This window comes from Georgenia daeguensis (genome assembly GCF_039537705.1).
Classification (GTDB): domain Bacteria; phylum Actinomycetota; class Actinomycetes; order Actinomycetales; family Actinomycetaceae; genus Georgenia; species Georgenia daeguensis.
In genome coordinates, this window is sequence record NZ_BAABBA010000008.1 from 1 (window position 1) to 57,298 (window position 57,298).

51 protein-coding genes and 1 pseudogene (1 of these 52 cut by a window edge) are annotated in these 57,298 nt (G+C 73.6%); 12 read left to right on the plus strand and 40 right to left on the minus strand.

All coding sequences use genetic code 11. The features are described from left to right. The 6 genes and pseudogenes from ABD774_RS09380 to ABD774_RS09405 form a co-directional block, all read right to left on the minus strand. Window positions 1-462 (minus strand): annotated as a pseudogene (locus tag ABD774_RS09380) (molybdopterin-dependent oxidoreductase); the annotation flags it as partial. 73 nt (window positions 463-535) lie between these two features. Next, window positions 536-1,792 (minus strand): MFS transporter, encoded by a 1,257-nt coding sequence (locus ABD774_RS09385; protein WP_345040226.1) that lies wholly within the window; start codon window positions 1,790-1,792, stop codon window positions 536-538. 300 nt (window positions 1,793-2,092) lie between these two features. After that, on the minus strand, window positions 2,093-2,872 hold the full coding sequence (locus tag ABD774_RS09390; protein WP_345040228.1) for a maleylpyruvate isomerase family mycothiol-dependent enzyme: 780 nt from the start codon (window positions 2,870-2,872) through the stop codon (window positions 2,093-2,095). Further along, on the minus strand, window positions 2,869-3,732 hold the full coding sequence (locus ABD774_RS09395; protein ID WP_345040231.1) for a fumarylacetoacetate hydrolase family protein: 864 nt from the start codon (window positions 3,730-3,732) through the stop codon (window positions 2,869-2,871). The genes ABD774_RS09390 and ABD774_RS09395 overlap by 4 nt, the downstream gene beginning before the upstream one ends. Beyond that, the gene (locus ABD774_RS09400) at window positions 3,729-4,844 is read right to left on the minus strand and encodes a cupin domain-containing protein (protein ID WP_345040233.1); all 1,116 of its coding nucleotides are present in this window, start codon (window positions 4,842-4,844) and stop codon (window positions 3,729-3,731) included. Before ABD774_RS09400 ends, ABD774_RS09395 begins: the two co-directional genes overlap by 4 nt. A 19-nt stretch (window positions 4,845-4,863) precedes the next feature. Beyond that, entirely contained in the window at window positions 4,864-6,135 is a 1,272-nt protein-coding gene (locus ABD774_RS09405) for an FAD-dependent oxidoreductase (RefSeq protein WP_345040235.1), read from the minus strand. 111 nt (window positions 6,136-6,246) lie between these two features. Here ABD774_RS09405 and ABD774_RS09410 point away from each other — a divergent pair, with 111 nt between their 5' ends. Continuing rightward, window positions 6,247-7,020: an IclR family transcriptional regulator gene (locus ABD774_RS09410; protein ID WP_345040238.1), complete on the plus strand. Its 774-nt coding sequence runs from the start codon at window positions 6,247-6,249 to the stop codon at window positions 7,018-7,020. 54 nt (window positions 7,021-7,074) lie between these two features. On the opposite strand, the gene ABD774_RS09415 is transcribed toward ABD774_RS09410, so the two are convergent. From ABD774_RS09415 to ABD774_RS09435, 5 genes are all read right to left on the minus strand, one after another. Then, entirely contained in the window at window positions 7,075-8,025 is a 951-nt protein-coding gene (locus ABD774_RS09415; RefSeq protein ID WP_345040240.1) for a 5'-3' exonuclease, read from the minus strand. Between the two features lie 26 nt (window positions 8,026-8,051). Further along, window positions 8,052-9,215 (minus strand): ABC transporter permease, encoded by a 1,164-nt coding sequence (locus ABD774_RS09420; protein WP_345040243.1) that lies wholly within the window; start codon window positions 9,213-9,215, stop codon window positions 8,052-8,054. After that, entirely contained in the window at window positions 9,212-10,378 is a 1,167-nt protein-coding gene (locus ABD774_RS09425) for an ABC transporter permease (RefSeq protein ID WP_345040245.1), read from the minus strand. Before ABD774_RS09425 ends, ABD774_RS09420 begins: the two co-directional genes overlap by 4 nt. A 2-nt stretch (window positions 10,379-10,380) precedes the next feature. Continuing rightward, window positions 10,381-11,358 carry an ABC transporter ATP-binding protein gene (locus ABD774_RS09430; protein WP_345040247.1) on the minus strand — a complete coding sequence of 326 codons (978 nt, stop codon included), beginning with the start codon at window positions 11,356-11,358 and terminating at the stop codon, window positions 10,381-10,383. A gap of 348 nt (window positions 11,359-11,706) precedes the next feature. Then, window positions 11,707-12,612, minus strand: coding sequence for a TIGR03619 family F420-dependent LLM class oxidoreductase (locus ABD774_RS09435; protein ID WP_345040249.1), 906 nt, complete (start codon window positions 12,610-12,612; stop codon window positions 11,707-11,709). A 389-nt stretch (window positions 12,613-13,001) separates the two neighbouring features. On the opposite strand from ABD774_RS09435, the gene ABD774_RS09440 reads away from it, so the two are divergent. Beyond that, on the plus strand, window positions 13,002-14,153 hold the full coding sequence (locus tag ABD774_RS09440; RefSeq protein WP_345040251.1) for a DUF932 domain-containing protein: 1,152 nt from the start codon (window positions 13,002-13,004) through the stop codon (window positions 14,151-14,153). Between the two features lie 9 nt (window positions 14,154-14,162). Here ABD774_RS09440 and ABD774_RS09445 read toward each other — a convergent pair whose 3' ends face one another. The 8 genes from ABD774_RS09445 to ABD774_RS09480 form a co-directional block, all read right to left on the minus strand. Further along, on the minus strand, window positions 14,163-14,501 hold the full coding sequence (locus tag ABD774_RS09445; protein ID WP_345040253.1) for a hypothetical protein: 339 nt from the start codon (window positions 14,499-14,501) through the stop codon (window positions 14,163-14,165). A gap of 277 nt (window positions 14,502-14,778) precedes the next feature. Beyond that, window positions 14,779-15,771: an ornithine cyclodeaminase family protein gene (locus ABD774_RS09450; protein ID WP_345040255.1), complete on the minus strand. Its 993-nt coding sequence runs from the start codon at window positions 15,769-15,771 to the stop codon at window positions 14,779-14,781. Between the two features lie 83 nt (window positions 15,772-15,854). Then, a complete protein-coding gene (locus ABD774_RS09455) occupies window positions 15,855-16,526 on the minus strand; it encodes a GntR family transcriptional regulator (RefSeq protein ID WP_345040258.1) in 672 nt (223 codons plus the stop codon). A 40-nt stretch (window positions 16,527-16,566) separates the two neighbouring features. Next, the gene (locus ABD774_RS09460; RefSeq protein WP_345040260.1) at window positions 16,567-20,058 is read right to left on the minus strand and encodes a proline dehydrogenase family protein; all 3,492 of its coding nucleotides are present in this window, start codon (window positions 20,056-20,058) and stop codon (window positions 16,567-16,569) included. Between the two features lie 290 nt (window positions 20,059-20,348). Beyond that, a complete protein-coding gene (locus ABD774_RS09465) occupies window positions 20,349-21,074 on the minus strand; it encodes a DUF72 domain-containing protein (protein ID WP_345040262.1) in 726 nt (241 codons plus the stop codon). 10 nt (window positions 21,075-21,084) lie between these two features. Next, entirely contained in the window at window positions 21,085-22,110 is a 1,026-nt protein-coding gene (locus ABD774_RS09470) for a PHP domain-containing protein (protein WP_345040264.1), read from the minus strand. A 10-nt stretch (window positions 22,111-22,120) separates the two neighbouring features. Then, a complete protein-coding gene (locus tag ABD774_RS09475; protein ID WP_345040266.1) occupies window positions 22,121-23,158 on the minus strand; it encodes an asparaginase in 1,038 nt (345 codons plus the stop codon). Continuing rightward, window positions 23,146-24,465: an MFS transporter gene (locus ABD774_RS09480; protein WP_345040268.1), complete on the minus strand. Its 1,320-nt coding sequence runs from the start codon at window positions 24,463-24,465 to the stop codon at window positions 23,146-23,148. Before ABD774_RS09480 ends, ABD774_RS09475 begins: the two co-directional genes overlap by 13 nt. Before the next feature lie 48 nt (window positions 24,466-24,513). Here ABD774_RS09480 and ABD774_RS09485 point away from each other — a divergent pair, with 48 nt between their 5' ends. After that, window positions 24,514-24,945 (plus strand): MerR family transcriptional regulator, encoded by a 432-nt coding sequence (locus ABD774_RS09485; RefSeq protein WP_345040270.1) that lies wholly within the window; start codon window positions 24,514-24,516, stop codon window positions 24,943-24,945. Here ABD774_RS09485 and ABD774_RS09490 read toward each other — a convergent pair. Continuing rightward, window positions 24,900-25,514, minus strand: coding sequence for a dihydrofolate reductase family protein (locus ABD774_RS09490; RefSeq protein ID WP_345040273.1), 615 nt, complete (start codon window positions 25,512-25,514; stop codon window positions 24,900-24,902). The genes ABD774_RS09485 and ABD774_RS09490 overlap by 46 nt on opposite strands. 191 nt (window positions 25,515-25,705) lie before the next feature. On the opposite strand from ABD774_RS09490, the gene ABD774_RS09495 reads away from it, so the two are divergent. Next, entirely contained in the window at window positions 25,706-26,215 is a 510-nt protein-coding gene (locus ABD774_RS09495) for a hypothetical protein (protein WP_345040275.1), read from the plus strand. Between the two features lie 106 nt (window positions 26,216-26,321). On the opposite strand, the gene ABD774_RS09500 is transcribed toward ABD774_RS09495, so the two are convergent. Next, entirely contained in the window at window positions 26,322-26,768 is a 447-nt protein-coding gene (locus ABD774_RS09500; protein WP_345040277.1) for a hypothetical protein, read from the minus strand. A 204-nt stretch (window positions 26,769-26,972) separates the two neighbouring features. On the opposite strand from ABD774_RS09500, the gene ABD774_RS09505 reads away from it, so the two are divergent. Together ABD774_RS09505 and ABD774_RS09510 are read left to right on the plus strand one after the other, a co-directional pair. Beyond that, the gene (locus ABD774_RS09505) at window positions 26,973-27,932 is read left to right on the plus strand and encodes an MsnO8 family LLM class oxidoreductase (protein ID WP_486327293.1); all 960 of its coding nucleotides are present in this window, start codon (window positions 26,973-26,975) and stop codon (window positions 27,930-27,932) included. Between the two features lie 207 nt (window positions 27,933-28,139). After that, window positions 28,140-28,982 (plus strand): SRPBCC family protein, encoded by an 843-nt coding sequence (locus ABD774_RS09510; RefSeq protein ID WP_345040281.1) that lies wholly within the window; start codon window positions 28,140-28,142, stop codon window positions 28,980-28,982. A gap of 35 nt (window positions 28,983-29,017) precedes the next feature. Here the strand turns inward: ABD774_RS09510 and ABD774_RS09515 are convergent, their stop codons facing one another. The 6 genes from ABD774_RS09515 to ABD774_RS09540 all read right to left on the minus strand — a co-directional run bounded on the left by ABD774_RS09515 (window position 29,018) and on the right by ABD774_RS09540 (window position 38,178). Then, on the minus strand, window positions 29,018-30,496 hold the full coding sequence (locus tag ABD774_RS09515) for an 8-oxoguanine deaminase (RefSeq protein ID WP_345040284.1): 1,479 nt from the start codon (window positions 30,494-30,496) through the stop codon (window positions 29,018-29,020). After that, on the minus strand, window positions 30,496-31,404 hold the full coding sequence (gene xdhC, locus ABD774_RS09520; RefSeq protein ID WP_345040286.1) for a xanthine dehydrogenase accessory protein XdhC: 909 nt from the start codon (window positions 31,402-31,404) through the stop codon (window positions 30,496-30,498). The genes ABD774_RS09515 and xdhC overlap by 1 nt, the downstream gene beginning before the upstream one ends. Then, complete coding sequence (gene xdhB, locus ABD774_RS09525) at window positions 31,404-33,920, minus strand: xanthine dehydrogenase molybdopterin binding subunit (RefSeq protein WP_345040288.1); 2,517 nt, start codon at window positions 33,918-33,920, stop codon at window positions 31,404-31,406. The genes xdhC and xdhB overlap by 1 nt, the downstream gene beginning before the upstream one ends. Beyond that, window positions 33,917-35,428: a xanthine dehydrogenase small subunit gene (locus tag ABD774_RS09530; RefSeq protein ID WP_345040290.1), complete on the minus strand. Its 1,512-nt coding sequence runs from the start codon at window positions 35,426-35,428 to the stop codon at window positions 33,917-33,919. Before ABD774_RS09530 ends, xdhB begins: the two co-directional genes overlap by 4 nt. Before the next feature lie 285 nt (window positions 35,429-35,713). Continuing rightward, window positions 35,714-36,448, minus strand: coding sequence for a DNA-3-methyladenine glycosylase family protein (locus ABD774_RS09535; protein ID WP_345040292.1), 735 nt, complete (start codon window positions 36,446-36,448; stop codon window positions 35,714-35,716). 221 nt (window positions 36,449-36,669) lie between these two features. Next, a complete protein-coding gene (locus ABD774_RS09540; RefSeq protein ID WP_345040294.1) occupies window positions 36,670-38,178 on the minus strand; it encodes an HNH endonuclease signature motif containing protein in 1,509 nt (502 codons plus the stop codon). Here ABD774_RS09540 and ABD774_RS09545 point away from each other — a divergent pair. Then, on the plus strand, window positions 38,137-38,652 hold the full coding sequence (locus tag ABD774_RS09545) for a hypothetical protein (protein WP_345040297.1): 516 nt from the start codon (window positions 38,137-38,139) through the stop codon (window positions 38,650-38,652). The genes ABD774_RS09540 and ABD774_RS09545 overlap by 42 nt on opposite strands. Before the next feature lie 109 nt (window positions 38,653-38,761). Beyond that, on the plus strand, window positions 38,762-40,420 hold the full coding sequence (locus ABD774_RS09550; RefSeq protein WP_345040299.1) for an ATP-dependent DNA ligase: 1,659 nt from the start codon (window positions 38,762-38,764) through the stop codon (window positions 40,418-40,420). A gap of 130 nt (window positions 40,421-40,550) precedes the next feature. Here ABD774_RS09550 and ABD774_RS09555 read toward each other — a convergent pair whose 3' ends face one another. The 3 genes from ABD774_RS09555 to ABD774_RS09565 form a co-directional block, all read right to left on the minus strand. Beyond that, window positions 40,551-41,213, minus strand: a complete 663-nt coding sequence (locus ABD774_RS09555; RefSeq protein WP_345040301.1) for a GOLPH3/VPS74 family protein — start codon at window positions 41,211-41,213, stop codon at window positions 40,551-40,553. Between the two features lie 67 nt (window positions 41,214-41,280). Further along, complete coding sequence (locus ABD774_RS09560) at window positions 41,281-41,964, minus strand: sortase (protein ID WP_345040303.1); 684 nt, start codon at window positions 41,962-41,964, stop codon at window positions 41,281-41,283. A 77-nt stretch (window positions 41,965-42,041) separates the two neighbouring features. Further along, window positions 42,042-42,605: an Hsp20/alpha crystallin family protein gene (locus ABD774_RS09565; RefSeq protein WP_345040306.1), complete on the minus strand. Its 564-nt coding sequence runs from the start codon at window positions 42,603-42,605 to the stop codon at window positions 42,042-42,044. A gap of 206 nt (window positions 42,606-42,811) precedes the next feature. Between ABD774_RS09565 and ABD774_RS09570 the strand changes: the two genes are divergently transcribed. After that, window positions 42,812-43,573 carry an FkbM family methyltransferase gene (locus ABD774_RS09570; protein ID WP_345040308.1) on the plus strand — a complete coding sequence of 254 codons (762 nt, stop codon included), beginning with the start codon at window positions 42,812-42,814 and terminating at the stop codon, window positions 43,571-43,573. 95 nt (window positions 43,574-43,668) lie between these two features. On the opposite strand, the gene ABD774_RS09575 is transcribed toward ABD774_RS09570, so the two are convergent. Both ABD774_RS09575 and ABD774_RS09580 read right to left on the minus strand, forming a co-directional pair. Further along, complete coding sequence (locus tag ABD774_RS09575; RefSeq protein WP_345040311.1) at window positions 43,669-44,475, minus strand: CDP-alcohol phosphatidyltransferase family protein; 807 nt, start codon at window positions 44,473-44,475, stop codon at window positions 43,669-43,671. Between the two features lie 10 nt (window positions 44,476-44,485). Then, window positions 44,486-44,917: a VOC family protein gene (locus tag ABD774_RS09580; RefSeq protein WP_345040313.1), complete on the minus strand. Its 432-nt coding sequence runs from the start codon at window positions 44,915-44,917 to the stop codon at window positions 44,486-44,488. A gap of 216 nt (window positions 44,918-45,133) precedes the next feature. Between ABD774_RS09580 and ABD774_RS09585 the strand changes: the two genes are divergently transcribed. Next, entirely contained in the window at window positions 45,134-45,922 is a 789-nt protein-coding gene (locus ABD774_RS09585; RefSeq protein ID WP_345040316.1) for a hypothetical protein, read from the plus strand. Window positions 45,923-45,943: 21 nt separating this feature from the next. On the opposite strand, the gene ABD774_RS09590 is transcribed toward ABD774_RS09585, so the two are convergent. From ABD774_RS09590 to ABD774_RS09615, 6 genes are read right to left on the minus strand one after another with little or no spacing between them, the layout of a single operon-like run. Beyond that, entirely contained in the window at window positions 45,944-46,777 is an 834-nt protein-coding gene (locus ABD774_RS09590; protein WP_345040318.1) for a sugar isomerase domain-containing protein, read from the minus strand. A 21-nt stretch (window positions 46,778-46,798) separates the two neighbouring features. Further along, window positions 46,799-47,560, minus strand: a complete 762-nt coding sequence (locus ABD774_RS09595; protein WP_345040320.1) for a GntR family transcriptional regulator — start codon at window positions 47,558-47,560, stop codon at window positions 46,799-46,801. Further along, on the minus strand, window positions 47,557-48,426 hold the full coding sequence (locus tag ABD774_RS09600; RefSeq protein WP_345040322.1) for an ROK family protein: 870 nt from the start codon (window positions 48,424-48,426) through the stop codon (window positions 47,557-47,559). Before ABD774_RS09600 ends, ABD774_RS09595 begins: the two co-directional genes overlap by 4 nt. A 35-nt stretch (window positions 48,427-48,461) precedes the next feature. After that, window positions 48,462-49,364 (minus strand): carbohydrate ABC transporter permease, encoded by a 903-nt coding sequence (locus ABD774_RS09605; RefSeq protein WP_345040325.1) that lies wholly within the window; start codon window positions 49,362-49,364, stop codon window positions 48,462-48,464. After that, complete coding sequence (locus ABD774_RS09610; protein ID WP_345040327.1) at window positions 49,361-50,311, minus strand: carbohydrate ABC transporter permease; 951 nt, start codon at window positions 50,309-50,311, stop codon at window positions 49,361-49,363. Before ABD774_RS09610 ends, ABD774_RS09605 begins: the two co-directional genes overlap by 4 nt. Before the next feature lie 21 nt (window positions 50,312-50,332). Then, window positions 50,333-51,685 (minus strand): extracellular solute-binding protein, encoded by a 1,353-nt coding sequence (locus tag ABD774_RS09615; protein ID WP_345040329.1) that lies wholly within the window; start codon window positions 51,683-51,685, stop codon window positions 50,333-50,335. Between the two features lie 276 nt (window positions 51,686-51,961). Between ABD774_RS09615 and ABD774_RS09620 the strand changes: the two genes are divergently transcribed. Both ABD774_RS09620 and ABD774_RS09625 read left to right on the plus strand, forming a co-directional pair. Further along, on the plus strand, window positions 51,962-53,266 hold the full coding sequence (locus ABD774_RS09620) for an MFS transporter (protein ID WP_345040331.1): 1,305 nt from the start codon (window positions 51,962-51,964) through the stop codon (window positions 53,264-53,266). Between the two features lie 121 nt (window positions 53,267-53,387). Next, window positions 53,388-54,848 (plus strand): M1 family metallopeptidase, encoded by a 1,461-nt coding sequence (locus ABD774_RS09625; RefSeq protein WP_345040334.1) that lies wholly within the window; start codon window positions 53,388-53,390, stop codon window positions 54,846-54,848. A gap of 10 nt (window positions 54,849-54,858) precedes the next feature. On the opposite strand, the gene ABD774_RS09630 is transcribed toward ABD774_RS09625, so the two are convergent. Next, window positions 54,859-55,914 carry an ABC transporter ATP-binding protein gene (locus ABD774_RS09630; protein WP_345040336.1) on the minus strand — a complete coding sequence of 352 codons (1,056 nt, stop codon included), beginning with the start codon at window positions 55,912-55,914 and terminating at the stop codon, window positions 54,859-54,861. Further along, a protein-coding gene (locus ABD774_RS09635) for an ABC transporter permease (protein WP_486327294.1) crosses the window boundary here: on the minus strand, window positions 55,911-57,298 show its 3' portion. The gene runs 157 nt beyond the window's last position; only the last 1,388 of its 1,545 coding nucleotides appear in the window; its start codon lies beyond the right edge, outside the window; its stop codon occupies window positions 55,911-55,913. Before ABD774_RS09635 ends, ABD774_RS09630 begins: the two co-directional genes overlap by 4 nt.

Consider the following 57,298-nt stretch of genomic DNA (forward strand, 5'->3'; position numbering starts at 1 on the left):
GGCCGTCGCCGCGGCCGCGTGCTCCGCCGTCGCCCGCTCCCCCGCCCTCGGCACCAGCGCCGGCAGCGCGAGCGCGCCGGCGGCCGTGCCCGCCACCACCGGCCACACGGCGCCCCATCCGCCGTCGGGACGGCTCAGGGTGGCGGCCGCGGCCACGACGCCGATCAGGACGAGAACGCCGGAGCCGCGCCACCGCACCGTCCGCTCCGACAGGCCCGCGACCACCGCCAGGACGAGCAGGACGACGGTGATGCCGGCGCCGAGCGCGAGCTTGTCGCTCGTGCCGAACCAGGCGATGGCGAGGTCCTTGAGCCAGGCGGGCGTGCGGTCGATGAACGCCTCGGCGACCGCCTCGACCGGCCCGGGCCCGGTGGCCGCGACCCGGACGAGGAGCTCGGCCAGCGCGACGGAGCAACCCGTGACGACGAGCCCCACGAGCCCCGCGACTGCGCGGCCGGCCATGGTCCGAGCGTAGTCGTCGGCAGCCCCTGCCGGGCGGCGGGGGTGACCGGCGGTCACGCCTGCGTGCTGCCCCTCAGTGCGCGATGACCCGCTCGGCGTCGTGGGTGACCCCGAAGTGGCGCCAGATCCCCGCGAGCAGGAACGCGGAGGCGACGGCGCAGGCGCCGAAGAGCAGGAAGTTCGACCCGACCCCGAGCCCGGCCGCCAGCAGCAGGCCGCCGACCTGCGGTGCCAGGACGGCTCCGATGCGTCCCATGCCCAGGGCGAAGCCGAGGGCGGTCCCCCGCAGGTGCGCCGGGTAGTACGTGGCGACGGCAGCGATGATCAGCGCCTGCGTGCCGTGCGTGCCGACGCCGGCAAGCACGAGGATGACGTAGACCGCCCACACCGGCGGGGTCGTCAGGAGCGCGAGCAGGGCGAGCCCGGCGAGACCCGCGGCCACGACGCCGGTCGGGACGGTTCCGTACCGGTCGCCCGACCAGGCGGTCACCACGGACCCGGCGACGGCGCCCAGGTTGAGCGCGAGGGCGAAGGTCAGCGCGGAGCCGAGGTCGTAGCCGGCGATCTCCATGAGGTTCGGCAGCCAGGTGCCCAGCCCGTACCAGGCCATGAGGGTCACGACGGTGGCCCCGGCGAACAGGAGGGTGACGAGCAGGAACGGCGGACGCAGCAGCGTGCCGAATCCTGGGCGGTGCTCGTGGTGAGCGTGCGCGCGGCCCCGGTCGTGGTCGGCCGGGATGACCTTCCAGGCGACGGGGACGAGGATCACCAGCGCGACGAGCGCGAACGCGAACATCGGCCGCCAGCCCCAGGCGGGGATCACCGGGATGCCGACCAGGGCGGCGATCGAACCGCCGATCGGGACGCCGGACATCATCAGCGTGGCGACCGTGGCGCGCCACCGCTGGGGCACCAGGTCCGCGGCGAGGGCGTTGGCGCTGGGCACCAGACCGCCGAGGCCGAGCCCCGCGAGGAAGCGCAGCGCGCCGAAGCTGACCGGGTCCTGCGCCACCGCGCAGAGCACGGTGAAGACCGAGAGGACGACGGCGGAGCCGATGATGGTCAGCTTCCGGCCGAAGTGGTCGGCGAGCCGGCCGGCGCCCAGCGCGCCGAGCATCATCCCGAGGAAGGCGACCGACCCGAGGGTCCCGGCCGCGGCGGAGTCCAGCGACCACTCCTCGCGGAGCCGGGCCTGGACGGTGCCGTAGACGATGAGGTCGTAACCGTCGAAGACGACGAAGAGCCACGCCACCACGACGGCGGCGAGCGACGTCCGGTCCGGGGTCTGGGTGCCGCTGGTGGACCGGGCAGTTTCGGGTGCCAGTGCCATGAGAGTCCTTCGGTCTGGCCGACGTCGCACGCCGGCAGTGCAGCTGCGGGGCGCCGGCCACCGTTTCCGCCGAGGGAGGGTGTGGCGCCGAGAGGGCGCACCGGTGCGCGGTGGCGCAGCGGGCGGGGCGCCCAGCCTGGTGCGGCGGGCGTCGATGGCGGCACCTGGAGGCACCGCGCGCAGGCGAAGGCGCGCCCGTCGGGACGGGCAGGCGTCGCTCAGGAGCGTCAAGCTTGTGGCCGGGCCCGGAGGGCTCCCGGCGGTGCGGCGGCCCGTCGACGACGGGCCGCCGCGTGCCGGTCAGAACCAGCGCGGGATCTCGGGCACCTCACCGGTCGAGCTGGTGAGCCGGCGTTCGCCGCGGCCGGTGAGCCAGCGGACGAGGTCCGCGGTGGTGCCGCTGACCGTCGGGCCGGTGCCCTCTCCCACCGTGACCTGGCTGTTCCGGTCGGTGGGGGCGAGGACGAGGTCGACCTTCTCCTCGCGCCGCGCCCACGCCCTCAGGACGTCGGCGAGGAGCTCGTCGAGCAGGTCGGGCGGGAAGTCCCGGAAGGATCCGGCGTTGTCCAGGTCCACGGCGTGGACCCACACCTCGCGGGCGCGCATCCACGCGGTCTCCCGGGCCGGCACGGTGCGTCCCTGAGCGGTGCGGACCTCGTGGTCCCACTGCTCGTCGGTGAGATCGCGCCACTCGACGTTCAGGTGGACCTCGGCGTGGGCGAAGAGATTGCGCAGCGCCCGGGCGGGGAGGGTGGCCCCCCGGTCGATCTCGGCGCTGCGCTGGGTGGTCGAGGCGTACATGGGCGTCTCCACGCCTGTGCGCGCCCACTCGCACAGCCTGGTCAGCGCGCGGGCGTTGTACCCCACGTGCGCCACCAGGTGCGCCCGGGTCCAGCCCGGCAGCAGGCTCGGCCCGTAGAGCTCCTCGTCGGTCAGCTCGTTGAGCTTGCGGGCGAAGTACGCCGTGCCGGTCCGCGCCCACGCCAGCTCGCGCGCGGGGGCGTTCGCGGAGTCGTACCGCGCCCCCGCGCCCTGCCGCCGCCGGAGTTCCTCGCGGGCCTGCTCGAGCGAGGTGCTCATGCGCCCACCGTGGCGGCGGTCTGCTCGGCGCCGCCCGCCACCTTCTCCGCGACCGCCACGTTGACGACCTCGCCGATGCCGTCGATGGACACCGACACCGTCTGGCCCGCGGTGATGTAGCGGCCGGGCTTGCGCGCGTGGCCGACGCCCCCGGGGGTCCCGGTGGCGATGATGTCGCCGGGGTTGAGGGTGAAGATCGTGGAGATGTACTGCACGAGCGCGACGGCGTCGAAGACGAGGTCGTCGATGCGGGTGCGCTGCATCTCCTCGCCGTCGAGGCGGGTGACGAGCTCGGCGTCGGCCGGCAGCTCGTCCGGGGTGACGAGCACCGGGCCGACCGGCGTGGACCGCTCCCACGCCTTGCCCTGGAACCACTGCGGGGTGCGGTACTGGTAGTCGCGCATGGTGATGTCGTTCATCACCGTGTAGCCCGCGATGGCGGCCTTCGCCTGCTCCGCGTCGGCGCGGCGGACGGTCTTCCCGACGACGACGACGAGCTCGCCCTCCCAGTCGATCTTGTCCGACTCCGGCGGGATCTGGATCTCGTCGCGCGGACCGATGAGGGCCTCGGGGAACTTGGTGAACAGCGTCGGGTACTCGGGCAGTTCGCGGCCCATCTCGAGGATGTGGTTCCGGTAGTTCAGGCCGACGCAGACGATCTTGCCCGGGGTGGCCACCACGGGGGCCAGGTCCGCCGTCGCGAGGTCGTGCTCGGCACCGGAGGCCTCGGCCGCGGCGGAGAGGTCGCCGCGGCGCAGCAGGTCCCCGACGTCGGAGAAGCCGGCCAGCTCGACGGCCTTGTCGCCGTCGACGCGGGCGGCGACGGTGCCGGAGGTGGTGCGCAGGGTGGTCAGCTTCATCGGTCGGTCCCCTCGATGTACGTGCGGTCGAAGTGCAGACGCTCCATGATCGGCGCGTCGGAGAAACGGAAGAGGTCGAACTGGGTGTCGGCCTGCAGCGACCACGGCACCCACGACGGGATGACGAACATGTCGCCGATCTCGAGCTGGTGCTCGGTGCCGTCGATGACGGCCGAGCCGGAGCCCTCGAAGACCTGGAAGACGGTCGAGCCGACCTCACGGCGCGTGGCCGTCACGGCGCCTGCGCGCAGGCGGTGGAACTCGGCGCGGATGGTCGGCATGACGTCGCCGCCGGTGGTGGGGTTGACGTAGCGCACGGCGGCGTGACCCTGCTCGACGGTGGCCGGCTGGCCCTCCTCCTCGAGCAGCAGCTGCTCGGTGAGCGCGCGGTCGGTGTACTCCCACCGGTAGGCGCCGATCGGCGAGGAGACGGTGTTCTGCAGGCCGGAGAGCGGGCGCAGGCCGGGGTGGCACCACAGGCGCTCGCCGCGGGAGTAGTTCGGCGTCGCGTAGTCGGTCACGCGCTCGGAGCCGAACTCGAAGAAGCCGACGTCGTTCTGGTAGGAGAACGGGATGTCCAGACCGTCGATCCAGGCCATCGGCTTGTCGGTCTCGTTGTGGTGCCCGTGGAAGTTCCAGCCCGGCGTCAGCAGGAAGTCACCGCGGCTCATCCGGACGGGGTCGCCGTTGACGACGGTCCACACGCCCTCGCCCTCGACGACGAAGCGGAAGGCGTTCTGGGAGTGCCGGTGCTCCGGTGCCGTCTCCTTGGGGCCGAGGTACTGGATGGCGGCCCACAGCGTCGGGGAGACGTAGGGTCGGCCGCCCAGGCCCGGGTTCGCCAGGCCGATCGCGCGTCGCTCGCCGCCTCGCCCGACGGGCACGAGGTCGCCCGAGCGCTTCGCCAGCGGGTAGAGGGTCGACCACTTCCACACGTGCGACACCGCCCTGGGCGCCGGGTGCATGGGCATGAGGTCGTCGATCTGGGTCCAGAGCGGGACCATGTGGTTCGCCTCGAACCCGGCGTAGAGCTCGCGCAGCTCGGGGGTGTCCTCCGGCTGCATCGCGTTCTCGACGTCGCCGTGCTCCAGGGGCTGGTCGGTGGTGGTCATCTGTCGACTCCTTCGTCTCTCAGGCGTGGGCGGGGGTGGGGGCGGAGGTGGCCTCGGCCGGGGCGTCGCCGCCGACCGGCTGGGGGACGTTCCCTGCGTCGGCACCCTCGCGGACGGGACCGTACAGCCAGTCCACGAGGTGGTAGTCGTAGGTGTCGCGACGGCGGAACGCCTCGTCGCGCAGGATCATCGGCACGTGGGAGTCCACGTGCCAGATGTCGCCCCAGACGCGGGCGGTGGACTGGACGTTGCCGGCAGCCTCCACGCGCTCGGACTCGTACCGGGCCAGGGCCCGGTCCACGTCCTCGCGGGCCCAGGCGCCGTCGCCGAGGGTGGACAGCGCGGTGGAGATCGACGCGCCGTCGAGGAGGGACTGCCCGGCGCCCTGGGCGAGGTACTGCAGCATGGCGTGCGCGGCGTCGCCGAGCAGCGAGATCCGGCCCTTTGTCCAGTTCGTCAGCGGCTCACGGTCGGCCATCGGCCAGCGCTTGATGCGGCCGAGCGACGGGATCGCCACGCGCACCTGCTCGCACATGCCGGCGTAGGTGCGGTCGAGCTCCTCGGGCGTACCCCAGTCCTCCTTGCCCTCCAGGTACTCCTGGCTGCGGAAGACGGCGACCTGGTTGTACAGCTTGCCGGCGCGGACCGGGTACTGGACCAGGTGGAGGCCCGGACCCATCCAGACGACGACGTCGTCCATGTCCATGCGGCGGTCCACGTCCTCGACGGGGACCGCACCACGGTAGGCGACGTAGCCGGAGGGGACCGGCTCGTCCTGGACGATCTCCTTGCGGACGACCGAGTGCAGCCCGTCTGCGCCGATGAGCAGCTGACCGGTCAGCGCCGCGCCGTTGGCGCAGGTGACGACGACGGAGTCGCCCCTGTCCTCGACCTTCGTGACCCTGTGGTCGGTGCGCAGCACGACGTTCGGCTCGGCCTCGGCGGCCTCGCGCAGCGCGTCGAGAAGGTCGCTCCGGTGCAGGACGATGTACGGCGCGCCGTAGCGCCTGCGGGCGTCGACGAGGTCGAGCGTCGTGAGCATCTCGCCGGAGACGGCGTTCATGAAGACCAGTCGCTTGGGCTGGACGGACAGCGGGAGGATCTTCTCGAGCACGCCGACCTCGTCGAGCATGCGGGTGATGTTCGGCGCGAGCTGCAGCCCGGCGCCGACCTCGGCGAACTCGGGCGCCTGCTCAAGCACCGTCACGCGCAAGCCCTTGCGAGCCAGCATGAGGGCCGCCCCCAGCCCGCCGATGCCGCCGCCGGCGATGATCACCTGATCTGTGGACACAGTCCGCCTCCTCGCTGACTATCGCGCCCCGCCGCCGTGGTCGGGGTCACATGTTCGGATGACGTTAACCCGGGGCTTCCACTGTGTGCAACACCACGCTAGGCTGATTCTGTGCAGCAGAAAAGTGACCCGTACCGCATCGAAGCGGTCGACCGCGCCCTGCAGCTCCTCGGCCTGCTGCGGGACCGCGGGCGCCTGAGCGTGACCGAGGCTGCGCAGGAGCTCGGCGTCGCGCCGTCGACGGCGCACCGCCTCCTCAGCACCCTCGGGCACCGGGGCTGGGCGGTCCAGGGTGAGAAGAAGCTCTACGAGGCCGGACCGGAGCTTGCCGCGCCGGCGGTGTCCGCCGGGATCCCCGAGATCGTCCGCACGTTGCGGCCCTACCTCGACTCGCTCTTCGCCGAGCTGGGCGAGACGTCGCACCTCATGGTCCTCATCGGCTCGGACGTGCGCTTCGTCGACGGCATCGAGAGCGACCGCAGCCTCCGGGTGGGCCTGCGGGTCGGCACACGCATGCCCGCCTACACGACCTCGGGCGGCAAGGCGATGCTCGCCGAGCTCTCCCCCGACGCGCTCGCCGCGCTCCACCCCGCCGGGCTGCGGCCGTGGCCCGGCGGTCACGCGACGAACCTCGGCGAGCTCACGGCCGAGCTCGAACGGGTTCGCTCCCAGCGCTTCGGCTTCAACCAGGAGGAGAGCGAGCCCGGAGTCGCGGCCCTCGGCGCGTCCCTCGGGACGGCGGCGGGCGAGGTCCGCGCCGCGCTGACCGTGGCCGTGCCGACCGCCCGGTTCACCGGGGCGGACGCCGAGAAGATCGCCTCCGTCCTGGTCGAGTCCTGCGCCCGGGCGCGCGCGGAGCTCTGGCTCGCCGAGGCGGCTCGCTGACGGCGAGCGGCTCTTGCCGCACCAGCCCCGGCGATCCCCTGCCGCGCCGGCAGCTCAGCCGCCCCGGCGCTCCCCGGCCGCGGTGAGCGCCTGGACGACGCGCGTCATCGAGGAGGTCAGGTTCCACCGATCGGCGAGGTCGGCGACGGCGGCCGGGTCCGCGGGTGCGTCCGGCAGCCCGTCGTCCACGTCGGCCACCGGGGCGTCGTGCGCCACGCGCACCACGGTGGGCGCGACGGCGAGGTAGTCCCACGCTGCGCGGAACTTCACCTGCTGCCCGGCGCTCACCTCACCCGCCTCGACCGCCGCCAGCACGCCGGCGAGCGTGCCGTGCTTGCGCAGCAGCGACGCCGCGGTCTTCTCCCCCACTCCCGCCACACCCGGCAGGCCGTCGCTCGGGTCCCCCCGCAGCGTCGCCATGTCGGCGTACGCGGCGCCCGTCTCCACCCCGTAGCGCTCCCGCAGGTACGACTGGTCGACCACCTGGAGGTTCTTCACGCCCTTCACCGGGTACAGCACCCGCACGCCCGCGGTGTCGTCGACCAGCTGGAACAGGTCGCGGTCCCCGGTGACCACCTCGACCGGCGTACGGCGGCCGTCCTGGGCGACCTCGCGTGCGACCAGCGTGCCGATCACGTCGTCGGCCTCGAAGCCCGGAGCACCCGCCCGGGCGATCCCGAGGGCGGCGAGCGCCTCGACGATGACCGGCACCTGCGCGGTCAGGGCGGGCGGCACCTCCTCGCCGCCGTCGGCGGCGAGCCGGTGCTCCTTGTAGGAGGGGATGGCCGCCACCCGGAACGCGGGCCGCCAGTCGTCGTCCCAGCAGGCCACGAGACGGGCGGGGTGCCGGTCCGTCACCAGCTGGGCGATCATGTCGAGGAACCCGCGCACGGCGTTGACCGGTGTGCCGTCGGGTGCCTTGATGCTGTCGGGAACGCCGTAGTAGGCGCGGAAGTACAGCGAGGCGGAGTCGAGCAGGAGCAACGGCCCGGCGGCGTTCGTCATGGGTTCAGCATGCCGTACCGCCGGGGCTACATCGCCCGCGCCAGGCTGCGGCGCAGCGCCCACGAGCCCAGCGCCAGTGTCACGGCGGCCATGCCGAGCAGTACGCCGAGCCGGGGCAGGATGTCGGCCAGGCTCGCCCCGTGCCGCTGGATGTCGGCGAACGCCTCGTAGGCCCAGGCGTGCGGCGTCACGTGCGAGACCTCGCGCAGCGTGTCCGGGAAGAGCTCGAGGGGCAGCATCCCGCCGCCGAGGGCGGCGAGGACGAGACCGAGGCCGATGCCCAGGCCGACGGCGGCGTTCTCGTTGTCCAGCAGGGAGCCGACGAGCATCGCGGCGCCCGCGGCCACGGCGGCGAAGGCGGCCAGCACGAGCAGCGAGAGCCCGACGTCGCCCCACTCCACGCCGAAGAGCAGCGCCGTCGCGGCCATGATGTAGGCGCCCTGGAACAGCGCGATGACGAACCGGCCCAGCGCCTGGCCGGCCACCAGCTGGGTGGAGGAGACCGGGGCGGTGAGCGCGCGGGCGACCACCCCGTACCGGCGGCCCTGGATGAGGGTGCTGGACCCGGCGAGGGAGATCAGGAACACGAACAGCAGCAGCTGGGACGCCGCCCCGATGTCGAACTGCCCCAGTCCGGAGAACTCCTGCGCCACCGCGTCGACGTCCGTCACCTCGAGGCGGGGCGGCTCGAAGCCCTGGTCGGCGCGGTCCAGGGCGGCCGACGCCGCTCCCGCGCCCACCCCCGCCGCGGTCAGCGCGGCCACCTGGCCCTGCCGCGCGGTGACGGCCCGGACCGCGCTCTGGGCACGCTGCACGGTGACCGGGGCTCCCGCCTGCGAGCTCGCGACGATGTCGAGGGTGACGTCCTCGCCGGCGGCGTACGCGTCGGCGTCGGCGTCGTCGATCCGCAGCGCGGCGTCGGCGCGGCCGCGGGCGACCTGCTCGAGCGCGTCGTCGTCGTCGGCGAGGCTGACGCTGACGTCGCGGTCCTCGAGGGCGGTGACGACGGCGCTGCGCAGCTCGCTCCCCGCCCCCACGACGACGGCGCTGCCGGTGGTCCCGCCGCCCCCGAACTGCGAGCCGAGCACCAGCACGAGGACCAGCGGGAAGATGAAGACGAAGAAGATGTTGGAGCGGTCGCGGAGGAAGCGCCGCAGCTCGACGGCGGCGACGGCGAGCACGGCTCTCACAGCTCCCTCCCCCGGTCCGGCACCAGCAGGGAGGCTGCGGTGACGACGACGGCGAACGCGAGCATGTAGAGGACCGGGACACCGATGTCGGTCAGCCCCCCGCCGCCCGAGGTGATGCCCAGGCCGCGGATGAACGCGGCGACCGGGTTGAGGTCGAGGAGCTGGCCGGCGACGCCGGAGGCGGTGAGCGGGAAGAACGCGCCGCCCGCCGTGCCCAGCGCGATGGCGAAGATGGACTGCAGGACGTTGGCCTGCTCGGCGGTGCGGGCGACGCGGGCGATGACGAGCATGAGCGAGGTGGCCGCGGTCACCGCGCACACGACCAGCACCCCCACCGCGAGGGCGGAGCCGAAGCTGACGTCGAACAGCAGCGAGCCGACGACCAGGAGCACCGTCGTGGCCACGACGCCGAGCACGAAGCTGACCAGCGCCTTCGCGGCGACCACGAGGCCGGGCCGCATCGGCATCGAACGCAGCCGGGCGAGCGTGCCCTGCTCCCGTTCGTTCACCAGGCTCAGCACGCCGAAGCCGACGGTGAAGAGCAGGAACAGGCCGGCCTGCCCCGCCACGAGCGAGCCCAGGCCGCTGAGCTGCTCGTTCGACGCCTCGCCCTCGGCGAGCGTCACGGCCGGGCCTGCGGTGGCAGCCTGCTGCGCGATCGCCCCCACCTGCGCGGGCGGCATGCCGAGCTCGTCTGCGGCTCCGGCGGCCACCGTGCCGGCGGCGAGCTGGTCGAGAACACCCTGGACGACCGCGACGAGGACGTCAGACTCGATCCCCGCCCCGTCTCCTTCGACGATGTCGACGACGGGCCCCTCCCCGCGGGTGAGCGCCTCGCCGAAACCTTCCGGCACCACGAGCCCGAGCTCGGCGGTGCCGGCCTCTGCGAGCCCACGGACCTCGTCCGCCGCCACCTCCTGCACGGTGACCTCCGGCGACTCGAGCTCGCCGAGCGCGGCGAGGAGGACGGCGGCGAGCTCGTCGTCGGCCGGGACGGCGGCGGCCACGGTGACCGGCTCCAGCTCGAGGTCCTCCGTCCCTCCGAAGACGAGGTTGAAGACGAGCATGAGCGCGAGCGGGACCACGAGCGCGAAGATGACGACGGACTTGTCCCGGACCCGCTGGCGCAGGTCGGACGCGGTCAGGGTCCAGAGCTGGTTCACGGTCAGTCCCGCAGGGCCTTGCCGGTCAGGTGCAGGAACACCGACTCGAGGTTGGGTCGTGTGATCTCCACGCCGCTCAGCGACATCCCGGCGTCGGTGGCCCCGTTGACCACCGCGGCCACGGCCGCCGGTGCGTCGCGCACGGTCAGGACGATCTCCCGCCGGTCGGCGTCGACGTGCACGACGGCCGGCAGCGCCGCGAGGGCCTCGGCGGCGGCGGCGACGCTCCCACCCCCGCTGAGGCGGATGCGGTCGACGCCGCCGACGAGGCGGATCAGCTCGTCACGGGTCCCCTCGGCCTGGAACCTCCCGGAGTCGACGATCGCGATGCGGTCGCACAGCCGCTCGGCCTCCTCCATGTAGTGGGTGGTGTACAGCACCGCCATGCCCTCCACGGACAGCGCCTCGACGGACTCGAGGATCGCGTTGCGGGACTGCGGGTCGACGCCGACGGTGGGCTCGTCGAGGATGAGCAGGGTCGGCCGGTGGAGCAGGCCGATGCCGATGTTGAGCCGGCGCTTCATGCCGCCGGAGTACTCCTTGGTGGCGTCCTTGGCCCGGTCGGCCAGGCCCACGAGGTCCAGCACGGTGTCGATCCGTGAGCCGAGCTCCTTGCCGCGCAGGCCCTGGAGACGGCCGAAGAAGGTGAGATTCTCGCGGCCGGTGAGCTCCGGGTAGATCGCCAGGTCCTGGGGCACCAGGCCGATGTGCCGCTTGACCTCGGTGCGCGACGGGCCCATCGGCTGCCCGGCCACCGTGACGGTGCCGGCGTCGGCGGCGACGAGGCCCGCGATCATCGAGATGGTCGTGGTCTTGCCGGCGCCGTTCGGGCCGAGGAGCCCGTACGTCTCGCCCGGCGCGATGCGGAAGGAGACGCCGTCGACGGCGGTGAGGTCACCGAAGCGGCGGACGAGGTCCGTGACGACGAGCACGTCGCCCGCCGTTGCGGGCCTGGCAGGACGGTCGTCGGTGCGGGTCATCGTCACTGCGCTGCGCCTCTGCCTGTTGTCTCGGGTCCCGGCGGGGCCACCTGCTGGCATCGTGTCACGTACCGGTACCGACGCCGGAGGGTTTTTCCGAACGGCTGCCGTCCGTTCATCCCCAGTTCAGGGAGTTCTCGCCGCCGGAGGGGACCAAGGGCCCGGCCAGTGACACCGTGAGCCGGCCACCGTCCTGCCCGGCTGCCCGGCCACCGTCCTGCCCGGCTGCCCGGCTGCCCGGCCACCGTCCTGCCCGGCTGCCCGGCCACCGTCCCGCGCGGCTGCCCGGCTGCCCGGCTGCCCGGCCGCTGCCCGCTGCCCGCTGCCCGCTGCCCGCTGCCCGGGACGCTACGGAGCCGCGTCCGGCGCCAGCGCCTCGAGCACCTCGTGGGCCCGCCGCACGGCGGCGGCGGGGTCGGCGTCGGGGTGGCCGACGGCCGGGTCGAAGTTGAGGTCGGCGAAGAGCTCGGTGACGCCCTGGGCGGCGAGAGCCGGCAGGTCGGAGCGGATCTCGTCGAGCGTGCCCGTGAGGCGGGGCCCGCGCGGGACGCCCCGCACCACCCCGCGGCAGACGAAGCGCAGCCCTCCGGGATCGCGCCCGTGCGCCCGCGCTGCGGCGCGGACCCGGCCGATCGACGTGGACAGATCGTCGAGGTCGGCGCGGCTGGCACTGATCCATCCGTCGGCGAGACGGCCGACCCGGTCGAGCGCCCGTGGTGCTGCGCCGCCGAGAAGCACGGGCGGGGCGGGCTGCTGCACCGGTTTCGGCCGGACGACCGCTGCGGGCACCTGGTAGAAGGTGCCGGAGAACTCCACCGGGTCGGGCCCCCAGAGCGCCCGGAGGCAGGCGAGGTACTCCTCGGCGCGTGCGCCGCGCCGATCGTAGGACGTCCCGGCCGCGGCGAACTCCTCACGCTCCCAGCCGAGCCCGAGCCCGACGTCGAGGCGGCCCCCGGAGAGCACGTCGAGGGTCGCGAGCTGCTTGGCCAGCACCACGGGAGGCTGGAAGGGCATGTTGACGATGGCGGTGCCGAGCCGGACACGGTCCGTGACCGCCGCGGCGTGGGCGAGAGTGACGAGGGGGTCGAGCACGGAGGTGTAGACCGGCGGCAGGCGCGACCCCTCAGGGACGAGCAGTCGCTGGAACGTCCACAGGGACCGGTATCCCAGCTCCTCCGCCCGGCGCGCGATGCCGACGACGTTCTGCGGTGTGGCCCAGGAGCCCGAGACGGGCAGGGCGAAGCCGATGTCCATGGCGCCACCTCCTCCCGCCGCCGGGGCGCCTGCCGCCGGTTGCCGCGCCGCCGAGCGCCGGCCGCCGGCCACCAGTCGCCGGCCACCAGTCGCCAGTCGCCGTCGTCATGGTGCCGCGGGGCGCAGGGCGGCGCCAGCCCCGCCCTTCGCGCCGCCGTCTGAGCGGCCCGCCCGAGCGAGCCCCCCAGCGCCGCGCCCGAGCGCGCGCCCCACCCGAGCGAGTTACCCGAGCGACCGCCCCAGCTCGCCGCGCCCGAGCGCGCCCACCCGAGCGGCGCGCCGAACCCTCGGGCTGTCCACAACCGAGCGGTCGGGTGACCGGCAGGGTGTGGAGGCCGTCCGCGCGATGTGGGCGGGTCGCGGTTGGCTGCGGTCAAGGAGGCGATCCCATGACCACAGAGACACTGCTGTCCCTCAACACCCAGACCCTCATCGGCAACACCTCGCAGCGCGGCACGGCCTGGCACTACCGGGCCGAGATGCAGGGCGAGGAGCCGAACCACTACGCCGGACCGATCCCCACCGAAGACGTCGCCCGCCGGCTCTTCGGCTGGCGGGCGCAGTCCCGGCCCGTCGCCGTCGAGCGCCCCGCGGACGCGGCGACGATGACGCACCTGAGCGCGGCGGGCGAGCCCGTCCGCTGGGTGGCCGTGGAGTCACGGCAGGCCATCGTGCGGTCGGACCGCGGCGACGGCACGGTGCTCGGCGTCTTCACCCAGGCGTACGAGCCGCACCAGTACACCGACTACCTGCTCCGCACGGTGTCGGACATCCTCGACGACTCGCTCACGATCAGCTCCGCCGGGCTGCTCCGTGACGGCGCCATCGCCTGGGTCGAGGTGAGTATGCCCGAGTCGATCACCACACCCGAGGGCGTCGAGTTCCGGCCGAACCTCCTGGCCACCACCACGCACGACGGCTCCCTGGCGACGACGTACAAACGCACGGTGACGGACGTCGTGTGCGACAACACCCGTGCGGTCGCGCTGGCGGAGCGCGGGCAGGAGCTGCGCATCCGACACTCGCGCAACTCCCGGGTCAAGCTCGACGCCGCCCGCCGGGCTCTGGCGATCGTTCACACGACCGGCGAGGCCTTCACCGAGGAGATCCGGCGGTTGTGCCGGATCGACGTGGATCGGCGGACCTGGTCCAGGTTCCTCGATTCCTGGGTGCCCCTGAAAGGGCCGCAGGACGAGCTGCTGCCGCCGCGGGCCCTCAAGCATGCCGAGCGGAAGCGGGAGGCGATCGACGAGCTCTACGTCCACGACCGCCGTGTCGAGCCGTGGGGCGGGACGGCGCACGCGGTGCTCCAGGCGGTGAACACCTACGAGCACCACGCCAGCCCTATGCGGGGAACATCACGAGCGCAGCGCAACATGCTGCGCACGGTGGACGGAACCTACGCGTCGCTGGACCGTGCGGTCTGGGCGGCGCTGGAGCGCGTGCTCCCCGCCGAGGCAGCCGAACGAGCCTCCGTCGCGGGCCCCGCGAAGACCTTCGCCACGGACGCGGCGACGGGCTGGGTGCTGGTGGGCGGGTGAGGCGAAGCGTCAGCGACCGAAGGTCTCGTAGTACTCCCACGACGGGGGCACCGGGCGGAGGCCCCGGGTGCCGGCACGTGCGGGGGCAAGGGCGGGCACCGCCCGCAATTTCCGCCCCGGTGTGTCGGCGGCCGCCGACGCACCGGCGGACAGGATCGGGGAGAGGCCCAGCACCAGCCCGGCGCCCATGACCACGGCGAGGAGCGCCGCGAGCAGCGTGCTGGTGATCCCCGCGGAGGCGAGCAGCCCAGTCACGAGGAGGCCACCGGCGAAGAGCACCCATCCCCTGCGAGCCGGGGACAGCTTGGCGAACCATCCGGAACTGCCGGGGACGTGGGGGCGGCGCATCGGACCTCCAGGGGGAGAAGTGGTTGGGACGGGACCTTAGTCCCGGGTGAAAACGGACGCGAGGCGTTGTCCGATTGATCCCTGAAATTCCGCCGGTTCGTCTCAGGATTCGGACTGCGGACCGGCTCTCCGCGCACGGGACCGGGCTCGTCACCGACCACCACGGCCCGCCGCTCGGTGAGCGTCGTCCCGTGGCGAGCACGATCGTTCCCGCGGTACCTCGTTCCGCCACCAGCCGCGGCTTCCGACTGCCGGGGACGGCGGCTCCCCGCTGGGCTCAGGCGCCTCGCGCCGTGGCGGCACGGTAGATGGCGGACGCCACCACGAGGTCCTCCCACGGCATCCCTGTGCCCTTGAACAGCCGCGGTCCGGGAGCGTCGAGGCGGGCTCGGCCGGTGACGACGTCGTGCAGCGTGACCAGCTCGTCCTCCCGGAGCGCCCCCGACGCGAGCGGGATGACGACGTCGCCGGCCTCGCGGAGCGTGCTCGCCCGGGACTCCACGACGACGCTCGCCCGGCGGACGAGCGCGTCGTCCACCTCGCGCTCGTCCGGGAAGTGCGAACCCATCGCAACGACGACGGCGCCGTCCTTGACGAGGCTGCCGTCGAAGAGCGGCGTCGGTGAGGCGGTGCAGCAGCAGATGAGATCGGCCTGCTCGACGGCGGCCGCCGCGACGTCGAGGCGGCAGGTGCTCACCGTGACGCCCGCCGCCCGGACCTCGTCGGCGAGGCTTTCGAGCGCGTCCGGCGTGCGACCGACCAGGGTCACCTCGGCGACGGCGCGCGTCTCGAGCAGGGCGAGGACGTGGCCCCGCGCCTGCGCCCCGGTGCCGAAGACGGTGAGCCGCTCGGGGCCGGAGGGCGCGGGTGCCAGGTGACGCACCGCGAGAGCGGAGACAGCCGGGGTGCGCAGGTTGGTCAGGGCGATGCCGTCGACGATGGCGGCCGGCCGCTGGCCGGGCCCCTCGAACAGCACGTACGCGCCCTGGATGAGCGGCAGGTCAGTGTTGCCGGGCGTGCTCGAGAGGAGTTTGACCCCGGAGAGGTCACCGAGCGTGGAGGGCATGATGAGGAGCTCGCCGGTCGCCGTCGTCACGCGCGAGCGCGGGGCGTCGCGCTCGGGGTCGAGCCCGCCGAGCAGCGCCGCCTCGAGGGCGTCGACGGCGGCAGTCGTCGACGTCGTTCGCGCGACGTCCTCCGCGGAGAAAAGGGCCATGCCGGCGAAGGTCGCGGGCGCGACCCGGCTGGCGCCCTGGGCGGGTGTGGTCATGGTGCCTTCCCGGCGTGCCTGGCACGCCATCGCTGAGGGTGCGCGGCGGGCGTCAGCCCGTCGCCGAGGGTGCGCGGCGGGCGTCAGCCCGTCGCTGAGGCCGGCCCGGCCCCCGGCAGCGGGCTCGCCCAGTCTCCACGGACGTGGCCGAGGTGCGTACCCATCACCCGGGCGGCCCGCTCGCCGTCCCCGGCGACGAGCGCCTCCAGCAGCTCCGCGTGCTCCGCCGCGGAGGACTCCAGCTGCCCCTCCTCGGCGAGGTTGTGCAGGCCGTACAGGCGGGTCTGGTCACGCAGGTTGGCGACGAACTTCACCAGTCGCCCGTTGCCGAGCAGCTCGAGCAGCGACAGGTGAAACTCCCGGTCGGCGGAGAGAAACCTGGCGACGTCCCTGGCCGCCGCGGCGGCGGCGCTCTCCTCGGCGTGCCGGCGCACGTCCTCCTCGCGTCCGGCGATGCCCTCCTCGCCGAGTCGCCGCATCGCCGGCACCTCGAGCATGAGGCGGAGCTCGTGGATCTCGTCGAGGTCCTCGTCGGTCAGGCGGGTGACCTGGAACCCGACGTTGGGGACGACCTGCATGATCCCCTGCTCGACGAGCGTGAGCATGGCCTCGCGGACCGGACCGTTGGAGGTGCCGAGCCGCGCGGCCATGCCCGCCGCCGAGTGGATCTCGCCGGGCCGGATCTCCCCGGAGACCATGCCCTGGCGGATGACCGCCAGGGCCTGGTCCTTGAGGCTGGGCCGCGTGAGCTTCACGACCGTGTCCTTACGTCTGTCCTTACGTCTGTCACGGCGGTCAGTGCCCGGCCGGCAGGTGGCCGAAACGGTGCAGGGTGCGGGAGACGGCCTGCTCGCGCAGGAAGGTGAGCAGCTCGCGCCGCCCGGTGGCGAGCACCGGCCCGTCGAGCACCGTGACCGCGGGCGAGGCCAGCTCGTCGACGATGCGGGCTGCCTCGTCCCCCGAGCCGATGACGCGGACGCGGTCCACGGGCTCGCGCCGCACCTGGGCGACGAACTCCTCGGTGCTCTCACCCCGCGTGACGTGCTCGGCCAGGCGGCGCAGCCCCGCCCGGGCCGTCTCGCCGGAGGCGTCGCGGGACTTCAGGGCCGCGCTGGTCTGCGGGTCGAGGCTGACGCGGACGCGGCTGCCGGCGAGCTGGGCGGCCAGCAGCACCCGCACCAGCTCGACGACGGACGCGCCGGGCACCGTGCGCACGGTCACCTCGGCGGGCCGGTACCGGAACGTGTTGGCCTCGACCTCCAGGCCGCTCTCGTCGCGCTCGACCCCGAGGTCGGAGGCCCAGGCGGCGGCGTCGGAGGCGACGGCGGACCGCAGCCAGGACCGGTCGGCCTGCGAGGTGACCAGACCGGTGTAGTCGTCCAGGGCCCCGCGCACGGCCGCCGTGGTCTCGGCCTGGCGCGCCGGCACGCCGTCGGGAGCCCACGTGCCGAGCTGGGCGACGTAGTTCGGCCCGCCCGCCTTCGCGCCCGGCCCCACCGAGGAGGACTTCCAGCCGCCGAAGGACTGGCGCCGCACGATGGCGCCGGTGATGTGCCGGTTGACGTAGGCGTTGCCGACCTCGACCGTCTCCAGCCACCGGTCGATCTCGGCCTCGTCGAGCGAGTGCAGGCCCCCGGTGAGGCCGTAGGCGGTCGCGTTCTGCAGCGCGACGGCCTCGTCGAGGTCCTTGGCGTACATGATGCCGAGCACGGGGCCGAAGGCCTCGGTGAGGTGGAAGAAGGAGCCGGGGGCGACGTCGTCCTTCAGGCCCGGCGACCACAGGCGCCCGGTGTCGTCGAGCTGACGGGGCTCCACGAGCCACGTCTCGCCCGGCTCGAGGACGGTGAGCGATCGCTCGAGCTTGCCGGTGGGCGGCTCGATGACCGGGCCCATCGTCGTCGTCAGGTCGGTCGGCCAGCCCACGCGGAGGGACCTCACGGCGTCGACCAGCTGGCGGCGCAGCCGCTCCGACCGGCCGGCGGAGCCGACCAGGATGACCAAGGAGGCGGCGGAGCACTTCTGCCCGGCGTGCCCGAAGGCGCTCTTGACCAGGTCGGCCACGGCGAGGTCGTAGTCGGCCGCGGGCGTGATGACCAGGGCGTTCTTGCCCGAGGTCTCCCCCAGCACCCGCGCCCCGCCGGGACGACCGCGGCGCCAGGACATGAACATCTCGGCGGTCTCGGCCGCGCCGGTGAGGATGACGGAGTCGACCCCCTCGTGGGCCACCAGCGCCCGGCCGACCTCGCGCTCGTCGGCGCGCACCACCTGTGCGACGTCGGCCGGGACGCCCGCCGCGTGCAGGGCGGCCATGGCGATCTCGGTGCAGCCGGGAACCGGGTGCGCGGGCTTGATGACGACGGCGGAGCCGGCCGCCAGGGCGGCGAGGACACCGCCGATCGGGATCGCCACGGGGAAGTTCCACGGCGGCGTGACGAGCGTGAGCACGTCCGGGGTGAAGCGGGCGCCGTCGGCGTGCAGCGAGGCGCCGCCCTCGAGCTCGAGGGCGCGGTCGGCGTAGTAGCGGGCGAAGTCGATCGCCTCGGAGACCTCCGGGTCCGCCTGGTCGATGGTCTTGCCACCCTCGTGGACCATCTGGGTGATCAGCGCACCGCGCCTGGCCTCGAGCTCGTCCGCGGCGCGGCGCAGCACCGCGGCCCGCTCGGCGGCCGGGGTGGAGGCCCAGGCAGGCTGGGCGTCGCGCCCACGGGCGACGACCTCGTCGACCGCGGCGACAGAGCCCAGGACGGGCGAGGTCAGCGGGGCGGGCGAGGCGGAGACGAGACGTCCGGCCCACTCGCGCACCTCGGGCAGTGCGGGGTCGGCGTCGGTGGCGTTGGTGAACGACTCGCCGGCGGGCTCGTGGTCGGCAGAGCGCCGCGGTGACGTCGGCGTCGTGGGGATGTCCTGCACGGACGCGCGGAAGCGGCGCTCCTGGTCGGTCATCGCCGCCTCGCCCCCGGCGAAGAGCCCGTGGAGGAAGTTCTGGGACTGCGCGTTCTCCTCGAGACGGCGGATCAGGTAGGAGACCGCCACGTCGAAGTCCTCGGGCGCGACCACGGGAGTGTAGAGAATGACCGTGCCGACCGTGTCCCGCACCGCGCGCGCCTGCGAGGGCGCCATGCCCTGCAGCATCTCGACGTCGAGGGACGCGCCGACCCCCCGGCGCTCCGCGAGCAGGTGCGCCAGGGCGACGTCGTAGAGGTTGTGGGAGGCGACGCCCAGGCGAGCGATCCCGGTGAGCTCCGGGCGGAGGGTGCGCTCCACGAGGCGCAGGTAGTTCGCGTCCACCTCGGCCTTGGTCGTGTACGGGGCCTGCTGCCAGCCGTGCAGCTCCGCCTCGACGCGCTCCATGGACAGGTTCGCACCCTTGACCAGGCGGATCTTGATCGGGGCGCCGCCGTCGGCCACCCGCTGCCGGGCGAACGCGAGGAGCTCGTCGAGCCCGCGGTTGGCGTCCGGCAGGTAGGCCTGGAGCACGATGCCCGCCTCGAGGTCGGTGAACTCCGGCTCGGAGAGCAGCGCGGTGAACACCGCGATGGTCAGGTCGAGGTCGCGGTACTCCTCCATGTCCATGTTGACGAACGCGTGCGGGGAGCGGGCCTTCGCGGCCCGGTAGATCGGGCGCAGACGCTCGGTGACGCGCGCGACCGTGCCCGCGGTGTCCCAGGTCGAGATCTGCGAAACGAGCGAGGAGACCTTGATCGAGACGTAGTCGACGTCGTCGCGCTCGAGGAGCGCCCGCGTACGGTCGGCTCGCGAACCCGCCTCCGCCTCGCCGAGGACGGCCTCGCCGAGGAGGTTGATGTTGAGCCGGAAGCCCTCCGCGCGTGCCCGGACGAGGTGCTGCGCCAGGGCGGGGTCGTGGGCGTCGACCACGAGGTGGCCGACCAGCTGGCGCAGGCGCTTGCGCGCCAGCGGCACGACGACGCCCGGCGCCAGCGGCGCCACCTTCGCCCCGACGGCGAGGAGCGCCCGGTCCGACGGCGAGAGGAACCCGGCGGCACCGGCGGACAGGCCGGTCAGCTCGCGGGCCGCCACCCGGGAGTCCTCCGGCCGGGCCACTCGGTCCACGAACCGCACGGCGAGGTCGAGACCCTGCGGGTCGCCCACCAGGCCGGCCAGCTGCTGGGAGGTCGCTCGCTCCTTGTCGGACTGGCCGGCCTCGGTGGCGGCCAGCCACTGGTCGGCGAGGGCGACGGCGTCCTCGACCAGCGCGGACAGGTCGGCCGGGACGCCGGCGGGCTCCGCCGTCGGCTCGTCGTGGCGGTGGGTGGTGCTCGCAGCCATGGGTGCTCCTGTCGGCAACGCCTCGCCGGCTGACGCGGGATAGGCCACGACGCCCGGTGAGTGATTGATTACCTGTTACTCGGTAGCGCGAACGTAGCGACCGCGAGCTTCGGCGTCAATCGCAGCCGAGAAGTCGTCAGGCCGCAGCTCGCGCCGGCGCCTGGTGCCCCGCACCGCCGTCAGCTCAACAACACGCGCCTGGCGCCCCGCACCCGTCCTCGGCTCAACAACTCGCGCCTGGCGCGCACCCGTCCTCGGCTCAACAACTCGCCTGACGCCGCGCACCGTCGTCAGCTCAGCAGCTCGCGCAGGCGCCTGGCGTTGCGGACGGCGTTGCCGGCGCCGTCGTTGTTCAGGTAGACGAAGACCTCCTTGCCTGCGCCCTCCCACTCCCGCACGCGATCCGCCCACCAGCGCAGGTCGTCCTCGCCGTAGGACCCGCCGTAGAGATGGTGGTGGTCAGGACCGTGGAGCCGGACGTACACGAACGGGGCGGTGGCGCGCAGGACGCAGGGCAGGCCCGCGCCGCTCATGACGCAGTAGGCGGCTCCGTGCCGCTCCAGCAGCTCGTACACCGCACCGTCGTCCCAGCTCGGGTGGCGCAGCTCCACCGCGACCCGCATCCACCACGGCAGTCGGCCGAGGAAGTACGCGAGCCGGGCGTCGTCGCGCTCCTGCGAGGGCGCCAGCTGCACGAGCAGGACGGCCCGCCGCTCACCCAGCTCGTGCCACGACCGCACCATCCGCTCGACCCAGATCTCCGGGGAGTACAGCCGCCTGCCGTGGGTCAGGCCGCGGGGCGCCTTCACCGACAGCTGGAATCCGGGCGGCAGGCGGCGCCGCCACCCGGCGAAGACCGCCTCGCGCGGCCACCGGTAGAAGCTCGCGTTCAGCTCGACGGTGCCGAACTCCGCGGCATAGCGGTCGAGGCGGTGCCGCGGGTGGAGTCCCGGCGGGTAGAGGACGCCCTCCCAGTGGTCGTAGGACCACCCGGAGGTGCCCACGTGCACGCTCACCGCGCGGTCCTCATGCGCTGCCGTGCCGCCCGGTCCACGCGAGCAGCTCCTCGAGCGGCCGGGCGTTGACGATGCGCTCACGGGTGAGCCCGAGCTCCTGGGCACGCTGGCTCCCGAGGTCCAGGAAGTCGAGCTGCCCCGGGGCGTGGGCGTCGGTGTCGATCGAGAAGAGGCAGCCGGTCTCCTCGGCGAGCCGGAGCAGCCGGGTGGGCGGGTCGCGCCGCTCCGGCCGGGAGTTGATCTCCACGGCGACGCCGGAGCGCCGGCACGCCTCGAAGACCGCCTCGGCGTCGAAGCGGGACTCCGGCCGGGTGCCCCGGCCGCCGGTGATGAGGCGGCCCGTGCAGTGGCCGAGGACGTCCACGTGCGGGTTCGACACCGCGGCGACCATGCGCCGCGTCATCGCGGGCGCGTCCATCCGCAGCTTCGAGTGCACGCTCGCCACCACGACGTCGAGCCGGCCGAGCAGCTCCTCCTCCTGGTCCAGGGTGCCGTCGTCGAGGATGTCCACCTCGATGCCGGTGAGGAGGCGGAAGGGCGCGAGCTCGGCGTTGAGGCCCGCGACGACGTCGAGCTGCTCGCGCAGCCGCTCGGGGCTGAGCCCGTTGGCGACGGTGAGGCGCGGCGAGTGGTCGGTCAGGGCGAGGTAGGAGTGGCCCGCGCCGACGGCGGCCTCGGCCATCTCCCTGATCGGGCTGCCGCCGTCGGACCAGTCGGAGTGGGAGTGCAGGTCTCCGCGCAGCCAGCCGCGCACGGTCTCCCCGCCGGCGACGAGCGGGAACGGCGCCCGCGCCTCGAGGTCGGCCAGGTAGCCGGGCACCTGGCCGGCGGCGGCCTGGGCGGCCACGGCCGCGGTCTTCGGCCCGACGTCGGCCAGCGCGGTGAGCGTACCCGTGCGCAGCCGCTCGTCGAGCTCGCCCGGCGGCAGGGACTCCAGCCGCCACGCCGCCTTGCGGAACGCCCGGACGCGGTGGTTCTCCGCGAGCTCGCGCTCGAGCAGGAACGCCACACGCTTGAGCGCCGAGACCGGGTCCACGGGCCCGAGGCTACTTCCGGACCGCCGCCTCGGCCCGCCGGGGAACGGCGCCAGCGTCGGCGAGCCAGCGGCGGGTGCGGGTCGCCCAGTCCTCCCCGTCGCGGTCCCGGCCGTCGTCGTCCTGGGTGGCGAGGACGGCCGCGAGCAGGAGACGGGCCTGCCAGTGGGACAGGTCGCCGGCCATGACGGCGCCCGCGGCGGCGAGGTCCGCCCCGCCGCCGGCGTAGAGTCCGGCGACGGCGCCGGAGCCGGTGCGGGAGGTGACCACCACGGGCAGGCCCCGCTCGAGCAGGCGCACGAGCGCCGCGGTCACCGGCGGGGTGGTGTTCCCGGCGCCGAACCCCGCGACGACCAGACCCCGCGCCCCGCCCCGCACGGCGGCCTCGACGTCGGCGGCGTCCACGCCCAGGTACTGCGGCACGACGGCGACCCGTGGCAGGTCGGCCGTCCCGGGCGGCAGGAGCGGACCGGGGATCTCGGGCCGGGCGTGGCGGCGGACCCCGGTCTCGTCCACGTGGCCGATCGGTCCGCGGGTCGGCGCGGCGAAGGCCTCGAGTCCCAGGGTCTTGGTCTTGTGCACCCCGACCGCGGGCAGCACGACGTCCGCGAACGTGATCGTCACGCCGGTGCCCTCGGCCGCCGGGTCGGCAGCCCAGGCCAGTGCCGCGGCGAGGTTGCGCGGGCCGTCGGGGGCGGCGTCGTCGAAGGGCCGCTGGGCGCCGGTCAGCGTCACCGGGGCGGAGGGACCGAGGGTCAGCCCGAGCAGGAAGGCGGTCTCCTCCATCGTGTCGGTGCCGTGGGTGACCACGACGCCGTCGGAGGCGGCGAGGGCCTGGCGCACCGTGCCGGCGAGCCCGAGGACCGCCGGGACGGTCAGGGCGGAGGAGACGAGCCCCTCGACGTCGAGGACGTCCACCTCGCCGTCGAACCCCCATACCCCTCGGGCGCGCTCGAGCAGCTCGGCGCCCGTCGCACCGACGACGCGGCCGGCGCCGGTGGCGCGCGTGGCGATCGTGCCTCCGGTGGCGAGCAGGGTCAGGCGGGGCACGGCTCCTCCGATCTCGGCGCGGGTCTCACGCGGGCGGGCCCCATTATCCGGCCGCGGCGGTCCCGCCGCCCGGCCGCCGCGAGTCCCACGGTCGCAAGCACGGCCAGCGCCGTGGCGAGCGGAGGCAGCTGGCCGAGGGAGAGTCCCTCCACGACGGCGCTCCCGACGGCGGCGCCGAGGGCGATCCCGAGATTGAACGCCACCGGCAGCAGGGTGCCCGCGGTGTCGCGGTGCTCGGCGCCCGCGGTGCGCATCATCGCCGTCTGCACGGCCGGGCCGACGGCGCCGGTGGAGGCGCCCCAGACGGCGAAGAGCACGACGTCGAGGGCGGGGTGCAGGCCCAGGAGCGCCAGGGCCGCGAGACTGGCGGCCACCAGGGCCGCGACGGCGATCCCGGTGCCGTGGGGGTACCGGTCGCCCACCCGCCCCACGAGCACCACGCCGGCCGCGCCGAGCAGCCCGAAGAGCAGCAGCAGCGCGGACGCCGGTACGGCGGTGCCTCGGTCGGCGATCAGCGCCGTGACGAAGGTGAACGCGGCGAAGTGGGCGGCCAGCACCAGCCCGCCGAGGCCGGCGAGGACGACGAGGGGCCGCAGCGGGCGCCGGCCGGCCGGCGTCGGGCCACCGCCGACGGCGGACCGGGGCGCGGGCGCCAGCACGGTCAGCACGGCTGCGGAGGCGAGGAGCGCCAGCACGGTGAGCCCGACGAAGACGGGCCGCCAGCCCCAGAGCGCGGCCACCGCGTTGCCCGCGGGGACGGCCAGCACGGTCCCGAGGGTCCCGCCGCCCAGCACCACCGAGGCGGCACGGGCGATTCGGTGCTCGGGCACGAGGGCTGCCGAGTGGGCGTTGACGGTGGCCCACAGCAGCCCGGTGGCCCCGGCCGCGACCACGCGAGAGCCCGCGGCCAGGGCGAACGACCCGGCGAGGGCCGTGACGAGGTTCCCGCCGGCGAAGACGGCGAGCGCGACGGCGATGACCCGGCGACGGTCGAACCGTGCGGTCATGCGCACGAGCGGGAAGCTCGCGAGGACGACCGTCGCCGCCCACACGGAGACGAGGAGACCCGCCCGGGCGACGGGCACGTCGAGGTCCGCGGCGAGGTGCGGCAGGACGGCCGTGGGCAGCATCTCGCCGGTGACGACGACGAAGGTCGCCCCGGCGAGGGTGAGCAGGGCCGCCCAGGGCGTCCGGTCCGCCGTCGTGGGAGCGTCTCTGCCGAGGTCCAGTCGCGGATGCTCCCGGCTGCGGCGGCCCCGGTCCGGGACGTCGGTCCGTACTCCGGGTGCGGGCGTTGTCCGGTCCATGCGCCAACGGTAAAGTCTGACATTGATGTCAATGTCAAGGGAGTCGGCATGAAGATCGGCGAGCTGTCCCGCCGGACCGGCGTGGCACCGCGCCTGCTGCGCTACTACGAGCAGCAGGGGCTCATCGCGGCCGCGCGGTCGGAGAACGGGTACCGCAGCTACGGCGAGGAGGACGTCGCCCGGGTGGAACGGGTCGCGCTGCTCGTGCGCTCGGGGGTGCCGACCCGCCTGGTGCGGGCGATCCTCGACCTCGAGGGTGTCCGGGCGCCCGAGTTGGCTGCCGTGTGCACCCGCGACGTGGCGGAGAAGCTGGCGGTGGAGCTGCTCGAGCTGGACGCGCGCATCAGCTGCCTGACACGGAGCCGCGAGACCATCCGCGGCTTCCTCGCTACCACCGAGCACCGTGAGCTGCTGGACGCCTCGGCGCCCACCGCTCAGTCTCCGAAGGAGCCCACCCTGACCTCGCCGGCGAACTCGTAGGTGTTGAAGAACGCGCCCGAGCTGGTGCGCCGGGAGTCCGTCAGCCGCAGCGTCCGGCCGGGCACGCCCTTCTCGAAGAGCCGCTTCCCCTGCCCGAGGACGACGGGGTAGATCCCGACCAGGAGCTCGTCGACGAGGTCGTGGGCCAGGAGTGTCTGCAGGAGGCGGCTGCTGCCCTGGATGAGGATGTCGCCGCCGTCCCCCTTCTTCAGCTCGGCCACCTGCTCGGGCACCCGGTCCGCGATCACGGTGGTGGGCTGCCAGGTCGGCTCGGTCAGCGTGGTGGAGACGACGTACTTCGGCAGGACGTTGAGCTGCGAGGCGATCGGGTCGTCGGGGTCGGTGTGCTCGGGCCAGTACGACGCGAAGATGTCGTAGGTCCGGCGGCCCAGCAGGAACGCGCTCGTGCGCTCGAACACCCGGGTGATGACGTCCCCCATCTCGGGGTCGGCGAACGGGAACTGCCAGCCGCCGTACGGGAAGCCGCCCTCGGTATCCTCCTCGGGACCGCCCGGCGCCTGCATGACACCGTCAAGCGAGACGAAACCTGCCATCACGAGCTTGCGCATGAGTGCTCCTTCGTACTCCGGGGGCGGACAGCTCCGACACGGCGAGTCTGCCGCGCAGGGCGTCCTCGCGCCGTGATCGGTCGGAAGAATGGCCAGAACCTGCCACGGCCGCGATTCGCTGGCGCGCCGGGCGGAAACTGGGTCACACTGGACGCGCTCATCCCTGCCCCCGATGAGGAAGTTGTACAGCTGTGCTCGTGCACATCAACCTGCCCGGCCCGGACGCCGGCGACGTCGTCGACATCGTGAGCTCCGACGGTCACACGCTCACCGCGACCCCGGAAGACGCGGATCTCGTCGTCACCACCGTCCCCACCGCACCTTCGGCAGTGCCGCCCGGCGCAACGATCCTGCAGTTCGGCGGCCCACTCAGGCTGCCCACCGGCACCCATGTGCCCACGCAGGTGCTCGACAACTCTTTCCGCACCACGCCGGCCGCGCAGGTGCTCGGCGTGGACCTCATGGCGAGGGCGACGCTGCTGACCGACCCGCCACGTACCGCGATCGTCGGCGCCGGGCAGACCGACGTCGTCCCGCTCGTGACCAACGCGCACGGCCAGCACCTCGCCCTGCTCTTCCCGCACTCCCGCGGCGGATGGCACTGGTGGGTCCACGAGTCCAGCCTGGACACCCTTCCGTGGATCGACGCGGCCGTCGAGCAGCTGGCGTCGCAGGAGGCGCGGCTGCGGGTCGGCGCCTGAGCCTCCCGCGCCGCGCCGCGCACCGGTCCGCCACGGGAGCAGATCGGTCCGCCAAGGGAGCAGATCGGCTCGAGCCGTCGCACACCGTCGAGAGCAGCACTGACGACTAACCGACGTCGGCCAGCTCGGCGAGGTCCCCCAGCACCGGTACGGTGACGTCCGGCCGCGAGGCGTCACGCACCGCGCGGTCCCCGAGCGGCTCGGCGAGGCGGACCGTCTGGACCATGCTGAACCCTTGGTCGTCGCACGCGGCGTTGAACCGCGTGCCGTGACGCACCACCACCGTCGCTGCGACGACCACCTCGTCGTCGGACTCGGTCACCTCGACGCGGTGCGGGTCCCCGCAGCCCGGACTGCCGCCGACGTACTCGACGATCAGGTCCCGCTGCCCGGCGGCCGGCGCCACGCGCTCGACCGCGGCCGGCCTGATCCGGTCGAACCCGACGATGACGGCGTAGAGCCCGACGGCGACCCCCGCCAGGACGATCCCGGTCACCAGCCACAGGCTCATGGCCCGTACCCGGTCCCGGGCCTCGCCCGTCAACCCACCCATCCGAGCATCGTGACCGGTCCGGGCTGCCTGCGCCAGGGCTTACGGGCCAGGGGCCCGAGAAAGCCGGCGCGGCTCCGGGCCACCCACGCCTGGGCCACCCACGGCTGGGCCACCCGAGGCTGAGCCACGCCTTTGCCACCCACGGCTGAGCCTCGAAATATCGGTCCGACCACCGCCGTTGCTGAGGTGATGCCTCCGATTGACGTGCCTCTGTCCCTGCTGGACCGCTCCCGCACGCGCGCCGGCGAGCCCGACGCCCTCGCGCTGCTGTCGACGATCGAGCGTGCCCGCCTGGCGGAGGAGCTGGGCTACCACCGGTTCTGGGTGGCGGAGCACCACGCCGTGCCCGGCATCGCCAGCGGGAGCCCCGCCGTCCTCGCGGCTGCGGTGGCTGCCCGGACGTCACGGATCCGCGTGGGGTCGGGCGGCGTCATGCTTCCCAATCACGCCCCGCTCGTCGTCGCGGAGCAGTTCGCCGTGCTCGAGAGCCTCCACCCCGGCCGCGTGGACCTGGGCCTCGGGCGCTCGCTCGGCTTCAGCGCCCCCGTGCGCGAGGCGCTCGGCGCTACCGATGCCGACCCAGAGCGGTTTCTCGCGGACGTCGAGGCCGTCCGGGCGTTCCTCGGCGGCCGAGGCCCGGTGACCGCGACACCCCGCGTCGCGGCACCCCCGCCGGTCTTCCTCCTCGCCGGCGGGCGCGGGCTGACACTCGCGGCCCGCGCGGGACTGCCGGTCGCCGTCGGCGGACCCGCGCTCGAGGTCCCCGGGACGCTGGACACCTACCGTCGGCAGGTGCGCGCGGCTGGCGGCGAGCCCTACGTCATCGCCAGCGTGACGGTGATGATCGCCGACAGCGAGGACCGGGCCCGGGAGCTGCTCCTGCCCGAGGCGTGGGCGATGGCGGCGTCCCGAACCACCGGCGCCTTCCCGCCGCTCGAGGACGTCGAGTCGGTGCGGTCCCGCCCGCTGACCCCGAAGCAGCGTTCGACCGTGGAGCATTTCCTCGCCGGTTCGGTCTACGGCACCGCCGGCCAGGTTGCCGAGCGGCTGGGGGAGCTCGTGAGGCGCAGCGGTGTAGACGAGGTGATGGCGACGACGTCCACCTTCGAGCGCGCCGAGCAGTCCCGCGCAGACACCGCGCTCGCCTCGTTGTTCGTCTCCTGATCGTCGCCGGGCTCTCGGCACCTGATGGTCGCCGCGCTGTCCTCACCTCACGATCTGCACCGCCGTCGTCGCCGGACCGCGCCTTCCGCGGCGTGACGCGGCCCCACGAGCAGCGGCCAGGCTCGACGCGCGCCCTCGGGATGGCTGCTCCATGCTGGGGGGACGCGACGGGGTGACGGTCCCCGTCCCCGACCCGAAGCAGGTGCCATGACCACGAAGGTGCACAAGCGGATCCTTGTGAACGTGCCGACCTCTACCGCGTACAACCAGTGGACCCAGTTCGAGGACTTCCCGCGGTTCATGGGCGGGGTCCAGAGCGTCACCCAGCTCTCGGACGACCGTCTGCAGTGGGTGGCCGAGATCGCCGGCGTGAAGCGTCAGTGGGAGGCCCGCATCCTGGAGCAGGTCCCGGACCGGAAGATCGCCTGGGCCGCCACGGAGGGTGCCACCAACGCCGGAACCGTGCTGTTCGAGGACGTCGGCGGCGGCCAGACCTCCGTCACGCTCGAGCTGGAGTACGAGCCCGAAGGCCTCGTCGAGAAGGCCGGCGACATGCTCAACATCGTCGAGAAGCAGGCCGAGGGCGACCTGGAGCGCTTCAAGGCGTTCATCGAGTCCGAGGAGTACGCCACCGGGGCCTGGCGCGGGTCCATCAACCAGGGCGCCGGCGTGGGCACGCCCGGCGTCGAGGCCGCGGCAGCTTCCCGCGGCGACTCCGGCAAGGCGGGCATCTCCGGCAAGGCGGCCGCGGCCGGGGCAGCCGCCGTGGCAGCCGGGGCGGCAGCTGTCGCAGCCGCGAAGAAGAGCGGTGACAAGACGGTGACGACGGACGCCACCGTCTCGCCGTCGACCGAGCCGTACATGGAGTCTCCGACGGAGACGGTCACCCCGGCCCCGAGCGCCACCGCGCCGGGCGCGACCACGGTGGAGTCCGGACCCGTCGAGCTCGTCGACGTCGACGACCCGGCGACGGGCGCCCGCGCCGACAGGGACATCGATCCCCTCACCGGCGAGCGGCTGCGCGACACCACGCGGGACGACCGCATCTGAGGTGATCCTGGGTACCGACGCGGTCGGTCCCAGGATCACACGCCGGCGCGCGACAGCAGCCCGCGCGCCGCGGCCGAGTGATCGGCCACCAGGGCGGGCAGGTCGAGTCCCTCGACCTGCCCGCCCACCACACGCCACCGGCCCGCGACCATCACGCGGTCCGCACGGTCCGCCCCGCACAGCAGCAACGCGGCCAGGAGGTCGTGGCTGCCGGAGAAGCGCAGGTCGTCCAGCCGGAAGAGGGCGAGGTCGGCCTGCCTGCCGACGGCGATCTCCCCGAGGTCGTCGCGTCCCAGCGCCCGGGCCGAGCCGGCCGTCGCCCAGCGCAGCGCCCGCTCGGGCGGAACGTCGGCGCCGTAGCGGAGACGCTGGAGGTAGAGGGCCTGACGCGCCTCGAGGATCAGGTTCGAGCCGTCGTTCGAGGCCGAGCCGTCGACTCCCAGGCCGACCGCCGCGCCGGCGTCCTCGAGCTCCACGGCACGGCAGGTTCCCGACGCCAGGCGCATGTTCGACGTCGGGCAGTGGGCGATCCCCACGCCCGCTGCGCCGAGCCGGGCGATCTCGCCGTCGTCGAAGTGGATGCCGTGGGCGAGCCAGGCACGCGAGCTCAGCCAGCCCACCGACTCGAGGTAGTCGACGGTGCGGAGCCCGAACCTGTCGAGGCAGAACTGCTCCTCGTCGAGGGTCTCGGCGAGGTGGGTGTGCAGCCGGACGTCCAGCTCCTCGGCCAGCACGGCGCTGTCCCGCATCGCCTCGCGGGTGACCGAGAACGGCGAGCACGGGGCGAGGGCGATCTGGACCTGCGCGCCCGGGCCGCGCTCGTGGTAGAGCTCCACGAGGCGCCGGCTGTCGGCGAAGATCGTGTCGAGGTCCTGGACCACGTCCTGGGGCGGCAGGCCGCCGTCGTCCGTCCCGAGGGTCATGGAGCCACGGGTGAGGACGGCACGCATGCCGAGGCGGCGGGCTGCGTCGACCTGGATGTCGATCGCGTCCTCGAGCCCGCCGGGGAAGAGGTAGTGGTGGTCGGCGGCGGTGGTGCAGCCGGAGAGCAGCAGCTCGGCCATGGCCGCGGTGGTGGCGAGCTCGAGGTCGCGCGGGGTCAGTTGCGCCCAGACCGGGTAGAGGTTGACCAGCCAGGGGAACAGCTCGGCGCTGACCACCGGCGTCCACGCGCGGGTGAGGGTCTGGTAGAAGTGGTGGTGAGTGTTGATCAGCCCGGGCAGGACCACGTGCTCTGCTGCGTCCAGCACGGTCTCGCACGGCGCGGCCGGCTGCTCCCCTGCTCCGAGCACCTCGGTGATGCGGTCACCCTCGACGACGACGCCGCCCCGGGCGTCCAGCCCCTCGGCGGCGAGGATGGCGAGCGGGTTCCTGATCCACGTGCGGCCGACGCCGGCCCTGGCCGGGTCGAGCGACGCCGCGCGCCCGGCGTCGCCCGTCTTCGGCACCGCAGGTCCGGCGTCGTCGTCGCCAGTTTCCACCACCGCAGGTCCGGCGTCGTCACCCGTCTCCATCACCGCACGTCCGCCGTCGCCGAAGCGTCAGCCGTGCCGCCGCCCTCGCTCCCGGTGCCGTCGCCCGGCGCGGCCCGCCCGGTGGCCGGCACCCGAGCCGTCCCGACCGGTGCGAGCTCCTGCTCCAGCTGCCGCACCAGGTCTGCCGCGACGCTGAGGGCGATCACCGCGGGGTCCTTGCCACTGAGGCCGGGCAGCCCGATCGGGCAGGTGATCGTGTCGATGGCGGCGTCGTCGTGCCCCGCCTCGCGCAGGCGCTTGCGGAAGCGCGCCCACTTGGCGCGCGAGCCGATCAGGCCGACGTAGGCGAGGTCCCCGCGGTTGAGGGCGGCGTCGCACAGGATGAGGTCCTCGGCGTGGTCGTGGGTCATGACGAGAACGCGGGAGCTGGGGGGCAGGTTCCGCAGCACCACTTCGGGGGCCGGAGCGTGGTGGACGTGGACGTCCGCGGGACCGGCCACCTCGGCCAGGCGCCCGGCGGCGACCTGGTCGGCCCTGCTGTCCACCAGGTGCAGCGAGACGGGCAGGCGCGCGAGGATGCGCGCCAGCTCGAACCCGACGTGGCCGACGCCGAAGACCGCGACGGTGGATCGGGTGCGGAGCGGCTCGAGGAGGACGCTGACCTCACCGCCGCAGCACTGGTTGCCGTGGCGGTTGGTGACATGCTCGTTGAGCGCGAACGTCATGTGCTCGGGGACGTCTGCACCACCGGTCAGCAGCTCACGCGCCCGGTCGACGACGGTGGCCTCGAGGTTTCCGCCGCCGATGCTGTCCCAGGTCCTCTCGGCCGCGACGACCATCTTCGCGCCGGCCTCGCGCGGTGCGTGGCCGCGGACGTCCGTGACGGTGACCAGCACGCCCGGCAGGCCCGCGGCCCGCAGGTGAGCCAGCGCGGCGAGCCAGTCCATCAGGTCCTCGCCACCGGCTCGGGACGGCGGCCGTCCGCATCGGCCGCGCCCGGCGTCCCTGTTCGGGCCGTCTCCTCCGCTCCAGGGGCCGCCGCCCCCGGAGCCGCCGCCCCCGGGGCCGCCGCTCCGCCGTCGTGCCTGGCGGGCAGACCGGTCTTGGACCGGGGCGCCCCCGGGCCGGACCGCTCCGCCGACCGCGCGGCGTCCAGCGCCCAGTAGACCGCCTCGGGGGTGGCCGGGCTGGCGAGCTCGACCACGGTGCCCTCTGGGCCGAAGGCCGCCGCGGCCGCGCGCAGCGCCTCGCGGACGCTGAACGCCAGCATCAGCGGTGGCTCGCCGACCGCCTTCGACCCGTAGACGACCCCGCTCTCGGTGGCCCGCTCGTAGAGGTGCACGTTGAGCTCCTCGGGCATCTCGGAGAAGCTCGGCAGCTTGTAGGTGCTCGCCGCCTGGGTCGCCAGCCGCCCGCGGTGCTCGCCGTCGGAGGTGTCCCAGCGCAGCTCCTCGAGCGTGAGCCAGCCGGCCCCCTGGACGAAGCCACCCTCGATCTGCCCCAGGTCGATGAGCGGGGAGAGCGAGTCGCCGACGTCGTGGACGATGTCGGTGCGCACGAACCGGTACGCGCCGGTGAACCCGTCGACCTCCACCTCGGACACCGCGGCGCCGAACGAGAAGTACTTGAACGGCTCACCCTGCATGCGCGAGGCGTCCCAGTGGATGCCGTCCGTGCGGTAGTACCCGGCGGCGAAGAGCTGGACCCGCTGGGAGTACGCGGCGCCGACGACCTCCTCGAAGGACAGGTCCTGGTCGTGGAAGCCGATGCCGGTGACGCGGCCGTCGACGAAGCGCACGTCGTCCGGGTGGACGTTCAGCTTCCGGGCGGCGACCTCGGCGAGCCGCTCGCGGATCTGGTCGCACGCGTCCTTGATCGCGCCGCCGTTGAGGTCCGCCCCCGAACTGGCCGCCGTGGCGGAGGTGTTGGGCACCTTGTCGGTTCGGGTCGGGGCGAGGCGGACCCGACCCAACGGCAGCCCGAGGGCCGTGGCGGCCACCTGACGCATCTTCGTGTGCAGGCCCTGCCCCATCTCGGTGCCGCCGTGGTTGATGAGGACGGAGCCGTCCTTGTAGACGTGCACGAGCGCGCCGGCCTGGTTGAACGCGGTGAAGTTGAACGAGATCCCGAACTTCACCGGCGTGATCGCGATCCCGCGCTTGAGATGGCGGTGAGCGGCGTTGAACGCGGCGACCTGCTGGCGGCGTGCCTCGAAGTCGGAGCGCTCCACCACCTGGTCCCACACGTCCCGCAGCCGCTCGGCGTGCCGCACCGGCTGGCCGTAGTGGGTGGACTGGCCAGGCTCGTAGAGGTTGCGACGGCGCAGCTCGGCCGGGTCGATCCCGAGGGCCGGGGCGCACCGGCCGAGGATGTCCTCGATCACGAGCATGCCCTGCGGGCCGCCGAAGCCGCGGAACGCCGTCTGGGACGTCTTGTGGGTCTTGCCGATGCGGCCGTGGACCTCGACGTCGGGGATGAAGTAGGCGTTGTCGATGTGGCACAGCGCGCGGGCGAGGACGGGCTCGGACAGGTCGAGGCTCCATCCGCCGTCGGAGGTGATGGTGGCGCGCAGCGCGAGGAGGTGACCGTCGTCGTCGAAACCGACCTCCCAGGTGGCGTGGAAGGGGTGGCGCTTGCCGGTCATCGTCATGTCCTGCGTGCGGTTGAGCCGCATCCGCACCGGACGCCCGCTGAGCACCGCCCCGAGTGCCGCGACGGCGGCGAGGCCGTGGGGCTGCATCTCCTTGCCGCCGAAGCCGCCGCCCATGCGCAGGCACTGGACGGTGACGTCGTGGGCGTGCAGGCCCAGGACGTGCGCGACGATCTCCTGCGTCTCGGTGGGGTGCTGGGTGGAGGACTGGACGAAGACCTGCCCGGACTCGTCCACGTGCGCGAGGGAGGCGTGGGTCTCGAGGTAGAAGTGCTCCTGCCCGCCCATCTCGAACTCGCCGGTGAACCGGTGCGGGGCGGCCGCCAGGGCGGCTGCGGCGTCGCCGCGCGCGACCGTGGGCTGGTTGCCCTGGAAGCTCTGGGCGGCGATCGCCTCGGTGAGCGTGAGGATCGAGGGCAGCGGCTCGTACTCGACCTCGACGGCCGCGGCGCCGAGGCGTGCGGCCTCGAGGGTCTCGCCGAGCACCCAGCACACGGCGTGGCCGTAGTACATGACCTCGTCGGGGAAGAGCGGCTCGTCGTGCTTGGTCCCGGCGTCGTTGGTGCCGGGGACGTCCTCCGCGGTGAGCACGCGGACCACGCCCGGCACCGTCATGGCCGGGGCGGTGCGCAGGGCGGTGACGCGGGCGTGCGCGTGAGGCGCCTGGACCGGCCATAGGTGGAGGACCCGGGCGCCGCGGAACACCAGGTCATCGGTGTACAGGGCGGTTCCCGTGACGTGGAGGGCGGCGCTCTCGTGGGCGACGGTCTCCCCGACGCTGGGGTTGACCGGGCGGTCGGCGAGGGATCTCATCGGGAAACCTCCAGGCTCTCGGCCGGCTGGGTCTGGGCGAAGAACCGCAGGAGCGACTGCTCGAGCATCGCCCGGCGGTAGCGCGCGCTGGCGCGATGGTCGTCGAGCGGAGTGCCCTCCCCCGCCATGACCTCCGCGGCCGCGACGGCGGTGTCGGCGGTCCACGGCCGCCCGCGCAGGGCTTCCTCGGTGGCGCGGGCGCGTACCGGGGTGGCGGCGACCCCACCAAGCCCGATCCGCACGTCCTCGACCGTGCCGTCCTCGACGCGGGCGGCGATCGCGACGGCGACCGAGGAGATGTCGTCGAAACGGCGCTTGGCGATCTTGTGGAAGGCGGTCGCGCGGGCCAGCGGCAGGGGGATCCGCACGGCCCGGATGATCTCCCCCGGCTCGCGCACGGAGGTGCGGTAGCCCGTGAAGTAGTCGGCGAGCGGGACCTCGCGCTCGCCGTCGCGCGAGGCGAGCACGAGGGCCGCGTCGAGGGCGAGGAGGACGGGGGCGGCGTCGCCGATCGGTGACGCGGTGCCGAGGTTTCCGCCCAGGGTCGCGGCGTTGCGGATCAGGCGGGAGGCGAACTGCGGGAAGAGCGCCGCCAGCAGCGGCACGCGGCCGTCCAGGGCGGACTCGATCTCGGAGAGCGTCAGGGCGGCGCCAAGCTCGATGCTGTCCGCGCTCGTCCGCAGCGTGCGCAGCGGCGCCAGGCGGTCGACGGCGAGGACGAGGCGCGGGCGCGTGTGGCGGATGTTCCGCTCCACGCCGGCGTCCGTCGCGCCCGCGACCAGGACGGCATCGGGGTGCTGGTCGAGCTCGTCGAAGAGCTCCTCCAGGCTGCCGGGCCGGACGAACTCTCCTGCGCCGGTGCGCAGCCGGGTGTGGCGGGGCGCGGGGGCCGGTGCATGGCGGCGGCCGGCCAGCGGGTCGGTCTCCTCCGGTGCGCCGAGCGCGTAGGCGGCGTCCCGGATCGGCCGGTAACCGGTGCAGCGGCACAGGTTGCCGCTCAGGGCGTGCAGGTCGAAGCCGTTGGGCCCCACCTCGTGGTCGGCAGCGTGATCCTCGCCGGTCGCGCCGGTGCCCGTCTCCTCGGGCGCGCTCGCTTCTGCGCGGCTCCGGCCGGGGCGGTAGTACTCGGCCGCCATGGCGCAGACGAACCCGGGCGTGCAGTAACCGCACTGCGAGCCACCCCGCTGGGCCATCTCCCGCTGGACGGGGTGGAGGTCCTCGACGGCGCAGGCGCCGGGGGCGGTGCCGAGCCCCTCCGCGGTGAGGACCTCCTGGCCGTCGAACGCCAGCGCCGGCGGGAGGCAGGCGTTCACCGCGGTCCACGTGGCGCCCTCCGGCCCGTCAGGCCGGGCGACCAGGACGGCGCAGGCGCCGCACTCCCCCTCGGCGCACCCCTCCTTGGCGCCGGTCAGTCCCTGCCCACGAAGCCAGTCCAGCAGGCTTGTGTGCGGGCCAGCCCCGTCGGCGTTCCGGACCTGGCCGTTGACGGTGACCTGGATGGGCTCCATCGCTCACGCTCCTCGACCCGCCAGCAGCGGCGGGTTCAGGTCATGGCATGGTTTCTCGCGCGTTCCGTGGTCGCAGGTTATCCATGCCGAAACAACGCCCACGGTGTGACCAGGACATTAGTCCCACGTCGATCGGCGTACAAGAATCTGGAATCGCGTTTCCGGGATGCGGAGAACTCGCAAGCCCCTCGCCCCAACACAGCGCCCACAGCGCCGACGCCCACTTGGCCCCACACACGTCGCCGTGACGGCCTGCGTGGATCAGACCCGAACCCGCCCCGCCCGCTACACCGGCAGATGCGTGCGGCGCGGCATCCGGGCGCCCCGGCGCGGCCGCCTGAGCCCCGCGAGCTCGACGAGACGCTGCACGCGGTATCGGTGCGGCCGGAATGGCTCGAGGAGCTCCGCGAGGCCGTCGTCGTCGACGCCGTCCCGGCCGGTCAGCGCCCAGCCCACGTCACGCGCGACGTTGTAGTCACCGAAGCTGACCGCGTCGGCGTCGCCGTGGGAGCGCACCCGGACCTCCGCGCTGGTCCACACCCCGATGCCAGGGAGTGACCGCAGACGCCGGTCGGCCTCCGCCGTCGGCACCCTCGCCGCCCGCTCGAGCGACGACGCAACTCTCGCCGCTCCGACGACGGCGCGCGACCGTGCCGGGTCGATGCCGAGCCGGAGCCAGTCCCAGGACGGGATTCTCACCAGCACCTCCGGGTTCGGCGCGACCCACAGGCGCAGGCCTTCCCCCGGGCCCGGGGCCCTCTCCCCGAAGAAGTGCACGAGGCGGCGGTATCCCGCGAAAGCCTCGGTTCCCGCGACCCTCTGCTCGATCACCGCCGGCACCAACGACTCCATCACCAGCCCGGTCCGTGGCAGGCGAAGATTCGGGAAGCGGCGCGCGAGCTCGGCCACCCGCGCATGCCGGTCGGCGGGGAAACCGGCCGGGTCGTCTTCGGCTCCGAGCATGGCCGGGACGGCTGCGACGACCCAGTCGGCACCATGACCCCAGGCTGTCGCGGTCACCTCACCATCCTTGGCCCGCACCTCCAGCCGGAGCGTGGCGGTGCCCTCCGGGGTACGCAGCCCGCGCCAGAAGACCCCAGCGCCGTAGCGCACCGTCGGATCCGCCGGACCGTGCCGCAGAACCGCGAGCGTCTGACCTACGGCGCACGGCCAGCCCGGCACCCACGTCCGCTCGACCGCATGCACCGCACCAGCCTACGAGTCACGTCGTGACTGACCCACTAGTCAGGCCCTGCCTCACTGACAAGCATTCGGGCTGAGCGAGTCTGTTCGCCGATCTCGCTGCCGTCGCGGCGGAGGAAGACCCATCGGCGTTTGCGTCGTTCGATGCCGATGCGGTGCTGGTGGACGTGGTCGTGATGGGCCCAGCACAGCAGGACGCCGAGCCTGACGCTGGTGGAGCCGAGCTGCTCCCACCACCAGATGCTGTGGTGGATCTCCCCCTCCCCCGGCGGGGCGTCGCAGCCGGGGTACTGGCAGTGCCTGTCGCGGGCGATGATCGCCCGGGTCTGGGCCGCGGTGAAGATCCGCTTCTCCCGGCCAACGTCCAGCACCTCCGAGTCCGGGCCGAACACCACCCGGTGCAGCCCGCCGCTGCACGCGATCCGGGCCAGCAGCGCCGGCGCCAGCGGCGTCCCGTCCTCGAACGTCGCCGGGGCGACCTCACCCATCGCGGCCGCGTCCAGGTCCGCCCCGATCACCACCTCGGCCAGCTCCTGCCCGCACCCGCACACCCCCGCACCGGCCGCACCACCCGGCGCCGCTCCGGTCGAGGTGCCGGTCCCGATGCCGGTGCCGGCGCTGCCAGCGGTAGCGACGGTGGTGGCGGTAGCGACGGTGGTGGCGGCGGTGCGAGTCTGCTCGTCCGGGCCGGGCAGCCCGAACGCGGCGCCGGGGTGCTCCTCTCCCAGCGGGCAGCCCGGGTGGCGACGGGCGGGCGCGGACGCCGCGACGAGCCGCTGCAGGGTCTCGAACGGCACCTGCACGCTCAGGTGCGGCCGGATCCGGGCCCCCGGCCGCAGCGCCCCGGAGTCCAGCGCCAGCTGCGCCAGCCCGACCAGAGCCCGGGCGCGCCGCTGCCCCGGGGAGCGCCCGTCCCCCTTGGCCGGGGTGCCCGTGCGCGCGGCCAGCGCCGTGCGCACCATCTCCCCGCTCGCCCTCGACAGCCACCCGCCCGGCACGTACCCGTCCGTGGTCTCCGCGAGATAGAACTCCTCCCGCGCGCCGTCCTCCACGTACGCCCGGTCCGCCCCCTCCGGATCCGCCCGCAGACTCCAGTGCCGCACCGCCAGGTCGAACGCCGAGGCGTCCAGGCCACGGGCGTGCGTCAGCAGCAGACGCTCCCCGACGTGGCGGTCGCGCAGCCGCTCCCGCCGCGCCTCGGTGCCGGTCGTGTGACGCACGATCGCGGCGACATGGTCCGAGCTGATCTCCCCGGCCGCCAACGCCCGCGCCGTCCCCGGCAGGTGATCGCGCAACGCCCGAGCCTGACGCACCTCGCGAGCCGCACCGGCACGATGGCGCCCGGTGCGGACCCGGTACCACGCCGCCATCGAACGGGCACCGTCGACCGCCCACCGACCGTCCGACTCGACCGCGGCAAGCACCCTGGCCCCCAAGGCGTCGGTGCGCCGACGCACCTGCTCCACAGCGTCGAGAGCACCCAGGAGCGCCTCACCGTCCAGCTGGTGCAGATCGACACCACCCAGAACATCGAGCGCTTCCCGCATCCGAGCCAGACCCGCCGAGACAGCCTGTGCGGGCGTGGCCGCGCCCACGACCTCTGTCACCGCGACCACCCCATTCCGTCCAATTCCGGCCGTACCAAGGCTATCGAACGCCCGTTCGATGAACAATGGTTCCGGGTGAATCGCGAGAAATTTGTGGAAACGATGGCACGAACGGCCCCTGTGTATTGCTGGACTGTGGAAACCGTGGCATTCCAGCGGTTGGTGGATATCTCCCCGTGGAAGCCCTGGCGCACCGCGCGTGCGGCGGTCGCTGCACCGGACATGCTGATGTGTCTGGAGCGCTCAGTCCCCACGCCGCCACAGCTCCTGCATGCACGGCTCATCAACCGGCTTCGCATGCCCGCGCTCAACAACTTGGGCAAATGCTCACCTTTTCTCGTCGCGGCTCATATGGCTCGATTCCGCTTTCCTGCGACCGAGCCCTCACCTCGCAAGTTCACGCTCGTGGATTGATTCGTCCTGCCGCTCCGAGCCGTTGCCGCAGAGACCGGAATCTTCACGCCGCAACCACGGAGTTTCAGCCGACCTGCCCGGACGAGACTTACCTGCCATCATCGTGAACGTGCTGCTCGCCGAGCTGGTCGAAACACACGCCGCGGTCGCCGCCACGCGCTCAAGGCTGGAGAAGCGAGCGCTCCTCGCCGCCGCGCTGCGGTCGGCCGGCGAGGACGAGGCGGAGATCGTCGCGTCATTCCTCTCCGGGCGCCCGCGCCAGCGGCGGACCGGCGTCGGCTGGCGCAGTCTGGCCGAGCTGCCCGAGCCGGCCCAGGCACCGTCACTCACCCCGACGCAGGTGGACGAGGCGCTCGAGCGGCTCGGTGCCCTCGCCGGCACCGGCTCGCAGGCGGCCCGCACGCGGGCGGTCCGCGAGCTGTTCTCCCAGGCGACCTCGGCAGAGCAGCAGTTCCTGCGCGGACTGCTCCTGGGCGAGCTGCGGCAGGGCGCCCTGGACTCGGTGCTGCTCGACGCCATCGCGGCCGCCGCGGACGTGCCCGTGCGCGCCGTGCGCCGCGCCGCGATGTTCTCCGCGCTCTCCGGGCCGATCGCGCGCGCCGCCCTCACCGGCGGAGCAGACGCCCTGGAACACTTCCGGCTCGAGGTGGGGCGCCCCGTCAGGCCCATGCTCGCCGCTTCCGCGCCCGACGTCACGGCCGCGCTCGAGAAGCTGGGCGTCGCCGTCGTGGATGAGGGGAGCGCAGAGCCGGGCGACGACGAGCGCGACCAGAGGCACGACGTCGGCAGTGCGGGCGACAACGAGCGCGACCAGGCGGACGACGCCGGCAGGGCGGGCGGGGACGCCGACGACGAGACGCCGGGCCGCCCCGTCGTCGCCGACGGGAAGATCGACGGCATCCGCGTCCAGGTGCACCGCTCCGGCGCGGAGGTCACCGTGTTCACGCGCTCGCTCGACGAGATCACGGACCGGGTCCCCGAGGTGGTGGAGGTGGCCCGCGCGCTCGAGTCGGACGCCGTCGTCCTGGACGGCGAGGCGATCGCGCTCGGACCCGACGGCCGGCCCCGCCCATTCCAGGAGACCGGCTCACGCACGATGAGCCGGGACGGCGCCACGCTGCGCGATCAGGTCCCGCTCACCGTGTACTTCTTCGACGTGCTGCACCTTGACGGCCGGGACCTGATCGACTCCCCGGCCGCCGAGCGTTTCCGCGCACTGAGCAGCCTCGTCCCCGAGGACGCTCTCGTTCCCCGGCGCCTGACCTCCGACCCCGAGCAGGTTCAGGAGTTCTTCACCGAGATGATCCGGCGGGGGCACGAGGGGGTCGTGGTCAAGGACCTGCACGCCCCCTACGACGCCGGCCGGCGCGGCTCGGCCTGGGTGAAGGTCAAGCCGCGCCACACGCTCGACCTCGTGGTGCTCGCCGTGGAGTGGGGCAGCGGGCGCCGGGAGGGCACGCTGTCGAACATCCACCTCGGGGCCCGTAACGGGGACGACTTCGTGATGCTGGGCAAAACCTTCAAGGGCATGACGGACGAGATGCTCGCCTGGCAGACGCGGCGGTTCCTCGAGCTGGAGACGGGCCGCAGCGGGCACGTGGTCCACGTCCGTCCCGAGCAGGTGGTCGAGGTGGCGTTCGACGGCATCCAGCGGTCCTCGCGCTACCCCGGCGGGATGGCACTGCGGTTCGCGCGGGTGCTCCGCTACCGCGACGACAAGACCGCGGCCGAGGCCGACACCGTCGAGACCGTGCGCGCGCTCGCGTGACGGGCGAGCCGGTCCTCGTCGACGTCACGCTCACCGACGTCGCCGGCCGCCACTTTCGGTTCGGGCCAGAGCACCGGTAGGCACCGTCACAGAGCCGACGCGCGTCTCAGGCCCCGGAGACGGTCGTTTCTCAGGCCCCGGAGACAGTCGTGGTGCTGGCGATCGTGACCGCGATCGCCTCGTCGACCGCCTTCCTGACCGCGGTGCTGGCGAAGGAGCCCTCGACCTCGCCCGCCCGACGGCGCAGCTCGGCGCGCCCGATCTGCGCCCCCGGCAGGACCTTCGGCACCTGGTTGACCGACTGCAGCAGCGAGATGAGGTTCGCCTCGCGGGGCGTCGGGGTGCGGCCGACGACCAGAACGTCGTGCAGCCCCTGCCGCAGCTGTTCCTCGTGGGCCGAGTCCAGCGCCGGCCACGACGTCCGCGGGATGATCCCCAGCACCCGGTCCTCCTCCACGCGCAGGATCCCCCGCTCGGCGAGCCGCTCGAGCAGGCGCCGGTGCAGACCCTTGGCGACGGCGGCGAGCACGTTCTTCGGCTTGTCCGGCTTCCGGGCGGCGAGGTTCCCGAGCGCGGTGTCGAGCACGTCGTCGCCCGTGGGCGACGTGTCGGCGACGACAAGCCGGCCCGCCTTGACCTCCTCGTCGGGCTCGGTGAGCCGGACCTTGCCGCGGTCGGCCAGCTCCAGGACCACCGCTCCCGCGAGGACGAGGTCCCGCCGGGTCGAGTCGACGACGGGGCGTCCCGTGGCGTCGTCGGTGAGCAGGAGCACCACGTCCTCGGCGATCAGCATGGCTCCACCGTATCGAGGCGCGGCGCTCCGGTCGCGACACGGTCTCAGCGCCCGAGCCGCCCAGGGCTCAGGCAGCCGGCTCGAATCGCTCGAGCTCGGCGTAGACGATGTAGCGCTCGGCGACGGAGCCGAGCGGGTGGCACGCCACAAGCGTCATCAGCCGCCCGACGGCGGGACCGCCGGGATTCTGCGGGTCCGGTCCCACCACGCGCACCTGGTCCGGGCTGACGATCTCGTGGCCGCTCACCGCGTACGTGTACTCCCCCTCGGCGGTGGTCACGACGATCTCGTCCCCCACCCGCAGCTCCGCAACCCCGTACAGCGGGCGCGAGTGGAGCGTCCGGTGCCCCGCCACGGCGAAGTTCCCCTCCTCCCCCGGCATCTGGCTGCCGGGGAAGCGGCCGAGGCCGAGCTCGTCGAGAACCTGGTCGGTGATGCCCTCGGAGATCGGCTCCTCGTAGTCGCCCCAGCGGGGCACGCGCATGGTGCCGAACGTCTCGCCCTCCTCAGAGACGGCGGGCACCAGCAGACCGGCCAACGGGTCCGCCGTCGGCTCCGTGGAGCGGGCCCCGGACGGCAGCTCGGTGGTGCTGACCGCGGCCGGCCGCTCGGCACGCGTGGCCACCCTCGCGACGTCGTCGGGCCCGAGGGCAGCGGCGATGCCCACCCCGGCGAGGCCGAGGGCGGCGAGCAGGCCGACGCCGAGCAGGGCGCGCGCCCCCGGCGTCGGCGTCTTCCTGGTGGTCGCCATGGCATCCCCCGGGACGGTTTCGGGCTTCCACCCTCCACTATGACGCGCGCCCTCCCGGACCGCCAGGTCTCAGGCCGTCAGCTCCGCCGGATGTCGATCTTCCGGGCCGGCGGGGTCTCCGCCGGCACGGGCAGCCGAAGCTCCAGCACCCCGTCGCGGTAGCTCGCGGAGATCGCGTCCGTGTCCGCACCCTTCGGCAGACGGATCTGCCGCTCGAACCGGCCGTACCGGAACTCCGAGCGGTACCCGTGGGCCTGCTTCTGCTCGGAGCGCTCCTGCCGCTGGGCGCTGATGGTCAGGACGCCCTCGTCGACGGTGACGTCGAGATCCTTGTCCGGATCCACCCCGGGCAGCTCGGCACGGACGACGAGCTGGTCGCCCTCACGGAACTCCTCCAGCCGCATCGGCGTGGTGCCGGCACGCCCGGCCTCCCGGAACGGCCACGGCATGTCGCCGAACGGGAACGCGTCCCAGAGGTGCTCGGCCAGGTCGCGGGGTGAGCGACGAGCGGGCACGGACGACGGCTGCGCCTCGGACTGCGACTCGGACTCGGACCGCTGCTGAGATCCTGCCTGCGACTGGTACGGCGACTGCGAAGACTGGGATCCGGACTGCATCGGGTCGTTCGGTTGCGTGGTCATGCCGATCCTCCTTGATCGTGCCGGACCGGGCGGCCCGGCGCCCTCCTCTATGGTCCGACGCCGGTGGCCGCCCCGCCAGGGACCGGGGTCCGTGTTCCCGGGGACACCCCGTTCGCCCTGCCGCCACGCAGGGCCGCCACAGGTGGCCGCCTCCAGACCGTGCGCACCGCGAAGTCCCGACGACGGGCGCCGTGCCACGATGGGGTGTGACCGCCAGAGGGAACCGGGCCCGCGGTCTCGCGCGCTCCCTCGTCTGGTCCTACGGGACGCTCTGGCGACGACGGCGCATGGTCGCCTTCTACGCGCAGTTCCTCCGCCCCGGCGATCTCGCGTTCGACGTCGGCTCGCACGTCGGCAACCGGGTCCGGGCGTTCCGGCGGCTCGGTGCCCGCGTGGTCGCGGTCGAGCCGCAGCCCGACCTCGTCGCGGTGCTCCACCGGATCTACGGCAGGGACCCGGACGTCATGGTCGAGGCGCGCGCCGTGGGTGCCCGCGCCGGCACCGCCACGTTGCGCATCGCCACCCGGACGCCGACCGTCTCGACGCTCGTGCCGTCGTGGATGGAGGAGGTGCGCACCGACCGGCGGTTCGCCTCCGTGCGCTGGGACCGGGAGCTGACGGTGCCGCTCACCACCCTCGACGCTCTCGTCGCCCGCCACGGCGAGCCACGGTTCTGCAAGATCGACGTCGAGGGCTCGGAGCTGGACGTGCTGCGCGGTCTGAGCACGGCGGTGCCGGCGCTGTCCTTCGAGTACCTGCCGCCCGTGGTCGACCGAGCGGTGGCATGTGTGACGCGCCTCGCGGAGCTCGGCGAGTACCGGTTCCGGCACTCCCCGCTGGAGACGCTTCGCTGGGCGGACGACGCCTGGCTCGACGCCGACGGCATGGCCTCGGCGCTGCGGGCGCTGGCGTCGTCGGCACCGCCCGGCGACGTCTACGCGGTGCGGTCTGACGCCGTTCGGGCGTGACGCAGCGGTCCGGCGATCATCTCGTCGCCCGGGGCATGGCGCTCCGCACCGCGCAGGACCTGCTCAGCCTCGCCGGTACCGCGGCTGACGCACCGCTAACCGCGGGGTTCCTCTCGGTTCGCGTACTGCCAGCGAGCGTCCCGCGCGAAGGACCAGCACACCGCGGCGAGCGCGACGACGAGCAGCTGCTCCCCTGCCGCGGGCAGCGCCGCCACCAGGAGCGCGGGCAACGGCACCTCGGCCAGCACCGGCACCTCCCCCCGCTGCGACACCTCGGCATGCACCGGCAGGATCAGCGCCACGAGCAGCACCACCACCACGCACACGCCGACCACCTTGCGCGCCAGGCTCGGGAAGAGCGGCCCGCGCAGCCACGGCCACGCCGCACCGGCCACCACGTAGGCGTACCGCACCACGCCGATCGAGACCACCCACCAGCCGGTGACGCCCAGCGCGGCGACGGCGACGCTCAGCAGGAGCACGAGCGCGGCGTCGACCTCCAGGTCGAACCGTGCCCCGAACGTGCTGACCAGCCCGCGCCACCGGGCCACCCGGCCGTCGACGCCGTCGAGCAGCAGGCAGCACAGGCCCACCACGGCGAGCGGCACCTGCCAGGCGCCCTCCCGCACCACCACGAGCACCCCCGCCATCCACGACACCATCACCAGGCGCGCCAGCGTGACGGCGTTGGCGGCGCCAAGAGCACGCCGCGGCCACCGTGCCGCGACCGCCGCCGCGCCTGCCGCGTAGAGCGAAGCGGCCACCAGCGCCACCAGCACGCCCCGCGCGAACCCCGTCGCGGCGGCCAGTGTGACCGGCGCGGCCAGGCTCGCGGCGAGGCCGGCCGCGAGCGCCGGCCAGGGCCACGGCCGGACGGGGAGGGCGGTGCGCGCGAGGGTCACCGGACGGCCCTCACTCGCTCCCGAAGCGGACCCGCGCCTCCAGTGGGATCAACGGCTTGTCCGCCCGCGCGCGGATCTGCTGCACCGCCCACGTGTTGCCGTCCGGATCGGCGAAGCCGAAGAACGTCCCTCCGTCGCGCTCGTCGAAGACGGTGATCTCGCTCGCCTCGACCCCTCGGTCGATCAGCTCCTGCCGCGCCGCCTCGGCGTCCGCGACGACCAGCTGCGTCCCGTGCAGCGAGCCGGGCGCCATCTGCTGCTGGGCGGGCAGCGACCCGATGACGATCGAGCAGCCCGACCCTCGCGGCGTCAGCTGCGCGAAGTTCATCGGCCCGTTCACGGTGTGGTGGTCGAGCTCGAAGCCGACCTTGTCGCGGTAGAACTCGATCGCCCGGTCGATGTCGCTGACCGGCACGATGACAACCTCGAGCGTCCAGTCCACAGCGGGGTACTCCTCCTCGTCGACGATGCGCCGCCACGATTCTCTCCCGTCCGCCTCTTCCAGGAGGTACGTCCGAGGACGGAGGAGAGATTCCCTCCCGGGACCGCGACGAGCGGCGCGTCGAGAGATCTCCGCCCGGTGCGACGGCGCGGGTCCGGCCCGGGTACGCCGGCCGCTGCCGTCGTAGTCTGGGGCCGTCTCGGCGAGGAGGCTGCCATGGACGCCCGCATCCTGCGTGCTGCGGGCGCGGCCGTGCTGCTCGCCGCGTGCACCGGCCCGCCGGACGGCGCCACGGAGCCGTCTCCTCCGCCGGACATGCCGACCGCGACGGCGGACGCCGGGCCGCCCACGAGGTCGCCGGAGCAGGAGCTGTCGGAGTTCCTCGCGGAGTCGGGAGACTTCATCCCCTCGGCACATCCGGGCCTGCTGGTCGTGACCCGTGAGGGCTTCGCGGAGGTCGCCGACGACGGGACCGTCGACCGCACGCGGCTCGTGCCTCCGCCGGCCGAGGGCCATGAGTGGAAGTGCCTCACCGAGGGCGGGCCCGGCACGGTCGTCTGCCTCGGGCTCGGCGACTCCCGCCGGTTCGAGCCCGCGCCCGGACCGCGCTGCCCGGCGGCCCAGCTCGAGCGGCACCGCGTCGGCCACTCGGTCGTCACCCACCGCACCTACGGGCCCGACGGCCGACTCACCCAGCAGATCACGCACCAGACGTACGGGGAGCACTACACGATCCCCGGAACGGACCTGCGCACGGAGGGTGCCACCGACGTCTTCGTCGTCGACGACCTCGCGCCGGACGCGAGCACCGTGCGCACGCGACGCGTCCTCGGCACGGAGTCCTACCAGTACAGCCTTCCCGGCGAGCTGATCTGGGTGAACCACGGCGAGCTGCGGATCGAGGACCCGGACGGCGCCGCGCGCGTGACCGTCGTCTCGGGCCGCTGGGACCGGGTGGACGACCCGGAGGGTGCCCGCGAGCGGCTCTGCGCGGCGTTCGGGTGACGGACGCACCGGCTCAGGACGCTACGGCTCCTCGTGCTCCGCCGCGATCAGGGCGCCGCTCTGGTTGCCCGGCCCGGAGCGGAGGGTTGGGAGCGACCGGCCGCGCGCATCGTGCACGTAGCGCTCGTGGTCGGCGAACACCTCGTCGTTCGAGGACAGCGTGGCTCCGGGAACCGTCGGGGAGACGAAGGTGGGCATGGTGATGCCCCGCCCGGCGAGGACGGTCGCGGTGCGGGCGATGATCTCGTGGCTGACGACGGCGGCCACCACGGTCGAGGAGCCGCCGACCGGCCGGTCCCACCCGTCCACGGAGACGATCGCGTCCTCGACCGGCACACCGGTGTCGATCATGACGTCCGCGACGTCCGCCAGTCGTCTGCCGCTCGAGTGCGGCGTCGGCCTGGCGAGGCTCGCGCCCGACGTCACCGCGACCACGAACAAGCCCCGCACCTTCGCGTACAACGCCGCGTCGATGCCCGCGGCGTTGAGTCCGCTGTGCGAGTACACGACGAGCACGTCGCCGTCGTCGAGGGGCTCGTGCGAGAGGAACTTGTCGATGTAGCCCTCCGTGCGCTCCAGCCAGAGGAGCTCCCGCACCCCGCCCGGACCGAGCACGTTGTGCCACATCAGCCGCGGGTCGTTGAGCGGGTAGAGGCCCACGAAGCTGCCGTACCGGGGGAACGCCTCGAGGGTCGGGATCACCGAGTGCCCGCTGCCGAAGAGGTGGATGAGGCCGTGGCGCTCCAGGGTGTCCGCGCACCGGTGCGCGACGGCGTCCAGGGCCTCGTCCTGCGTGGTGGCCAAGGTGTCGAGCAGCTCGACCAAGCGCGCGGTGTACACGGATCGGTTCGTCATGGTGCTTCCTCTCGCTCTGTGCTACCTGGTGTTCCGGAGGGTCAGCCGGATCTCGTACCGGTCCCCCCGGAGGTAGCTGGTGGTGTGCTCGAAGGCCTCCCGGCCGTCATAGGTCACGCGTGTGGCGTGGAACCCGTGCGCGCCGCGCCCGACGTCGAGCAGCGGGGCAATCTCCTTCGGCATCCCGGTCACCCGGAAGACCTCCGTGGCCTCCACCGGCACGGTGCCGTACCGGGCGCGGAGGATCGCGTAGAGCGACACGTCGTCGCCGAGGTGCGCCTCGAGGTCCGGGAAGCGCTCCGCCACGAGCAGGCTGGTCTGCACGGCGATCGGCAGCCCGTCACCGAGACGGATCCGGCGGAGGCGGATCAGCTCGGCGCCCGGCTCACGGTCGAGGGCGGCGGCCACCTCGGGGTCGGCCGGCTCCCGCGCCACGTCGAGCACCCGCGAGCCGGGCCGCATGCCCCGCTCGCTCAGCTCTGCCGAGAACGAGGAGACCGAACGCGCACCGGCGGTCAGACGGGCGTCGCGGACGAACGTGCCTCGTCCCCGGCCCCGGCTGAGCAGTCCTCGCCGCACCAGCCTGCCCAGGGCCTGACGGACAGTCACACGGCTGACGCCGTAGGCCTCGCACAGCTGGGACTCCGTGGGAATCTGCGTACCGGCGGCCCACTCGCCCGCCTCGACCCGCCGCAGAAGGAGGTCCTCCAGCTGCGCGTACAGGGGCACCGCCGAGTCCGGGTCGAGCGTGGCCGCACGCGGAGCGGGCACAAGATCGGTCACTGCAGCACCTCCGGCTCGGTGGCGGCGCGCAGCGCCCCCACCACCCCCGCTCCGGGTCCGAGCGCCGCCCGCACCACCGGCACCTCCCGCCCCGCCGGCGAGGCGTACGCGGCATGGGCGCGCAGGGTCGGCTCGCGCAGCAGGTCCAACGCGTCGCTGAGGCCGCCGGCGACGACGATCACCTCGGGGTCGAAGACGCTCGCGAGCGCCGCCGTGCCCCGTCCGAGCAGGGTGCCGAACCGTTCGACCACGGCGATCGCGGCCCCGTCCCCCTGCCGTGCCGCGGCGACCAAGCCTGCCGCACCACCCCATGGCCCCCCGGCAGCGTCGAGCGACGCACCTGAGGCGGCCCTCTCCCAGCCGCCGTGATGCGGGTCGGGCATCTCCCCGTCCACGGGCAACCACCCGAACGACCCCGCGCAGCCACGGTGGCCCCGGACGAGACGGCCCTCCAGGAGCACGGCGCCGCCGATGCCGGTCCCCAGCGCGACCAGCACCGCCGAGCTCCGCCCGCGCAGCACCCCCTCGCTCAGCTCCCCGAGGAGCGTCGCCTGGGCGTCGTTCAGCAGCACGCACGTCGCCCCGAGACGCTCGGCCACCGCCTCGGCGAGCGGGGCACCGTCGAGGAAGGGCAGGTTCGGCACCCACCTCGGGACGGTCGACGTCGTCCAGCCCGGCAGCCCGACGGCGACCGACCGGACCGGCTCGCCGTCGGCGGACTCGAGTCCCAGCACCGCGATCGCGTCGACGATGGCCTCGGTGCTGCGGGGCACCGGCACGTCACGCACCTCGTGCACGTCGGCCCGGCCGCGCTCACCACCGCCGGCGAGCACACGCAGGTGCGTCCCACCGACGTCGACCCCCACGGCCACACCGCCCGCGAGTGTGCCGCCCCGGTGCATCACTTCACCCCCGTGCGGGCGATGCCCTGGACGAAGACGCGCTGGGCGAGGAGGAAGACCACGAGGGTGGGCAGGCTGGCGACGAGCGCGCCGGCCATCACCACGTTCTGGTAGCCCACGCCCATCGTGTAGGAGAGCAGGCGGGAGAGCGTGAGCACGACCGGGTACTTGGCCTCGGACTGAAGGATCGACAGCGGCCAGAGGAAGTTGTTCCAGTAGTAGACGATGGTGAACACCAGCAGGGTGATGGTCGCCGGCCGGAGCAGCGGCGCCACCACCTGGACCAGGATGCGCAGCTCGCTCGCGCCGTCGATACGCGCCGCATCGATGAGCTCGTCCGGGACGTCGGCGATGAACTGCCGCATGAGGAAGATCCCGAAGGCGTTGACGAGCCACGGCAGCATCACACCGAGGTACGAGTCCGACAGCCCGAGGCTGGAGACCACGTGATAGAGCGGGACGAGCGTGACGATCGGGGGGAGGAACATCGTGGCGACGACGCCCCAGAAGATGGCGTCCCGCCCGCGGAAGCGGTACTTCGCGAAGACGTACCCCGCCATGGTCGAGGTCACGAGAACCGCGGCGCTGCTGACTCCCGCGATGAGCACGCTGTTCAGGATCGACCGGCCGAACGGGACGTCGCTGAAGACCCGGGCGTAGGCGTCGAGGGTCGGTGCCGCGGGGAACCAGGTGGGCGGGATGCTCGCGAACTCCTCGGGCGTCTTCAGCGTCGAGATGATCAGCCAGTACAGCGGGGCGAACTGGATCAGGGCGACGGTGACGAGGACGCCGTAGAGGGCCAGCCGGCGCGGCGACCGCCGCCGGGGACGACGTGGCGCGGTCGCGGGCCGGGCGCGCCCGGCGACGGCGGGCGCGACACTCGTCGGGGGCGGCAGGCTCATGGCCGCCTCCGTGCCGAACCCACGAGCATGCCTGCCACCACGGCCAGGAGCACCAGCAGGCTGAACGCCATGGCGCTGGCCTCCCCGGCCAGCCCGAACTGGAACGCGGTGCGCTGGATGTCGAAGGACAGCACGTTGGTCGAGTCCACCGGTCCGCCCTGGGTGAGCAGGTACACCGGGTCGAAGACCTGGATGGAGTTGATGATCGTCATGAGCAGGACGAAGACGAGCGTGTTGCGCAGCAGCGGGACGGTGATGCTCACCGTCTGGCGCACCGGGCCGGCACCGTCCAGCCGGGCCGCCTCGTAGATCTCCTCGGGGATCTGTGTCAGCCCCGCGACGAGGAGGACGACGTAGTACCCGAGCATCTGCCACACGTTGAAGACCACGAGCGAGAACAGGGCGCTCTGCGGGTTGCTCAGCCACCCGGGCGAGTCGATGCCGGCGAGCGCGAGCAGGTTGTCGATCGGTCCGTAGCCGGGGGCGTACAGGTTCGACCAGATGATGACGATCGCGACCGTCGGCACGACGTAGGTGGAGAAGAGCAGCACCCTGACCAGTCCCCGGCCTCGCAGCCCAGGGAAGTACAGCAGCAGGGCGAGCAGGAACGCGAGCGGGATGGTGACGGCCGCGCTGAGCCCCACGTAGACGATCGTGTTGCGCAGCGCGGCCAGATGGGTCCCGCTGGCCAGCACGGACCGGTAGTTGTCCGCCCCGACGAACTCCATCTCGGTCAGCGGGGTGAACATCGACCACCGGTGGAGGCTGATCCAGAACGTCAGGGCCATCGGGAGGACCACGAAGGCGCAGATGAGGATCAGGGCGGGGCTGAGGAACCCGACCGCGGCGAGCCGGTACTTCCGCGTCCCGCTCTGCTTCGACGGCGTGGTGCCGCCGCCCCGGACGTGGCGGGTGCCACGCCCGGCGGCCTCGAGCGTCGTCGTCACGGGAGTGCTCCGACCGCGCAGCTACTTGCCCAGCGCGGCGTCGACCTCGGACGTCGCCGCGTCCATGGCCTCCTGCGGCGTGGCCTGACCGAAGACCAGGCTCTCGATGTGCTTCTGCAGCGCCTGGCTCGCCGCGTCCCCGCCGACGACGGTCGGGAACGGGGTGGCGTCCGGGAGTCCGTCGACGTAGGCCTTCAGGAACGGGTCGGAGAGTGCCTCCTCGTGGGCGTCGACGTCTGACGTGCGCGAGGGCAGGATGCCCATGCCGACGAGAATGTCGCCCATGGCCGAGGAGCCGTTCTCGCCGGAGTCCGGGCCGTTGAGCCAGGTGAGGAACTTCCAGGACGCCTCCTGGGCGGCCTCGTCGGCGTTGGCGTTGACCATGCTGAGCCAGGAGTACGAGATCGACGACGGCCCGTCCCCGTCCGGGCCGACCGGGATGGGAGCGGTCGCGACGTCGGCGTAGGAGTCGCCCATGGTCTCCTTGAGGGAGCCCTGCCACCAGTTCGCCATGATGATCATCGCGGTCTTCCCGCCGGCGAAGTTGTCCAGGTACGGGCCCGTCGTGTTCGCGTTGGCGGCGCTCGCCTGGGGGTCGACCGAGCCGTCGTCGAGCATCTGCTGGTAGAGCTCCGCGACGGCGACCACCTTCTCGTCGCTCAGTGCCGCCCGACCGTCGTCGTCGAGCAGGTGACCGCCGTTCGAGGCCGCGAGCGAGAGGAACGGGTGCACCGCTCCCGACGCCCAGTTGGTGATCACGCCGAACCCGTGCTGGCCCGCCGCCTCGTCGGTCAGCGTCCGGGCGTAGGACCTCAGGTCCTCGAAGGTGGCGGGCGGACCGTCGAGCCCCGCCTCCTCGAACAGCCGCGTGTTGTAGTTCAGGGCGTAGAGGTCGATCTCGTTCGGGAGGCCGTACACCTGGTCCTCCGCGCTGAAGGCCGAGACGACGTTCTCGGACCAGGAGCTGCGGACCTCCTCGGCGACGTCGGCAGGTGCGGGGGCGGCGACGCCGTCACGGACCAGCTCCGGCAGCCAGGCGTCGTAGATGCTCGCCATCGTCGGGCCGCTGGCGGACCCGCCCTGGGTCCGCAGCGTGCTCAGCAGGTTGGCGAACGGCACCGCCTGCACCGTGACGGTGATGTCCGGCTCCTCCTGGCTGAACCTCGCCGCCGCGTCCTCGAGCTGCGCCACCTGCTCGGGGCCCCAGTGGGTCAGAAAGGTGATCTGCTGCGGTTCTCCGCCCCCACCGCCAGTTCCAGCGCCGGTCGGGGTCTCGGTCTCCCCGCCGGACGAGCATGCCGCGAGCGTCAGTGCGAGCGCTGCGGCGACGGCGGCCAGCGGGCCGCGCCCGGACCAGATCCGGTGGACGTTCATCTGCGTCTCCTTCGCACGCCCGTCGCGGCGTCGGCCCCGTTGCCTCGTCCTCCGCGACGAATGACCTAATGTTGTAACAAACTCGGCGGCGGAGTCACGGGTTTGACGCGGCGGATCCGCAGCCGGCCTCTGTCCTCCGCTCGGTGCCGCGCGTACCATCGCCCGGAGTACCTCGATGAGGAGGCCGCCGTGGCCGTCCCACGGGCCCTGGGCACGCTGGTGCCGCTCCTCCCCCTCCCCGCCGCCCGAACCGAGCCGGAGAGGGCGGGCTGAGCGATGCGCCCTGCCGCGATCATCCGGATCTACCTGGTGCTGCTGCTGGGCAACACCCTGGCGGCGTCGTTGATCTGGGGCATCAACACGATCTTCCTGCTCGACGCGGGCCTGTCGAACCTCGAGGCGTTCTCCGCCAACGCGTTCTTCACGCTCGGGATGGTGCTGTTCGAGGTGCCCACCGGCGTCGTGGCCGACACCATCGGCCGCCGCGCGTCCTACCTGCTGGGGACCGTGACGCTCAGCGTGACCACGCTCGTCTACGTGCTCCTGTGGTACCTGCACGCCCCGTTCTGGCAGTGGGCGATCTCCTCGGTGCTCATCGGCCTTGGCTTCACGTTCTTCTCCGGCGCCGTCGAGGCCTGGCTCGTCGACGCCCTCACCGCGTCGGGGTACACCGGCGAGATGGAGCCGGTGTTCGGCCGCGGCCAGGTGGTCTCGGGCGTCGCCATGCTGGTCGGCTCGCTCGCCGGCGGTTTCATCGCGGCGCAGACCAACCTCGGCGTCCCGTTCCTGGTCCGGGCGGCGATCCTCCTCGCGATGTTCGCCGTCGCGTTCCGGCTCATGCGTGACATCGGGTTCACCCCGCACCGCACGCGCCACCCGTGGCGGGAGATGACCCGCGTCCTGCGCGACTCCGTCGACCACGGCTGGCGCCGGCCCGCGGTGAAGTGGCTCATGCTCGAGGCGTTCTTCACCGGCGGCGTCGGGTTCTACGTCTTCTACGCCCTCCAGCCCTACCTGCTCGACCTCTACGGCGACCCGGAGGCGTACCAGGTGGCAGGTCTGGTGGCCGCGATCGTCGCCGGCGCGCAGATCCTCGGCGGGCTCGCCGCCCCGTGGATCCGGCGGCTCTTCCGCCGTCGGACCTCCGCCCTCATCGCCACCACGGTCGCGAGCGCCGCCTCCCTGGTGGGCATCGGGGTGATCGACAGCTTCCTCGCGGTCATCGCCCTGATCGTGGTCTGGGCCCTCCTCTACGCGGCCGAGATGCCGATCCGGCAGGCGTACCTCAACGGCCTGATCCCGTCCGAGCAGCGGGCGACCATCCTCTCCTTCGACTCGCTCGTCGGCTCGGCCGGCGGGGTGTGGGCCCAGCCCGTGCTGGGCCGGTCGGCGGACGTGTGGGGCTACGGCGGCTCGTTCGTCGTCAGTGCCGGCATCTCCGTGCTCGCGCTCCCGTTCCTCGCCCTCTCCCGCCGCCAGCGGGCTCCCGCCGACCTTCGGGTGACCGAGGCCCGCACGCCGGCGCCGGCCCAGCCGCCGGAGACCGGGGCGGACCGCCCGCCGACGGGGTCGGCCACCTGAGGGGCGGTCTCGGGGTCTGCCAGCTGAGGCCGGTCTTCCGGTGCCGGCCGCCCCGGGGTCACCATGGTCGGACCGCGGCGAGCGCACTCCGCGCGTTCGCCCTGACGTCAACGAGGACGACATGGTTGCAGCGGTCGCACGACCTTCTTCACGCGGTGCCCGGTACCTGCTCGCGGCACTGTCGACGGCCGGTCTCGTGCTCGCCCCGATCCCCGCGAGCGCGGCGGACGACGGCGACCACGGCCCGCGCTTCTCCCCGGGCAGCGCCGGCGTCGGGGACCCGTACTTCCCGCTGGCCGGCAACGGCGGAATCGACGTCGAGCACTACGATCTCGAGCTTCGTTACACCCCGCCCGCGGCCGAGCCGGCACCGCTCGAGGGCCACCTCGAGGGGACCGCGACGATCGACCTGGAGGCGACGGAGGACCTGAGCCGGTTCAACCTCGACCTGCGCGGTCTGACGGTGACCGAGGTCGAGGTGGACGGCAGGCGCGCCACCTTCACCCAGCAGGAGAACGAGCTCGTCGTCACGCCGCGCCGTGGTCTGAGGGACGGCAAGGACGTCGAGGTCGTCGTCGAGTACGGCGGCACGACGGGCCGGCCGCTGGACGCCACGGGAGCGCTGTACGGCTGGGTCACCACCCGCGACGGCGCCATGGTCGCCAACGAGCCGGACGGCGCCGCGACCTGGTTCCCCGTCAACGACCACCCCACGGACAAGGCCACCTTCACGTTTGCGGTCGCCGTGCCCGAAGGCCTCGTCGTCGCGGCCAACGGGCTGCTGGTGGACCGGAGCACGGAGGACGGCCTGACCACGTGGCTCTGGGACGCGAGCGAGGACCTGATGGCTCCCTACCTGGCCACCGCGTCCATCGGGAACTACCGGCTGAGCACGAGCACGGCCGCGGGGGTGCCGGTCATCGACGCGGTCGACGCGGACCTCACCGAGCCCAACGCCCGGCAGACCGCTGCCACGCTGGCGCTGACCGAGGACATGCTGGAGTTCTTCGAGGGCATCTTCGGGGACTACCCCTTCGTGGCGTACGGCTCGATCGTCGACGACGACTCGGTCGACTACGCGCTGGAGACCCAGACGCGCTCGCTGTTCTCCCTGGTGGCCGACGAGGCCACCGCCGCTCACGAGCTCGCGCACTCCTGGGTGGGTAACGCCGTCAGCCCCGAACGCTGGTCCGACATCTGGCTCAACGAGGGCTGGGCCACGTACGGCGAGCAGCTGTGGACCGAGCACCGGGGCGGCCGGACCGCCCAGCAGCAGTTCGACGCCCTCATGAGGACCCCGGCGAACGACCCCCTCTGGACCGTGCGGGTGGGTGACCCGGGTGCGGCGAACATGTTCGCGGGCGCGGTGTACCTCCGGGGCGCGGGCACGCTGCACGCCCTGCGGCTGCGGATCGGCGACGACGACTTCTTCGACCTCGCGCGCGAGTGGGTCGGCAGGTACGACGGCGCCGCCGCCTCCACCGCCGACTTCGAGGCGCTCGCCGAGGAGGTCTCCGGCGAGGACCTCGACCACTTCTTCGACGTGTGGCTGCGCACGGCCACCAGGCCGGCGAACTGGTAGCCCCGACGGGTCAGGCGTCGGCGAAGAAGCTCACCGGCCCGGCCACGATGACACCGACCTCCTCGTGCTCGGGCAAGGGTCCCTGCGTGCGGCAGAGCACCGGCACCACGCGCCCGTCCGGCCCGGTGACCTCGAGCCGCACGCTGGCGTCGTGGCCGTAGAACGTCGTCCCGCGCACGCGGGCGGTGACGCCCGCCCGGCCGGCCCGCACCATGTGCAGCTGCTCGGGGCGCAGCACCACACGCCCCGTGCCGTGCTCCCCCGCCGCGCCGCGCAGGAGCGAGAGCCGGCCGAGCGCCGTCGTCGCCACGCCGTCCTCGACGCGCGCGGGCAGCACCACCGCCTCCCCCACGAACGTGGCCACGTCCAGGTCCGCCGGCGCGGCGTAGAGCTCGCGCGGCGTCGCGGACTGGACCACCACGCCCTCGCGCATCACGGCGACCTGGTCGGCGATGCTCAGCGCCTCCTCCTGGTCGTGCGTGACCAGCACGCCCGTGGCGCCGATCGCCTGGAGGGCCTCGCGCACGTCCTCCCGCAGCGCGGCCCGCAGCCCGGCGTCGAGGGCGGAGAAGGGTTCGTCCAGCAGGACGACGTCGGGGCCCGGGGCCAGCGCGCGCGCCAGGGCCACGCGCTGCTGCTGCCCGCCGGAGAGCTGGGACGGCATCCGCCCGGAGAGGTCGGCGAGACCCACGAGGGCGAGGAGCTCCCCCACCCGCTCGCGCCGGCGCCGGGTGGCGTCCCGGCCGCGGTGGGGCAGGCCGAAGGCGACGTTCTCGGCGACCGACAGGTGCGGGAAGAGCGCCCCCTCCTGGGGGACGACGCCGACGCGGCGTCGCTCCGGCGGGAGGGCCCGGCCCGGCCCGGTCACCACGCGGTCACCGACGCGGACCTCGCCCGAGTCGGCGGTCTCGAACCCGGCGATGACGCGCAGGAGCGTGGTCTTGCCGCAGCCCGAGGGGCCGAGGACGGCGGCGAAGGCGCCGGAGGGCACCTCGAGGTCGACACCGCGCAGCACCGGCGTCTCCCCGAAGGACTTGCGCAGCCCGCGCACGGTCAGCCGCTTCACGTCTCACCCCCTGTCTCCTCGACGACGTGGCCCTCCTCCAGGATCCCACCTGTCCCGCGCGGGGCGACCATGCGCGACTGGACGCGGGAGAGCAGGAACGTCGGCACCGCGGCGAGGAGCACCAGGGCGACGGCGTAGGGCGCGGCGGCGGCGTAGGCGCCGACCCCCGTCTCGGTCCAGAGCCGGGTGGCGAGGGTGTCCATGCCCGTGGGGCGCAGCAGCAGCGTGGCCGGCAGCTCCTTCATCACGGTGAGCATGACCAGGGCGAAGCCGGCGGCGATCCCCGGGCCCGCCAGCGGCAGGGTGACGCGGCGCAGCACGTCGGCGGGCCGCTGGCCCAGAGAACGGGCGATCTCCTCCAGGCGCGGCGGGCTCTGGGCGACGGCGGCGCGGACCGACCCGATCGCGGCGGGCATGAACAGCACGGCGTAGGCGAGGACCAGCAACGGGGTGCGCTGGTAGATCGGCTCGGCCCATCGCACCCCGAAGAACACCAGCGCCAGCCCGACGACGATGCCCGGCAGCGCGTGCCCGGCGTAGGTGGCGTGCTCGATGAGGCGCCCGCCGCGGGAGGCGTGCCGGGCGGCGAGCACCCCCACGGGCACCGCCAGCGCCGTGGCCGCGAGCGCCCCGAGCAGCGCGACCCACAGGGTCGCCGCGCCCGCGGGGGCCAGGCGGTCCCACTCCAGGCCGGCCGAGCTGCCCCGGACCATCCAGTACGCGAGGACGACGGCGGGGAACCCGAGCGAGACCGCCGCTACCGCCGCCGTGCCCGCCAGGGCGAGGGGCCGGGCGCGGCCCAGCTGCGCCGTCGGCGGGGTGCGGGCGGCGCCGGACCCGACCCGGGAGGCCTCGGCCCGGCCCCGGGTGCGGGACTCGGCCACCGTGATCGCCACGGTGATGACCACGAGCACGACCGACAGCACGGCGGCCGGGGTGCGGTCGAAGGAGGCGCGGTAGGAGGTGTGGATGACGCGGGTGAAGACGTCGTAGCGCAGCAGGGACGGGGTGCCGAAGTCGCTGAGGGTGTACAGCGCCACGAGCAGCGCCCCCGCGGCAGCGGCGGGGCGGACCTGACGGGCGGTGACGGTCAGGTAGGTGCGCAGCGCCGACCGGCCGAGGGACCGGGAGACCTCCTCCAGCGCCGGGTCGACGCGGCGCAGCGTGGCGGCCACCGGCAGGAACACGTACGGGTAGGTGCACGCGGTGAGCACCAGCCAGGTGCCCCAGAACCCGGCGAGGGCGGGTACCACGGAGATCCACGCGTAGGCCGCGACGTAGCTCGGCACCGCGAGCGGCAGGGCGGCGACGACGGCCCAGGTCCCCCGTCCGGGCAGGTCGGTCCGGGTCGTCAGCCAGGCCAGGGCGACGCCGATCACCAGGC

Coding starts and splice junctions, on each gene's coding strand:
- ABD774_RS09480 (WP_345040268.1), bottom strand. CDS start 24,465: ATGGACCGGACAACGCCCGCACCCGGAGTACGGACCGACGTCCCGGAC.
- ABD774_RS09500 (WP_345040277.1), bottom strand. CDS start 26,768: ATGGGTGGGTTGACGGGCGAGGCCCGGGACCGGGTACGGGCCATGAGC.
- ABD774_RS09605 (WP_345040325.1), bottom strand. CDS start 49,364: ATGAGCCTGCCGCCCCCGACGAGTGTCGCGCCCGCCGTCGCCGGGCGC.
- ABD774_RS09590 (WP_345040318.1), bottom strand. CDS start 46,777: ATGACGAACCGATCCGTGTACACCGCGCGCTTGGTCGAGCTGCTCGAC.
- ABD774_RS09615 (WP_345040329.1), bottom strand. CDS start 51,685: ATGAACGTCCACCGGATCTGGTCCGGGCGCGGCCCGCTGGCCGCCGTC.
- ABD774_RS09440 (WP_345040251.1), top strand. CDS start 13,002: ATGACCACAGAGACACTGCTGTCCCTCAACACCCAGACCCTCATCGGC.
- ABD774_RS09435 (WP_345040249.1), bottom strand. CDS start 12,612: ATGGACATCGGCTTCGCCCTGCCCGTCTCGGGCTCCTGGGCCACACCG.
- xdhC (WP_345040286.1), bottom strand. CDS start 31,404: ATGGACTGGCTCGCCGCGCTGGCTCACCTGCGGGCCGCGGGCCTGCCG.
- ABD774_RS09400 (WP_345040233.1), bottom strand. CDS start 4,844: ATGACCACCACCGACCAGCCCCTGGAGCACGGCGACGTCGAGAACGCG.
- ABD774_RS09490 (WP_345040273.1), bottom strand. CDS start 25,514: ATGCGCAAGCTCGTGATGGCAGGTTTCGTCTCGCTTGACGGTGTCATG.
- ABD774_RS09450 (WP_345040255.1), bottom strand. CDS start 15,771: ATGACCACACCCGCCCAGGGCGCCAGCCGGGTCGCGCCCGCGACCTTC.
- ABD774_RS09555 (WP_345040301.1), bottom strand. CDS start 41,213: ATGCTGATCGCCGAGGACGTGGTGCTCCTGCTCACCGACGACGCCACG.
- ABD774_RS09625 (WP_345040334.1), top strand. CDS start 53,388: ATGGTTGCAGCGGTCGCACGACCTTCTTCACGCGGTGCCCGGTACCTG.
- ABD774_RS09515 (WP_345040284.1), bottom strand. CDS start 30,496: ATGGAGACGGGTGACGACGCCGGACCTGCGGTGGTGGAAACTGGCGAC.
- ABD774_RS09560 (WP_345040303.1), bottom strand. CDS start 41,964: ATGGCGACCACCAGGAAGACGCCGACGCCGGGGGCGCGCGCCCTGCTC.
- ABD774_RS09390 (WP_345040228.1), bottom strand. CDS start 2,872: ATGAGCACCTCGCTCGAGCAGGCCCGCGAGGAACTCCGGCGGCGGCAG.
- ABD774_RS09385 (WP_345040226.1), bottom strand. CDS start 1,792: ATGGCACTGGCACCCGAAACTGCCCGGTCCACCAGCGGCACCCAGACC.
- ABD774_RS09395 (WP_345040231.1), bottom strand. CDS start 3,732: ATGAAGCTGACCACCCTGCGCACCACCTCCGGCACCGTCGCCGCCCGC.
- ABD774_RS09565 (WP_345040306.1), bottom strand. CDS start 42,605: ATGACCACGCAACCGAACGACCCGATGCAGTCCGGATCCCAGTCTTCG.
- ABD774_RS09540 (WP_345040294.1), bottom strand. CDS start 38,178: ATGCGGGAAGCGCTCGATGTTCTGGGTGGTGTCGATCTGCACCAGCTG.
- ABD774_RS09415 (WP_345040240.1), bottom strand. CDS start 8,025: ATGACGAACGCCGCCGGGCCGTTGCTCCTGCTCGACTCCGCCTCGCTG.
- ABD774_RS09530 (WP_345040290.1), bottom strand. CDS start 35,428: ATGGAGCCCATCCAGGTCACCGTCAACGGCCAGGTCCGGAACGCCGAC.
- ABD774_RS09445 (WP_345040253.1), bottom strand. CDS start 14,501: ATGCGCCGCCCCCACGTCCCCGGCAGTTCCGGATGGTTCGCCAAGCTG.
- ABD774_RS09510 (WP_345040281.1), top strand. CDS start 28,140: ATGACCACGAAGGTGCACAAGCGGATCCTTGTGAACGTGCCGACCTCT.
- ABD774_RS09430 (WP_345040247.1), bottom strand. CDS start 11,358: ATGACCCGCACCGACGACCGTCCTGCCAGGCCCGCAACGGCGGGCGAC.
- ABD774_RS09620 (WP_345040331.1), top strand. CDS start 51,962: ATGCGCCCTGCCGCGATCATCCGGATCTACCTGGTGCTGCTGCTGGGC.
- ABD774_RS09460 (WP_345040260.1), bottom strand. CDS start 20,058: ATGGCTGCGAGCACCACCCACCGCCACGACGAGCCGACGGCGGAGCCC.
- ABD774_RS09585 (WP_345040316.1), top strand. CDS start 45,134: ATGGACGCCCGCATCCTGCGTGCTGCGGGCGCGGCCGTGCTGCTCGCC.
- xdhB (WP_345040288.1), bottom strand. CDS start 33,920: ATGAGATCCCTCGCCGACCGCCCGGTCAACCCCAGCGTCGGGGAGACC.
- ABD774_RS09485 (WP_345040270.1), top strand. CDS start 24,514: ATGAAGATCGGCGAGCTGTCCCGCCGGACCGGCGTGGCACCGCGCCTG.